This is a genomic window from Methylophaga sp. OBS1 (assembly GCF_026319365.1).
This window is the reverse complement of record NZ_JAPDMS010000005.1, coordinates 169,865-222,177: the sequence shown is the minus strand read 5'-3', so window position 1 is coordinate 222,177 and position 52,313 is coordinate 169,865. Positions and strand designations below refer to the sequence as shown.

Here is a 52,313-nt window from a genome sequence, read left to right as displayed (position 1 = left end):
GGACGTTGAACCGGGTTCCAGGTTGAGGGGTTACCGTTACCGTAGTAGAACAGGTTCAGGTCAGGATCGTAAGAATACCAACCCCAGGTCGTACCACCACCGATTTTCCACTGATCACCCTGCCAGGTTTTCAAAGAAGAATCTTTGCCAACCGGTTTCAACATGGAAGTGGTTTTTTGAGGGTCAACCAGCATTTCCTCGTCAGGACCGGTGCTGTACGCTTTGTACTTCACGTTACCGTCGAGATCGTAGGCTTGAACGTAACCACGGACACCGAACTCACCACCTGAAATACCGACGATGATGGTGTCATCAAAGACGTGTGCTGCCGCTGTGCTGGTGGCACCGACTTTTGGATCGTCACGTTTGTCAGACCAGACAACGCTGCCGTCAGCCGCATTCAGCGCGACCAGGGTGGTATCAGCCTGGTTCAGGAAGATTTTGCCGTCGGCATAAGACAGACCACGGTTAACGGTGTCACAGCACATGACTGGTACAGTTTCGTCGTAGTTTTGCTTAGGCTCGTACTTCCATTTGATGGCGCCGTCGTTGTTCAGATCCAGCGCGAACACGATGTTCGGGAAAGGCGTGTGAACATACATGGTGCCGTCGATGACCAGTGAGTTACCTTCGTGACCACGCAGTACACCGGTGGAGAAAGACCAGGCCATGTTCAGATCTTTGACGTTATCTTTATTGATTTGTGTCAACTCTGAATAACGGGTATTGGAATAGTTACCCGCTGGCATCACCCAGTTGTTTGCGTTCTTCTGCATAGTCAGCAATTCGTCAGCTTGTGCCGCGCCTGCGACAGCCAGTGACATCATCGCCAGTGATAATGTTTTCAGCTTCATTAGAGTAACCTCTATTTTGGTTTGTTATCAGCATGGTGAGACGCCAGAGTGTTCTTCACCACAGCGGCAACTCTATTCCGCTTTTACCCTAGTTTCATTAGGCCAAACTCATCGGTATCTTGGGAATAATTCCCGAGACATCACGGAAAAGCCTGATATAACAGCTCGCATACAAAGTTAAAAAAATGAGAAAAAAGTCTCAGTGACTGCTGATAACACCGTATTTTATCGCCAGTCTGACCATTTCTGCCGATGTCGAAAAGCCCAGTTTGTTTTTAAGAATAGTCTGATAATTGGCAACTGTTTTGGATTCCAGATTCAGTTGTTTGGCCACATTGGACAAGCTCAAGCCCTCTGCCAGTAATCTAAATACTTCAAACTCTCTGGCTGTAAGCCTCTGGGTCGGGTCCTCATTTCCGGAAACACTCTGCAAAGCAATTTTCTGTGCCATGTCGGCACTGAGGTAACTTTTCCCGCTCAGCACCTGCCGAATGGCAAGGACAATCTCACGACTATCACCGGACTTGGATAAATAGCCCATCGCACCGGCACTCATGGCTTGCATCGCAAGCGTCACGTTTTCATGCATGGAAAACATAATCACTCGGGCATCCCCATAACGACCACAAATTCGTCGCACCGCTTCCAAGCCACCAATCCCGGGCATCGTCATATCGATCACGAGCACATCGGGTTCCATTTCACTGTATTGCTGGTAAGCCTGCTCTCCGCTGGCCACTTCATGTATGACCTGCATATCCTCATACTCACCGAGCATACTGGCAAGACCAGAGCGAACAACCTCGTGATCATCAGCCAAAAGAATTCTGATTTTCGACATCTATTCTTTCCACCCTACAGGTAAAGCGGCCAGAACCTGCATTCCTTGCATCGGCTGGCTGGTTATTGTGAATTCTCCTGACAATGCCTCTACCCGTTGTTTCATTCCTAGCAAGCCGAAACCACCCTGCTCAGCATCAAGGTCACAACCACAACCATTGTCACTGATAGCAATAACAACCTTGTCTGAGTCTCTGTATAGGGAAATATCTACACTCACCTGTGTACCGGCATGACGGCTGACATTAGTCAAGCACTCCTGAATGATTCGGTAAGCAATAAGTTGTGATTGTGAATCCAGAAGTCTTGGGTGGCAGCGTAGTGTGAAATTCAACTGATGCTGTGGATGTCGCCACGACCAATCAGTGATGAGTTTGTCAAGACAATAACGCAGCCCCTGCTGCGCCAGCTCCGGTGGATTCAATTGCTCAAGATTGGAGCGCACGATCTCTGTCAGACGCTCACTGTGTTTTCTCAGTGCGTCAATCGAAGGCTTGATTGCAGTTTGTTCATTGAGTGATAACTTATCAAGCTCCATTCTTACCGCAGTGAGATGCTGACCAAGTTCGTCATGTAATTCAGCGGCCAGTCTTTGGCGCTCTGTCTCCTGCGCAGTAATTACCTGACGCTTTTGCTGATCAAAATGCTTGTTCAATGCCCCCACTGCTGTAATCAGTCTGACGGGCAGTCGTCGTGGATTGAACAATGACTGCAAAGCAAAATAGTTTGCCTGCTGAGAGCCCGGAGAGTCCGGCGACAAGAGGGGCTCGATTGAATTCAGTAAATGAGAGAATAATTTCAGCAACAATAAACTGGACAACACAAACAGTAAAAACCACGGAAGTAAAATTTCCAACGCCTGAGAAGTGACTTCAGAAAGTTCATGAGTCAGATTATTCGTAATGACAAGATTGCCGACATGCTGTTCAGCGATGATGACAGGGTACATGACAGAAATTAAACCAAGATGCTTTTCTATCAACCAGGATACCAGTGCTGACAACCATGACCGCTTTAAGGAGTCGGGATGGTTCGAGTCGAGAACCCGCCCATCCTCTGCAATGAAGTCAATATCCAGTTTTTTTAGTGCACTCAGTCTCTCCAGTGCAAACACATTTTGATAATCAAAGCCAGAATCAGTGATACCCGACTCCATGTGTCGAATTTGCTCAAGCAAAATCTGTTCTACTAACTGGGCTTCTCTGCGTGTCTCGGAGTGAGTTTCACCATAGATCCGTCCAAGTACCAGTATCTCTGCCAGTAGTACTGCAGCCAATAACACTAGGATCGTTTTAACGCTGAACAATTGAGACATGTTGAACTGACACTTAAACTATTTTGATCTCATTGGTTTATATGAGCCGACCACAAACATCATCTCTACCGTTTACCTGAAAACATAAAACAGGACAGCTCAGGTTACAGTGGCTCTGGTTATGAATGGATTTGATGACATCCATATCTCGACACACCATGTTAAATGGCTTTTTCATTATACTTTGACTCGGACTTATCTGTCAGATTTGGCTGCACCTATCTCGGAATACATATTCTCAAACATAAAAAGACCCGACATCTTTCGATGCCGGGCCTTTTGTCAGACTTGTTCGATTAATGACTTAATCGAATTGGGTCTTGGTCTTACAGGCTGAATACGCTCAGCACACCACCCAGGTTAGTCCAGCTAGACAGTGAACGGTATGCACCGACTGCGCCCAGACCATCTGAGTCGTTTTCCAGGCTTGGGATCGCCATACCGATACCAGCCCAACCACCTACACCAGACAGGATGGAGATGTACTGCTTACCACCATGCTTGTAAGTGTTGACGTTACCGATGATGCCGGATGGCGTTTTGAATCTCCACAGTTCACGACCGGTTTGGGCATCAACCGCTTTCAGGTAACCTTCCAGCGTACCGTAGAACACAACGTCAGAGGCAGTGGCCAGGGCACCTGACCAGACTGAGAAGCGTTCCGGGTTGGACCAGACGATTTTACCTTCACGCGCATCCCAGGCAATGAAGTTACCCAGATGGGTACCACCTGGTGCCGGGTACATGCTCAAAGTCGCACCAACGTAGGGTTGACCTGCAACATACTCAACTTCAAATGGCTCGTAGTCCATGCACACGTGGTTGGTCGGTACATAGTACAGGCCGGTACGTGGTGAGTAAGCCGCTGGCTGTTGGTCTTTAGTACCCAGCGCCGCAGGGCAGATACCGGTGGTGTTGACGTCTTCACCGTTACGGGCAGTCGAGTACTTGGCAACGCGATCATGACGACCGGTTTTCAGGTTCACGCCATTTGACCAGTTAACCGCTGGGTCATACTTTTCAGCAACCAGCAGTTCACCGGTTTCACGATCCATGGTGTAAGCGAAACCGTTACGGTCGAAGTGAACAGCAGTCTTGTGCATTTTGCCTTTGACTTTTTGTTCCGCCAGGATCACTTCGTTCACACCGTCGTAGTCCCACTCATCATATGGCGTCATTTGGTAAACCCATTTCGCCATACCGGTGTCCAGATCACGACCGAACAGTGACATAGACCACTTGTTGTCGCCAGGACGTTGAACCGGGTTCCAGGTTGAGGGGTTACCTGAGCCGTAGTAGAACATGTTCAGGTCAGGATCGTAAGAATACCAACCCCAGGTCGTACCACCACCGATTTTCCACTGATCACCCTGCCAGGATTTCAAAGAAGAATCTTTGCCGACCGGTTTCAGCATGGAAGTGGTTTTCTCCGGATCGATGAGCATTTCATCGTCAGGACCGGTGCTGTACGCTTTGTACTTCACGTTACCGTCGAGATCGTAGGCTTGAACGTAACCACGGACACCGAACTCACCACCTGAAATACCGACGATGATGGTGTCATCAAAGACGTGTGCAGCAGCAGTGCTGGTGGCACCGACTTTAGGATCGTCACGTTTGTCAGACCAGACAACGCTACCGTCAGCCGCATTCAGCGCGACCAGGGTGGTATCAGCCTGATTCAGGAAGATTTTGCCGTCGGCATAAGACAGACCACGGTTAACGGTGTCGCAGCACATGACTGGCACAGTTTCGTCGTAGTTTTGCTTAGGCTCGTATTTCCACTTGATGGCACCGTCGTTGTTCAGATCCAGCGCATAGACGATATTCGGGAATGGCGTATGAACATACATGGTGCCGTCGATGACCAGCGCGTTACCTTCGTGACCACGCAGTACACCGGTGGAGAAAGACCAGGCCATGTTCAGATCTTTGACGTTATCTTTATTGATTTGTGTCAATTCTGAATAACGGGTATTGGCATAATCACCTGCGGGCATCACCCAGTTGTTGGGGTTGTCCTGCATGGTCAGCAATTCGTCAGCTTGTGCCGCGCCTGCGACAGCCAGTGACATCATTGCTAATGATAATGTTTTCAGCTTCATTAGATTTACCTCTTCTAAGCATTAGAGTTGGTTGGTGACTATCATTAAAATAATCACTGTCACTACTCTATGCCGAACATTCCTGCTTTTCACTAGGAGTACATCACCCCGGATATGGGATTTTTTCCTTCTAAATATAGGAAATTTTCTGAGGTAAATTTTAATTACTGTAGTCTGATAATTTGATGCTTGACAGCGAGTCTCACTAACTCGACCGGTGTGTTGATATTGAGCTTGTGTTTGAGCTGAGTCTGATAGTTGGCTACGGTTTTTTGGCCGATTTTAAGGGTCTCGGCAATCGTGTCAATATCAGCCCCCTCTGCAAGAAGACGAAATATCTCAAACTCTCTTGGCGTCAGCGCACACGTAGGGTCATCGTCTGCTGAAATATTTTGTAGTGCTATAGCTTGAGCGACTTCCGAACTGAGATAGCTTTTACCGGCAGCAACTTGGCGGACAGCCTGAATCACCTCTTCTGCAGTGCTCGATTTGAGAACATACCCCTTCGCCCCCGCACCCACAGCCTGAACCGCAAATACCACTTCTGTCCGCGAAGTAAACATAATCAGTTTCGCTTCAGGATAACGTGCTTTTATCTGACCTAATGTGGCCAGACCACTGGAGCCGGACATATTCATGTCCATCAACATCACGTCGGGCTGATGCTGATGATAGAGTTTGTAGGCGTCATCACCGCTATCTGCTTCTGCAACAACCTGCAAATCTACTTGCTCTTCCAGCAGTCGCTTCACACCGGAACGAACGACAGCGTGATCATCAACAAGAATCACTTTAATCATCGGTATTGTCCTTACAGGCCTTTTTCATGCTGGAAACGATGCAATTCAATGAAAAACTCGATTTCAATGTATTAAGCCAAATACGTAGACCTTCATTAACCGAAGTAAGAGACCCTTTTTCCAAATTTTAGTTCTGGGATTTTGTTGTTTAAGTCATCAATAAAATGAAATAAAAAAGCCCGACATCTTTCGATGCCGGGCCTTTTGTCAGACTTGTTCGATTAATGACTTAATCGAATTGGGTCTTGGTCTTACAGGCTGAATACGCTCAGCACACCACCCAGGTTAGTCCAGCTAGACAGTGACTTGTATGCACCGACTGCGCCCAGACCATCTGAGTCGTTTTCCAGGCTTGGGATCGCCATACCGATACCAGCCCAACCACCCACACCAGACAGGATGGAGATGTACTGCTTACCATCATGCTTGTAAGTGTTGACGTTACCGATGATGCCGGATGGGGTCTTGAAGCGGAACAGCTCGCGACCGGTTTGGGCATCAACCGCTTTCAGGTAACCTTCCAGCGTACCGTAGAACACGACATCAGTAGCGGTGGCTAATGCACCTGACCAGGCAGAGAAGCGTTCCGGGTTGGACCAGACGATTTTACCTTCACGCGCATCCCAGGCAATGAAGTTACCCAGATGGGAATCACCTTCAGGTGGGTACATGCTCAAAGTCGCACCAACGTAGGGCTGACCAGCCACATACTCAACTTCGAATGGCTCGTAGTCCATGCACACGTGGTTGGTCGGTACATAGTACAGGCCGGTACGTGGTGAGTAAGCGGCTGGCTGTTGGTCTTTAGTACCCAGCGCCGCAGGACAGACACCGGTGGTGTTCACGTCTTCACCGTTACGGGCAGTCGAGTACTTGGCAACGCGATCATGACGACCGGTTTTCAGGTTCACACCGTTTGACCAGTTAACCACCGGGTCGAATTTTTCCGCCACCAGCAATTCACCATTAGTGCGGTCCATAGTGTAGGCGAAACCGTTACGATCAAAGTGAACGGCTGTTTTACGCATTTTACCGTTGATCTTTTGTTCCGCCAGGATCACTTCGTTCACACCGTCGTAGTCCCACTCGTCATGTGGCGTCATTTGGTAAGCCCATTTCGCCATACCGGTGTCCAGATCACGACCAAACAGCGTCATGGACCACTTGTTGTCGCCGGGACGTTGTACCGGGTTCCAGGTTGATGGGTTACCCGAGCCGTAGTAGAACAGGTTCAGGTCAGGATCGTAAGAATACCAACCCCAGGTCGTACCACCACCGATTTTCCACTGATCACCCTGCCAGGTTTTCAATGAAGAATCTTTGCCAACCGGTTTCAGCATGGACAGTGTTTTTTCCGGATCAAACAGAATTTCATCGTCAGGACCCGTGCTGTAGGCGGTGTAGAGTTCTTCACCATCCAGGCTGTAAGCTTTGATGTAACCACGCACACCGAACTCACCGCCCGAGACACCGACTAAGACTTTATCCTTGAAAACATGGGCGGCAGCCGTGCTGGTTGCACCACGTTTCGCATCGTCACGTTTATGAGACCAGACCACACTGCCGTCAGCCGCATTCAGCGCAACCAGGGTGGTATCAGCCTGATTCAGGAAGATTTTGCCATCACCGTAAGACAAACCACGGTTAACGGTGTCACAGCACATGACTGGCACAGTTTCGTCGTAGTTTTGCTTAGGCTCGTACTTCCACTTAATGGCGCCGTCGTTGTTCAGATCCAGTGCAAACACGATGTTCGGGAATGGCGTGTGAACATACATGGTGCCGTCGATGATCAGCGGGTTACCTTCGTGACCACGCAGTACACCGGTGGAGAAAGACCAGGCCATGTTCAGATCTTTGACGTTATCTTTATTGATTTGTGTCAGTTCTGAATAACGCTGGTTTGCATAGTTACCCGCGGGCATCACCCAGTTATTTTCATTTTGCTGCATAGTCAGCAATTCGTCAGCATGCGCCGCACCTGCGACGGTCAGCGACATTATCGCCAGAGATAATGTTTTCAGCTTCATAGTTGAATCCCTATCATTGTTTTATTCAATAGATGCACGACTGTTTCGAGCATATATCCATGCTATGCCGAGAAGCCCTGATAATCATCATGATTAAATCCTAAAATAAATAGGAGCAATTCATAGAAAAGCAATGAAAACACTCGTTACTGCATTGAATTTAAATACATTAATGTTCGCTTATAACACCATATTTTAGCGCCAGCCTGACCAGATCTACCGGGGAGCTGATCCCTAATTTTTGTTTGAGGCTGGTCTGGTAATTAGCGACTGTTTTATGTCCGATGTTCAAGCTAAGGGCAATTTCCTCAACCATTTTCCCTTCGGCCAGTAACCTGAAGACCTCAAACTCACGTGAGGTCAATTTCTGTGCCGGATTATCGCCCCCGGTCAGACTTTGCAGCGCGACTTTCTGTGCCATATCTGAACTCAGAAAACTTCTACCCTGCGCCACCTCCCTAACTGCTTTGACAAGGTCTTCAGCGTGGCCTGACTTTGCGACATAGCCAAGCGCGCCGGATGTCATTGACTGAATCGCGAAAGTGGCATTTTCGTGCATCGAAAACATAATTACCCTAGCCTGAGGCCAGCGATTGAGAATACGCCGCATCGCTTCAAGCCCCCCCATACCCGGCATGGACATATCCATCACCAGAACATCGGGATTGATCTCCGGAAAAGTCTGGTAAGCCTGCTCACCACTCTCCGCTTCACCGACAATGCGAATTCCTTCATTTTGCTCGAGCAATCTGCCGAGGCCCGATCTCACCACGGCATGGTCGTCGGTCAGCATGACTCTGATTAGTTGGTTCATGCCTTTTCTCCTTGTTTAGTTAGCGTCACTTCTACGGTCACCCCCTGATGATATTGACTGTGGATATGCAACTCACCACCAATGCTGTCAACACGCTCACGCATACCGGCCAGCCCGAAGCGTTGTGGATGACGATCCAGGTCAAAGCCCTGACCATTATCTTTCACTTCGAGATGCCAGTGTTTCTGGTCTTCCAGCAGGGAAATATTCACCTCGTCGGCATGAGCATGACGACTGATATTGGTCAGGCATTCTTGTAAAACGCGGTAAAGCGTCAGTTGCTCGTTTTCATCCAGGGAGGAAAAATCGCCATCAATGCGGGTGAACACATCCACTCTGTCATGTCTCTCCTGCCAGGTATTAACAAGATCCTGAACTGCCGCCAAGAAACCGATTTCATCCAGCCCGCCGGGGCGCAACCGGTGGAGCATAGTTCTGACAATGTCCATCATTTGTCTGACCACCCCGTCAATGGCGACGGCACTTCGCTTGGCCGTGTCCAAATCACGACAGCTTTTTATTACCGAGGCATCAACATGAATTGCGGTCAGGTGTTGGCCGATCTCATCATGCAGTTCATGAGCAACACTTTTACGTTCAGCTTCCTGCATGTGAATGATTTGTTGGGTAAGGCGGTGATTATTTCGCGTACTGATTTCCAACGCAGACGCCATTCCATTGAACTTGTGACTGATACTCGCCATTTCCGGCAGGTTGAATATCGGCAGACGCCGGTCGAGATTGCCGGCCTCGATATCCGTCAGGGCATCAATAATACTGTCGATGGGTTTGAGGGAGAGTCCGACAGCGACATAAACGACGACATTGACCGATATGAAGAACAATGCAATCAGTTCCAGCATGGTTTTTGTCTCTTCCCAGGCCTCACTGATTTCATTACCGGGCTCCGGGCTGATTACAAGCTTGCCGATAGAGCGATTGTTCACAGAGACTGGCAATGACTTGACCGTCATGTTATCCAGACCTGTCTGCATCTGGTTCACAAACCAGCTGGGTGGATCATCCTCATCGTGCGCGTTCTCGACCTGGTTGGTTTCAACCAGAAAACCATGGTTGTCATAAAACTCAATTCGCAGGTGCCGAACACCGGATAAACGACCCAGATTGAAAGGTGACATTTCGTCATCTGCGCTCATCAAACCGGTTCGCTTGAAATGATTGAGTTCGGCCTCAAGCATGTGTAGAGCCAGATCCATTGTTGAATCTACCTCAGCACGGACACTCTCTCGGGCATTGTGCACGGTGATTACTGCACCGAACAGCAATATGATCAGCAGTATCAATGTGACAATAAGGTTGAGTCTGAACCTGAGATTCATGATCGGGGCGCGCTAATAAAAAGATCATTTTATGGCTGCCCAGTCAGGATGAAGATAGGAGAATTTCCTTTTTAAGCTATGCCCCAAATCAACGGACATAAAAAAACCCGGCAGAGCCGGGTTTTTTGAGTTTGGTTTCTCTATGCAATTAGCGGTTGCAAATGTACATAGTGACTTCGAAACCGAAACGCATGTCTGAATATTCTGGTTTAGTCCACATAGTAATCACCTCTTTATGGTTTCTCGAAACACCGGACACCGGGATTCGTTAAGTAGTAGATTACACAGACGCTTGAGAAAGCCAGAGAGGAATTTACTCTCTGTGACTCAGGATTTTCCTGAATCAAGATCAGGCATCGACCAGACCACTGCGTATCGCCAGCCGTGCCAGTTCAGCTGAGTTGGACACGTTCAGTTTTTGCTTGATGTTGGTGTGGTGTGTCCCCACTGTTTTGGGGCTAAGACTGAGGATATCAGCAATATCATTGACGGTTTTACCCTCGGCGAGTAATCGAAACACCTCGAATTCTCGCTGGCTTAGTACATCCAGCGGATTTTCAGAACCGGTCAGTTTCTGCATGGCCAATTGCTGCGCGATTTCAGGGGCGATACAGGTCTTCCCCTGCGCCACCATATCCACCGCTTTTAACATTTCTTCCGGCGCACTGCGTTTGGGAATAAACCCTAAAGCACCTGCTTGCATAGCGCGGGTTGTGAATACGCTGTCCTCATGCACACTCAGTACCAGAATTCTGGCATTCGGTTCTCTGGCAATGATGCGTTCAATGGCACCAACACCGCCGATACCGGGCATCGAAATGTCCATGACCACAACATCCGGGTGGTGCTTACTAAAATCCTGAACAGCCTGCTCGCCACTGCCGGATTCCGCGACCACAGTGAATTTGTCACCATCTTCCAGTAAACGACGAAAACCAGCCCGCACCAGTTCGTGGTCATCCACCAACAAGACTTTTGTTTTGTTTAGGCTCATATCAGTCTGTCCGCTCCCAGAGGAATCTTAATTTTAATCACCACACCGTCACCAGGCTGGCTTAACAAAGTGAACTCACCGCCCATACTCTGCACCCGTTCCCGCATTCCTAACAGGCCGAAGTCAACATCTGAATGAAAGTCCTTGACCTCCATACCTTTGCCATTGTCACTGATATTAATCGTCAACGCATCATTGTTACCGTCCTGTTCGGCATGGATCCGGACGTTGATTTGGCTGGCCTGTGCATGACGTACCGCATTGGTGATGGCTTCCTGCACCACTCTGAAAACGGTCATATTCATAGCTTCATTGAGATTGTCGAGTTTGCCACTGGTTTGCAAGACAAAATTGATATCCGGCTCTCGCTCACGCCAACTGGCAACACTCTGTTCCAGTGTCGGAACCAGTCCCAAATCGTCCAGTGGACTGGGTCGCAGCCGGGTGATCATATTATGAACGACATCATAGATATGACTGGCGGTATCGATAATGGCCTGAGCACTGCCATGAATTCGAGGCTCGCTATCCTGTGTACGATTACGGATCAACACCGCATCGGTCTTGATAGCGGTAAGACACTGTCCCAGTTCGTCGTGGAGTTCACGTGCCAGATGACGACGTTCCGCTTCCTGTACCTCATCCATGTGTTTAGTCAGTAAACGGGTTTCACGCAACTGGTTACGCGCCATTTCCGCCTGTTTTAATTCGGTGATGTCACGCAAAGTACAAACCAGACCAATGATTTGCTGATTGTTGTCATACAGCGGCACGCTGGACATCAACAATGACAACTGCTCTCCATCGGGCCGCGTCAACGTGGTTTCCATATTTTCGATGGTCTCACAGTTTTCCAGCACACTGGCGATGGCCTGACGCTGATGCTCGAAACCGAGATTAGCCAGCGCTTCGCCCTTCAATACGGGTGTCTGCTTGGCGAACAGGCGTTCAGCCGTGGAGTTACAGAAAGTAATATTACCCGCATGATCGAGAGCCAGAATGGCATCACCAGACTGCCTGACCAGCATGGCCAGGCGCTGATTTTCGGCTGAGCTTAACTCTAATGCCTGCCCCATCCGGTTGAATGTCTGGCTGATCTGGTTCATTTCCGGCAAGGTAAAACTGGGAAGCCGGGAATGCAGATCCCCTCTTTCAAACGCTGCCAGCGCCTGTAGCAATCTCTGCAGGGGGCGCAAAAACCAATCGACACCCCAGTACAAAAAAATACTCACAAAAACAAACACGACCATGCCCAGGCCAATGATGCTGCGGATATCCTGCCAGCGGTCGCTGATTTCCTGCATGGGGGCGGCATAAATCACCATGTGGCCATTGCCAAAGCGTTTACTTAAAGGCGTGATTTCAGGAAACAAAATTTTGACGAACCAATCGGGTGGCTCAACTTCCAGGGTTGGTTCGGGCTCCCCCTCATAAAGCAGGCCCTGGGTATCAAACAGCAGAATATGAAGGCTGCGAATCTCACTCATCGCCTTGATCATTTCATGCATCTGCTCATTGATACCCAGTTCCCTGTTGAGGGGGCGGTCGGCCAGGGTCAGGGTAATCAGTCTGGCAGCAGCATCCATGGTGTCCTGAACTTCTTTCTCAACCGACTGACGGGCATTGGAAATCAACACGCCGGTTCCGGCCATCAGTGAGGCCAGCAAGAGAATGGTGAAGAAAAGGTTAACCTTGAGCTTGAGGCTCATGACAGCGTGGTCTCGGCAATCCCTTTAGCGCCGAGATTATCGACCCAGCGAACCATGATTTTATCGCCAAGGGCCCCGCCCGCCAGTTGAAATGAAAAATAAGGATTTCGTGCTGTCGCCGTACCGCACTTGATAGTTAATACCTCCGTGCCATTTCGCCAGCAGCGAATATCCTGAATAAATTCCGCCGGAATCAGTTCCCCCTGCTCGTTTTCACCACGACCAGTATGCATTGGATGGGCAAGCAGAACCCTGACAGTGGTGAGCTCTTCTTTAAGCTTGGCGCGTATTCTGTCTCTTGCTTTAATCGCCATCAGGCGCAACCTCCAATATCCACTGCAATATCACGGGACGTTCTGTAAAGCTTACCATCCGCACGCACTACGGCAATCACTTCAGAATCTTCAGCCACCTTGATCATGCTTTTGAAGGGAAGAGCCACATCGGGCGTCAGCTCGGCACTCATTGCCAGCGGGTTAGGGTTTTTATCCACCAGAATGGCAATTCGCTCAATATGAGCCAGCTCACTGCGTATTTCAACCGGGACTGAGGCACCGTTGACGGCATAACTGGGTGGCGCGCCCAGTTTAAAAGCAATTTGCTTATCATCAGCAACTTCGGCTTCACCAAGCAGTGCCAGTAAGGCATCCTCGAGCGTTTGTGCAGTGAAAGCCTCGCTGGGCCAGTGCGCCAGAAGACGACGCGGCAGTAATAATCCGCTACTGGCAACCAGAGCCAGTGTAGAGGCAGAGATGGCGCCTTTGAGTAATGAGCGCCGTTTCAGATCGGCTTGGTCTGTCATGCTGTTACTGTTCCATTTGTGCCAGGGTTTCTTCAACTTCTCGCAGTCTTGAAGCGATTTTGGCGCGTTGATATTCGTCATTGCCGGCAGCTTGCGCGGCCAGTTGCAGTTGATCTGCTGCCGCTCTCAGCAGGCCGGACTCGTAATAATACTCCGCCAGCCAGCTATGAGACTGGCTTTTCTGCCCCATTTGTCCTTTGGCCTGGGCCAGGAGTTTATAAACATGACGGGAAGTTTCACCGAGTTCAATCTGGGTTTGTAACAATTTATCGGCCTCGAATGCCCGGCCTGTTCTCAACAGCGCTTTCACCTGTTCCATGGTCAACGCTTGATCATCCGGATAGAGACGCTGGTTATCTTCATATATTTCCAGTGCCGCCTCAACCCGGCCCACAGACATTTCGATGTCAGCCAACGCCAATTGATAAGCCAGCCTGTCCTTGTCTTTATCCAGTAACGGCTGTAACGCTTCTCTCGCCAGTGTGTGCTGACCACTTTTTAACAGCGCCAGTGTGTATCCATAACGGACTGCTTCTTTATTGGTGTCATCTTCTCGTGACATCGCAGATTTGTAGTGCTCAAGCAGGTCAGCCGGATCGTCCATCATCATCACCCGCAACTTCTCCTTGATAAGGTAGAACTGCTTACGGTCTGACAACTGTGGCTTCATCTCATACTTTACCGCACGACCACGGGCATCGGCGATACGCGAAGTTGTCACCGGGTGAGTGCGAAGAAATTCTGGAATATTATCACCCCCGTAGTAACGGCTGGCCTGCTGCAACTTCTCAAAAAAACTGGGCATCGCATTAGGGTCAAATCCAGATTCCACCAGCGTCTGCATCCCGAGATTATCGGCCTCGGCCTCATGTGCACGGCTGTAATCAAGCTGACTCTGGATATCGCCGGCCTGCACTGCCATCATCGCAGCAGAACCCGCCCTGGGGTCAGCCGCCCCAAGCAGCGCCGCGGCGATCATGGCTGCGGTGCGGGGTATGGTCATACGTTTGTGGCGCTCAAAACTTCGCAGGATATGACGCTGCGTAATGTGTGCAATCTCGTGCGCTATGACTGAGGCAAGCTCTGACTCACTTTCCGCAGTCAACAGCAGGCCACTGTTAACACCGATAAAGCCGCCGGGGGCGGCGAAGGCATTGACCGCCGGATCAGGAAGCATAAAAAAGGTATAGTCGAGCCCCGGTTCATCACTGTTAGCAGCAAGACGATATCCCAGAGACTGGATATAACTGTTAACTTCGGGATCTTCGATTAATTCTGTAGATTGCTGCAGGCGCCAGAAAAAGGCCTGGCCGATGTCATATTCCTCACGGGGTGAAATTAAGGCACCCGCACTATCCCCCATTTCCGGCAAGGCGATGTCGAGGGCATGAGTCTGTGTCAGCGGCAACGACAGGCAGGCCAGTAAAGTTAAGGTGAATAATCGTTTCATACAGTGCATAGACTCATCCCCCGTGACAGGGGTTCCGGCAAGACAATGAATGTAATTCCGTTTATCATTAATCCATTATTTTGAACTATTCCTGGATCGCAAGTATGTCAGAATTTGATGTAGAAATTGACTCATCCGGTCTCAATTGTCCACTTCCGGTATTAAAAGCCCGCAAAGCGCTGGCCGATATGAGCGCAGGGCAAAAACTTCACCTGATTGCAACCGACCGTGGGGCGAACAAGGATATTCCTGCCTTCTGCAAAATGACCGGTAATCCGCTGATTGACAGCTCGGAAACCGAGGGTCATTTGCATTTCATTATTGAAAAGGGAGAGGCCAATGGCTAAGAAACTCGCCATTATCGCCAGCAAAGGCACACTGGACGGCGCTTATCCGCCATTCCTGCTCGCCTCGACGGCGGCAGCGCTGGGCTTCGAAGCCAAAATCTTCTTCACCTTCTACGGACTGCAACTGCTCAATAAAGAGTTGAACCTGAAAGTATCTCCTCTCGGCAATCCGGCGATGCCCATGCCGGTAACGGTACCCAGCATCGTGCAGGTTCTGCCGGGGCTGGAAGGATTTGCTACCTGGATGATGAAACGCAAATTGAAAAAGAAAGGTGTCGCCAGCGTTGAGGAACTCAGAGAAATCTGTATTGAGTCCGGTGTCGAGTTAATCGCCTGTCAGATGACCGTGGATCTGTTCGATTTCAAACATCAGGACTTCGTTGAAGGTATCAGCAGTGGCGGCGCCGCAACCTTTCTCGAATTTGCCTCCGAGGCGGATATCACACTGTACATATAAAAGCGTTATCAGCTGCGCTGAATCGGCTTTGCCACCTTCATTGCATCAGCGACTGACTGCTCTCATGCCATACCAGGAATACAGTCTCACGATAACGAGCGGCAGCAAGGTGAGTAGTGCGATCCCCAGAAAGACATTCGCCTTGGCTTGTTTTGGCTGCGTTCGCTGAACCCGGATATTTTCTGATTGCTGTTGGTGAATTTCCAGGATGGCCTGTGAAAACTCAGCCTCATTATCGGCCTCAAAAACCTTGTATGGAATCGGCATGCCAGAGAAAAACTGATGCAGTTTTCTTTCTGGCAATTCACGCCATGACATGGGTTCGTCAGTTGTTTCCTCCAGAGAAAATTCATCCATCGACTTCAGATAAATCCAATACAGCGACAGTCGGTGTTTCTGAAAAACCTCACTGATTTGTTGTTGCGCCCGTTCTGGAAACGTTTCGCCGCCATCCGACACCAGCAGCACAACACGACTTCCCCTGTATGTCTGCTCTTCAAAATAGTCTGCCGCCTGGCGCAATGACTGAGCTAAGTTTGTCTCTGACATCCCCTTTCCCAGACCACTTGCCTCTATTGTCGCCAGCACGGCCTGTTTATTCTGTGTCAGTGGCAATAAAGGCATCACTTTATTACTGAACATCACAAAGCCCCATCGCTCTTCGGGCCTGGATTGCATAAACGCTGTCAAATGTCTTACTGCCGCAGCACGCTTGCTTTTAGTCAGATCGCGGTTCACCTTCTGTGCACTGTTTTCCACAGCAAATGGCTCATCCATACTCCTGCTTCTGTCGAGCAGAATGACAAATTCTGCTCCCGTGGCAATCTGTTCTGTCTCATATTCAGGTAAATAAGGCCCCGATAAAGCCACAATCAGGCTCACAATCACAACAGACCCGAGTATTTTGAGGCTTCGGTCAATCACACTGGATAAAGGGTCATGGGGTATGAATCTATCCCAGGTCACCACTTTTTCAGTGTTGATGACGAGCCAGGGCAATGCAGCCAGGGGCACCAGTAACAAAATATGCGGAGACTGAAAGCTCAGTGACATCAGATTGACTTCAGGCTTGTCTAGCCTTAAGGCGTCTCGGCTGTCTCAGTATTGGGATGCCTGAATGTGGACTTGAGCACCAGAACAGCGCCTTTGCCAAAACCATAACTGGTCATAATCAGGCTGCTGTAGAGATAGATATTGAACAGACTGGCCCAGAAACCTGAAGTGACATAAGTCACTGACTCCGGGTCGGTCGTTGGGAAAACGGCCTGAATCATGAATAAACTTGAGTTAGTAAAAGCCCCCACGACCATTGCCCATCTGACATGCCAGGGCAGACTGACTTTTGTCGCATAGAATCCAAGAATGAGTGCGCTCATTATCAGAAAATCCAGATGTGCCTGAAGTACGCGCTTAAACTCTCCTTCAAAAACGGTTCTGAATAAAGGCACATCGTTGTAGATACCCACCATGCACCAGGCGAGTATCAACGCCATCAGGATCCACAGGCATGCGCCTCGCAATAACACCAGGTGTCCATTAAACTCTTGACTCTGCATCGCTCTCTCCATTGTTTTTTGATGGATTATGCCGAGTCAAAATGGATGAGACTTTTCCCAGTCGGTGTTATGTTGATCCAGTCAAGCAATGCTGAAACAGGTGTGAATAATGGCGCAGAACGATCCTATTACGGCGAGTTTGAAACGCCTGAATGGCTGTCGCTTCAACACTGAAACGCAACCTGAAAGATACCGGCAGGAGTGGTTGCGTGAGATCATCGGTAAAGAATATGCGAATGTCGAGGTCAAGCCCCCGAGGCAGGTCAGGTTATTCAACGACATGCAGATCTATCCCTTACTCAGTGGTCTGCGTTTTTCTCCTATTCGCTCCAACCCGATTCAATTGGAACGCTTGCCGTCTGAACCCACGACTATTTCCCAGGATGCCTATTTTGCTGTGCTGCTACTGGCAGGCAGCTATAAGCTGGAACAAGGTGGCCGTGAGGCTTTTCTGCGGCCGGGGGATATGACGATTTACGATGCGACCGAGCCCCACAAAATCAGCATTCCGGAGCCCTTTTCCAAACTCATCATCTCGATTCCAAGAGCCCAGTTCGAAAAAGAGTTTCAAAACATCGACCAACTCACCGCGACACACCTTTCCAGTCACCACCATCGTGACAACATCAACACGTTACAGCAGCTCTGTCAGCACCTTCACTGGATGGACAAAAATACATTTGAAGCTTTCTCCCAGCCGATTCTGGAGATAGTAAAAGAGAGTCTGATAGAAAGTGGCGGTCTGCACAGCAATATTTCCACGCTAAAGGCACTGTCACTGTTTCGTATCAAACAATATATTCAGACTCACCTTGATAATGAAAATCTCAATGCCGAGGAGATCTCGCAGGGGGTGAAGCTATCAATCCGTTACATCAATGAACTGTTTCATCACCAAAACACGTCGGTGATGAGATTCTTAACCGAAAAGCGACTGGAACGCAGCCAACACTACCTTAGCAACGCCTTTTTCTCCCACCTGAGTGTCACTGATATTGCCTTCAGGTGTGGTTTTAAAAACTTCTCACATTTCAGTCGCGTCTTTAAAGCACGCTATCTGTACTCACCCAGAGCCTATCGGCAACAGATGATGAAATGAAGATCTCAGGTGAAAATAAATACAGTTGAGTTTGAAAGTTTGTAACGTTCAAAGCGGATGGCCGCGTCGATGTGGCGTCCCCGGCAGGAGTCGAACCTGCGACCTTCCCCTTAGGAGGGGGACGCTCTATCCAGCTGAGCTACGGGGACAATGGTCGGGCATTATAACAGGGCTGTTTCCCAGCGACGAATTCTAAACCCAGGGAGCGGAGCCTGGCTGGTCTATGTAAATAGAAAGCCTTGTGATCTGGGCTTTATCCTTTCGGTGATGTAATTTCTGGGTTCAGACTATTGATATATCCATATCGAATTACATCATCAAAGAGGTTCAGTTCGACTTGGATGTTAAAGTGCTCATAAATTCATAACGCGGTGAGTTCAGGCCATGACAGATAAGCGAAAACATTCATCCCCAGTCGTAGATGGAACCGGTAAAGCACCGGCCAGAGCGATGTTACGGGCGGTTGGTTTCAATGATGCTGATTTTCAAAAGCCTCAGATTGGCATCGCCTCCACCTGGAGCATGGTCACGCCCTGCAATATGCATATCAACAAACTGGCTGATTTTGCCTGTGAGGGTGCTGACGAAGCAGGCGCTAAAGGGGTTATTTTTAACACCATCACCATCTCTGATGGCATTGCTAATGGCACCATTGGCATGAAATATTCTTTGGTGTCACGTGAAGTCATTGCCGACTCAATCGAGACCGTTGCCGGCTGTGAGGGATTTGATGGACTGGTCGCCATTGGTGGCTGCGATAAAAACATGCCCGGCTGCCTGATCGGCCTTGCCCGCCTAAACCGCCCTTCGGTCTTTGTCTACGGTGGCACCATCCAGCCCGGCGCAAACCACACTGATATTGTTTCGGTGTTCGAGGCCGTGGGAAAACACGCACGCGGCGATATGTCAGCGGCGGAATTAAAACAGATCGAAGAAACGGCGATTCCCGGCGCCGGTTCCTGCGGTGGCATGTACACAGCCAATACCATGGCTTCAGCGATTGAGGCCCTGGGGATGAGTTTGCCCAACAGTTCTGCGCAGGAAGCGGTCTCTCCTTCAAAAGCCGAGGACTGCCGCCGGGCCGGCGCTGCCGTTATGGCATTGCTGGAACAGGACATCAAACCCACCGACATCATGACCCGGCAGGCCTTTGAGAATGCGATTACCGCATTAATCGCACTGGGTGGCTCGACCAATGCTGTTCTGCATCTGTTAGCGATGGCCCATGCCGTGGATGTGGAACTTAGCCTGGATGATTTTGACCGTATTGGCCGCCGTGTGCCGGTATTGGCTGACTTGCGTCCCAGCGGCAAATACATGATGTCGGAACTCATCGCTATCGGTGGCATTCAGCCATTGATGAAAAGCCTGTTAGACCGCGGACTGCTGCATGGCGATTGTCTGACAGTGACCGGCAAAACCCTGGCAGAGAACCTGGCCGGTGTCGCCCCCTACCCTGCCAATCAAAATATTATCCGCCCGTTTGACCAGCCCATTAAAAAAGACAGCCATTTAGTCATTCTCAAGGGCAATCTAGCGCCTGAAGGGGCTGTGGCTAAAATTAGCGGTAAAGAAGGCTTACGGTTTACCGGTAAAGCCCGGGTGTTCCACTCAGAGGAAGAGGCACAGCGGGATATTCTCAATGGCACCGTGGTGAAAGGTGATGTCATCGTCATCCGTTATGAAGGTCCCAAAGGCGGGCCGGGCATGCGGGAAATGCTCAGCCCCACTTCTGCCGTTATTGGCAAAGGCCTGGGTAACGATGTAGCCCTGATTACTGACGGGCGGTTCTCTGGCGGCAGCCACGGTTTTGTCGTTGGCCACATTACCCCCGAAGCTTTTGATGGCGGCCCGATTGCACTGGTTGAAAATGGTGATGAAATAACAATAGACGCCGAAAACGCCATCATGCAACTTCACCTGAGCGATGAAGAAATTCAACAACGACGCGAAGCCTGGCAGCCTGTTCCACCACGTTACACACGCGGCGTGCTGGCGAAATATGCCAAAACGGTCTCTTCTGCCTCTGAAGGCGCCGTCACCGACAAAAACCTGTGAGCAGGCTGGCAGGCGGCGCATGATCTGTTGTGATTTAAGCTGGTCTTGGAAGATATTTTTGACTGAGGTCCCATCACCGACAGCTGTGTGGCGATTAATCAACGACCACTCCGCAAAACCTGCGCACTACCAATAAGCGGCCTTGTTGAACTGCTCAACACAGCGAGGTCGCTCAGTGCCCAATGAAACTGGCTTGCCTGTCAGTGATTGGCCCAGCCAGCCTTCTGGCATCGAGAGCTTGAACGGCGCTCTCACCGCGTCCTCTGAAATACCGCTAAACCCCACTCTCCGGTAGTAATCCGGGTCGCCGTAGGTAACAACATAATCCACACCATACTGCTTGATTTGATTGAGTCCGAAGTGAATGAGTTGCTGCCCAATGCCCTCACCTTGATGTTCGGTAATGACGGCGACAGGGGCAAGCATGAAAACATTCGATGATGTCCTGTAAGACAAGCGGGTGTAGAACGCAGCGGCAAGGACTTTGTCGTCACTGAGTGCCCCGTAACAAAGGATATTGTCGTCATCAATTGCAGTAGCTAGTGCACTGGCTAGCTCACCAATCAAGCGCCCCTCATCAGTCCCCTCTGAATGGCTGAAGACAGCGGTGAACAGGTTTGAGATTGCCTGCGAAAAATCTAATGTCAGGGACTTGAATTTCATTGATTGCTGCTATTTCAATACATTGTTTTCACGTTCATACTAATACCTTGTATTTAAAACAAAATGCTAGGTTGATTCAAAATTGTCACGGCGAATTTCATCTTCTGATCTCAAATTGGGTATGTATATCCAGAAATTAGGTGGTTCATGGATAAAACATCCTTTCTGGCGTAGCAGTTTTCTTCTGACAGACCCGGAAGATATAAAACGTATTCGACAGGCTGGGATCAAAGAGGTATGGATTGATGAACAAAAAGGAGCAACCTTAGAAGAAAACACCACTCAACCCCAAAATACGCAAAGCAAGCCGGAGATAGCACAAGCTGCAGAGAATCCGCCTGCGAAAGAGACAACTAAGGAAAAGTCCCGCCCACCCGCTTCGATGGAAGCGGAGATAGAGCGGGCACGCAAATTCTGTAGTGAAGCCAAAACCCAAGTGTTGGCAATGTACAGCGATGCGCGGCTTGGAAAAGCAATCAATACAACACAGGTTCTGCCCCTGGTTGATGAAATCAATGCAATGGTACAGCGTAATTCAGCCGCAATTCTGAGTGTAGCCCGCCTCAAAACACACGATGATTATACCTACATGCACTCAGTGGCAGTCAGTGCCTTGATGATAGCACTGGCTCATCAGCTCAACCTTGAAGAAAGTCAGATACGACTCGCCGGCATAGGTGGCTTAATGCACGATATCGGTAAAGCATTAATGCCTCTGGACGTATTAAATAAACCTGGCAAGCTGACGGACGCTGAATACGACATCATGAAACAACATCCCCAGGCTGGTGCAGAGTTATTGAGGCTCTCCGGCGCTGAGTCTGAAGTGGTGGATATCGCATTACACCACCACGAAAAAATAAATGGTATGGGCTATCCAAACCGACTCCAGAATGATGATATTTCACTGTTAGCGCGAATGGGTGCCATTTGCGATGTGTATGATGCTGTCACCTCAGAACGAGCCTACAAAAAACCATGGGATCCTGCCGAAACGATTCGAAGAATGGCAAGCTGGGAAGGGCATTTCGACAAACCTATTTTCGAAGCATTTGTAAAATCTGTTGGCATCTACCCGGTAGGGTCACTGGTGAGGCTCTCATCACAGAAGTTAGCCGTAGTGATTGAGCCTGGCTCAGAATCCCTGGTAAAGCCCAAAGTCAGGGTATTTTTTTCTTTGCGCGCCAGGGCGCCCATCCCAATGCATACAATCGATTTAGCCCAGGCAAGCTGTAGAGAATCCATCGAGGGACCAGAAGATCCCTCCCAATGGAATTTCAAACAGCTGGATGATTTGTGGCAATAAATTAGATTCATTGACTCAAAAACCATAATGCAGCCGCCTTTTACATCCAGACCTTGATGCCGCTTTTTCTTCCATTTAACGATATCAATGGTGTTGGTGAGTTGCTTTAGCTGTTTGTCTTTACTGTCGCTATTTATTGACTGAATCCATTCAGTCAATCCTGAATAAGTCATCAGTCTGTTTTCATGCTGACTACCGAAACCGGTCAAATTGAGTCGACTTAAAAGCTAAACATTAAAATCCATATTTACAAACCCTATTTAGCTGTGCTCATATTAGAACTGCGTCACAAAAAAAGGGTGTCCCGTGAGATCTAACCTCCCCTTATTCGATCCCATTGCCATTGAAGCCCTTCTGGAGATCGTCAGTGACGGCATCTGGTTCTGGCATGCTGATACCGGTTATGTGTACCGCAGTCCGGGCTGGTACAAAATGCTGGGTTACAATCCACATTCCCTGGAAAATAACGTCTTCACCTGGGAACGTGTGATTCATCCTGATGACTACCCGCGTGTCATGCACCATTTTGAGCAATACATCAGCGGTGGTTCTGACAGCTATGAAATAGAATATCGTTGTATGACCAGCTCCGGCAGACCATTGTGGATAAAGGACACGGGGCTAATAGTAAATAAGGATAGTGACGGTAACGTGCTGAGAATGATCGGCGCCCACCAGGACATCGACGCACTTAAACACCTGGATGAATTAAACACCTACGAGAAGCAAAGTCTGCAGAACATCATTGATGCTCGAACTCATGATCTGACAAGACTCAATAAGGAATTGTCAGAAAAAGCCGCCGAAGCTGAGCGTAATGCCAGTATTGATTATCTGACTTCACTCTCCAATCGTTTCAGTTTTGAGCAGCGCCTGGAAAGTGAAATTGCCCGTGCCCAACGTTTCAGTGAGCCACTCTCACTCATCGTGATGGATCTGGATAAGTTCAAACAAATTAACGATCAGTATGGCCACCCGACCGGTGACAGCGTGCTCATCCGCATGGGAGAAATTTTACGTAGCAACCTGCGACAGATTGATTTGGCTTCGCGCTGGGGTGGCGATGAGTTTGCCCTGTTGTTGCCGAATACGCCCATTGCCCATGCTCTGTCGGTGTCTGAAAAATTACGAAACGTTATTCAGATGGAGTTAGTGCCGGAAGCACTTGAGGTCAGTGCCAGTTTTGGTGTCGTGGAACTGCACAGAGACGAGTCCCTGATAGACTTTATGAGAAGAGCGGATAACGCCTTGTATGAATCAAAAAATAGCGGTCGAAACAGAGTTTCCCAAGGCCACTAAGCTTGCTTATATGAATTGTCACATCAAGCCCTGTTTTTTCACATAAATTTCCGCCGCAGTAGCTGAAGCTATGGTCAGGTTATCTTGGTGTTAAACAATGAAAATGAGCGACAAAATACGGGCACTGCAGGAAGAAGTAGACGATCTGAAGTTTGCCACCAGCAGATTGAGCAACATGGTACTCAGCCTTCAAACCATGCTGACCTCACAGCAACTGGAGTCTGAGCAAACAGCCTTTTCCTCTACCAACCAGCAGCCCCCTTCCCTTTAAAACCACAAAAAACTTGATCTAATTCACATTTCTTTTACATTTACAGTTAGGGTCACCATCTGCGAGGAGAAGAGAAGTGAAAATAATGAGATCATCAGCTTTACTGGTTATCAGCCTGCTCAGCATGAGTGTTTTTGCCAACACAGATACCATTATTCATGTCAGCCAGCCCGGCGACAGTCAGATGAACTGTGATGAAATCAATGCCGAGATCACAGCGATGGAAAACGTCATGGCAGAGGCTAAATCGAGCCAATCCGCCAGTAATCTGGCTGGTATCGGTGCCAGTGTTGCTGGCCATTTCGCGGGACTGCTCGGTGGCGGTGCCGGTGCCGCCGTGGCGACCACCGGGGCTAATGCGGTGGTCAACAATAATAAGCAATCGGCCGAAGAGCGCCTCAAAGCCGCAGAGCAACGTAGAACAATGTTGATGGGCATGCACACCGGCAAAGGCTGTAATGACCCGATGCTCGGGGAACAATAAGCAGAAGTCCGGGTCTCAGGCAGGAATCCGGCGGGTGTAGTTCAATGGTAGAACCTCAGCCTTCCAAGCTGATGATGTGGGTTCGATTCCCATCACCCGCTCCACTCTAGTGTTCGTTATTGGCGCCATGAGCGCCGATACCGGTTTGTGAGCGAATGAACTGATGCTCAAACAATGCCTGCTCTTTTCTTCCCCGCTCACTGTTATCGGTGACTGAAAACAGCCAGATAAGAACAAATGCCGTCAGCACTGAAAACAGCGCCGGGTATTTGTACGGGAAAACCGCCTGAGCATGTCCCAGGATATCAACCCAGACAATCGGGCCCAGAATGACCAGTACAATCGCGGTCGCCAATCCGGCAAAGCCGCCCACCAGCGCACCGCGCGTGGTTAACCTGTGCCAGTACATCGATAGAATCAGAATCGGGAAATTGGCACTGGCCGCAATAGCAAAAGCCAGACCGACCATGAAAGCGACATTCTGTCTCTCAAACAGAATACCCAGTACGATCGCCACCATTCCCAGCACGATAGTTGCTATCCGCGACACGCTGATTTCCCTGTCGCTGGAAGCCTGTCCTTTTTTGATAACACTGGCATAAAGATCATGCGAAATCGCCGAAGCGCCTGCCAGGGTCAAGCCGGAGACCACCGCCAGGATAGTCGCGAAAGCGACAGCAGAAATAAAACCGAGAAAAATATCACCACCGACGGCCTGTGACAGATGGATCGCCGCCATATTGTTACCGCCGATAAGCCCGCCATCGGCATTGAGAAAGTCGGGATTGGTGGAAATCAATACAATCGCGCCGAAACCGATAATGAAAGTCAGCATGTAAAAGTAGCCGATAAAACCGGTGGCAAAAAACACCGAGCGCCGCGCCTGCTTGGCATCAGCCACAGTGAAGAAACGCATCAGAATGTGAGGCAGGCCCGCCGTGCCGAAAATAAGCGCGACGCCCAGGGAAATAGCTGAGACCGGATCAGAGACCAGTCCCCCCGGTCCCATGATCGCCTCTCCCTTCTCATGCACGGCAATCGCCTGGCGAAACAGCTGCTCCAAATCGAAATCAACATGATTGAGCACCATCAGGGCAATAAAGGTTGCACCTGACAGCAATAGCACTGCTTTGATGATCTGCACCCAGGTTGTCGCAATCATGCCGCCAAAGGTGACGTACAGCATCATCAGCACACCGACGATGACTACCGCCAGTTCATAAGGCAGGCCGAACAGAATCTGAATCAATTTCCCGGCACCAACCATCTGAGCAATCAGATACAGAATTACAACCGCCAGGGCACCGAAAGCAGACAGCGTCCTTATCGGTAATTGTTCCAACCGGTAAGAGGCCACATCAGCAAAAGTATAACGGCCAAGATTTCGCAGCCGCTCTGCTATCAGGAACAGAATCAGCGGCCAGCCTATCAAAAAACCAATCGAATAAATCAGGCCATCATAGCCTGAGAGGAACACCAGTCCGGAAATCCCCAGAAACGAGGCAGCAGACATATAATCGCCCGCAATCGCCAGCCCGTTCTGCAGACCGGTAATGCCGCCCCCGGCCGCATAATAGTCCGAGGTTGAACGTGTCCGTTTTGCCGCCCAGTAGGTGATCATCAGCGTCGCGACGACAAACAACAGAAACATCAGTATCGCCGGCAGGTTTAAAGGCTGCTTCTGGACTTCACCACTGATCGCCTCAGCGTTAGCGGCGGATGCAAGCCCTGCAGAGAGCGTGAATATCAGTGCCTGCCATCCGATCATTGTTCTGTCTCACTGATAATCTGCTGATTGATCCGGTCGAAATCGGTGTTGGCCTTGTGCACGTAGATGCCTGTCAACACAAAAGCCACAATAATGACCAGCAGTCCCAGGGGGATACCGATGGTGATAACACTACCGGCCATAATCGGTTCGGCCAACCACTGCGGAGTAAACGCAATCAGCAGGATAAAGGCAAAATACATCAGCAGTATGACCATCGCCAGGCCCCAGGCCCAGCGGGCACGTCTGGCGACCAGTTGATGAAATTTGGTGTTCTGCTTCACCTTTTCGTACAGCTCTGCACTCATGATTTTCTCTCTTCCTGTACCGTCAGCGGCATCATTATTATGTTTTGTTGTCCGGCCGATTATGCTGGCTTTGAGCGATACTGACAAACTCGGCAGTGTGATGCGCTGTTATAGCCACAGTCATGGTGGTGGTGAGGGAGCAGCACCCCACTTACCAAGTTTAAGTTGAGCTCAATCAGCAAAAGATTCAAAATATTGTGCTTTACTGTCTAGACGTGACTGGCTGAAGCCTCCGTGCTTACTGCCCGTTTTGAGCAGACATTCTCCGCTTTCTGCAACTACACGCCACCAAAACTGGATAACAAAATGACCGGGCAGACAACAGCCAAATCAAATAAAAAGTCGATTCCCGCCGTGATGGACAGCAAGCTGTTACTGAATGCATTGAGTCATGTGCTCAAAGGCGGCTTACGCTTCAGGAAAGGTCATATCCCGCCTCACTCACACAAGGTAGCTGCTGACTTTTCCGGCGTCGGGGTGGCGGCATCGCCTGATCCCGCCGTCGATGATTATCTGCTGGAAAAGCTGCAGGAACTGGGCGTTAGAAATGTCCGTATTGACTTCAGTTATGGCGATGAGAATGCAGATACCGCCCGGTTGCTGGAAAAGCTGCTAACCACCGATCTAAAAGTGCTGCTGCATCTGGTCCAACCTTTTGAAGTGGCGCGTAACATGAGACAGAAAGCCGAACAGCAGAAATGGCGGGAGTTTGTCGACAATATCTGTGACCTATACGGCCACCGGGTCCACACCATTGAGGTCGGCTCAACCATCAATCGTCGCCGCTGGGCCGGTTATGACACCAAGGGTTTTTTCACCACCTGGCAGATTGCTTATGAAGAAATCAAAGGCCGTAATATCAAGATTGCCGGCCCCAATATTTCTGACTTCGAACCTTTCTATACTTTTGCTGTACTGGAGCGGCTGCGTAGAAACGGCGTATTGCCGGATTTCCATACCAATAATCTGTTCAGTGAACGGGTAACCGAGCCGGAGCGCTTCGATCACCGAATTTTAGGCTTTCAGTGGGCCACCCTGCTCAAGGTGAACCTGGTCAAAAAAGCCCGGTTGCTGCATCGCATCGGGGCGCGTAAAGGGGTTGATAAAATGGTGTCCCCATCCGCTTTCTGGACCCTGCCACGCATCGAGCGCCTGCTGGAAAACAGCGAAGAGAAAATGGCCGATTACCTGAGTCGTTACATGGTCTTACTGGCGGCCTCCGGCGCCATGCGCCGCACATTCTGGGGGCCCATGGTGTGCTGGCGTGAAGGACTGATTGATGATGGCAGTGGCCGTTATCCTGAACTGGAGCGCATTACCCACTATAAAAGCATTCTTGGCGACTTGCCGAATTTCCGCCTGAGGCCCGCTTTTTATGCAATGAAACAATTCAATGCCCTGCTCCCTGGCTCAGTTTACGAAGGTCCCCTGAAAACAGCAAAAAACCTGGAAGTCCATGTTTTCCGGGCTGAATCAAAACGCATTCATGTCGCCTGGACCATTAATGGCAAAGCCTGTGAACTGGAAGCCCTGTATCAGACTTCAGATATTGCCAAAGCCGGGATTGAGAACCGCGACGGCGTCGCTTTCAATGAAACGCCCCAGTTTATCACTGAATCGCCGATTTATCTGAGTTGGCCACTCACCGAAAATATTACGATCAAACCGCTGCAAGCACCTTACCCGCTTGAGTCAATCTACGCGCACCGTGCTACCGGACACTATTATCCCTATCACCGCAACGGTTGGCATGGGATGCTCATCGCTGACAATGAAGCTGAAGCCAATTCACTGGCTGAGCAACTGCATCCGGATCACTTAGCTGAAGCAACCAATGAGACCACACTGCGTAAAGCACGCAATATCATCTGGACAGTTGCTGGTCCGGCAGGACAGACTGTGGTCGCGAAAAAGCCGCTGAAAATGCATCCGCATAAACGCCTTCTGGATTGTTTCAAACCCAGTAAAGCCCACCGCAGCTGGATTGCCGCCGCAGAACTGTCCCGTCGGGGAATCCCAACTGCCCAGCCATTAGCCTACTTTGAAAAAGATAATGACAAGTCGATGCTGCAGAATCTGTTTGTCTGTGAACAGGTTGATCATGATTTTTCTGCTCGCGAAATGCTGATCGCCTATCGTGATGGCGCAGAACAATTCGAAGGCATCGAAGCTCATGAGGCTTATCATCAACTGGCTGCATTTCTGCTGCGTATGCATGAGCATGGCGTATTTTTCCGGGATCTGGCCGGTGGCAATATTCTAATCAAGAAAGCGGCCGACCAGCGTCTGAGCTTTACCCTGATCGATATTAACCGTGCCCGTTTTTACAATCACAGCACACCGCTGAATCAACGTCTTTCTGACCTGACACGGATTTGCCATAAGCTGCACTGGGCCGGGCGCGACTACCTGGTCGGTCACTATCTGCAAGGCATGCGAAAACCAAAAACCTTCATCTGGCGTTATCGACTACCTTTTTATCTGTATGACTTTAAGGTCAATTTCAAGCGTCGCTATGGCCGCAAAGCCATTAAGCGTTTGTGGAAAAGAATGACGAAGCAGGCATGAGAGCCTAAGCTGTGACGGTGCCGTTGCGGTCCTCGACATCACCCCATCAGCGATGCAGGCCCGGTCAATTCAGTGAGAAAAGGACCAGATCAATGAGCGGTAGCTATCACTTCACTGCTCAATAAAAACCGCGGTTTTATCTGCCTCAAGCTGCCGTAGTAGCGGCACTTTTCATACTCTCACCTGTCCGAGCGATGTTGATTAAGGAAAGCGTGTCATGAAATCAATTGCAATTATCGGAGCAGGTATCAGCGCCTTGTCACTGGCCCGCCGGCTCCCAAGCCACATTGACTACCACCTGTTTGAGAAATCAGTCGCTCCCGGCGGCCGGGTTGCCAGCCGAATGATCGCTGACCAGCCGATTGACCATGGCGCCCAGTTTTTTACCGCACGCTCTCCGCAATTTAAACAGTTTATGCAGCAAATGATGGCTGAAGGCTATGCTGCCGACTGGCAAGCCCGTTTTGTTGAGATGGATGGCCCTGTTGTCCAGGCTCATCGACAGTGGGATGAAGAATATCCGCATTATGTCGGTATACCCGATATGGCGGCCATCGGGCGCGCGATGGCACAGTCACACCCCATCCATTACAACACTGAAATTATCGAACTGTTGCGCCAGGATAACAGCTGGCAACTCCAGGATACCCGGGGACAATCATACGGCCCCTTTGACTGGGTGGCCCTGACTTTGCCTGCGCCACAGACGCTGTCACTGTTACCGCCCGAATTTTCCGACTATAAAGCGGTTGCAGACGCAAAGATGAAACCCTGTTATGCCCTGATGCTGAGCCTGAAAGCAGATCCGGCATTAGCGTTTGAAGCCGCACTGGTTAAAAATGCCGATATCAGCTGGATCTCTGTCAACAGCAGCAAACCGGGTCGTCAGGGACACAGCCTGATGATTCATGCAACAAACAAATGGGCCCAGGCACATCTAAATGACGATATTGAATGGGTCAAACAGCATCTGATTGACAGTGTCATTAACGTAACCGGCCTCGATCCCCAGTTAATCGAGGCTGTGGACCTGAAACGCTGGGTTTATGCCAACCTGCCTAAACAGACACTCCCCGCTTATTACATCGACCCCGAACTACAGTTAGCCGCCTGTGGTGACTGGTGTATCAAAGGCCGGGTCGAGGCTGCCTTCACCAGCGGTCTCAAGCTGGGGGAAAAGCTAAAGCAACTATGAGCGAACCCGGTATCAGGCAAATCAGTGAAGACAGTTTTATCCTGCCTGGTTTTGCGTCAGCTGAAGACCAGGCGCTACTAGCGGCTATCCAGCAAATCACGGCAGCAGCCCCTTTCCGCCAAATGTCCACGCCAAGGGGCTTTAAAATGGCAGCACAACTGAGCAACTGTGGTGACTGTGGCTGGGTCACTGACCGGCGTGGTTACCGCTATCAGCAGACCGATCCGGAAACAGGACAGGCCTGGCCTGATATGCCGCTATTTTTTAAAACCCTGGCCAGCAGGGCCGCTGCGAGTTGTGGCTTTGAAGACTTTGATCCCGATGTCTGTCTGATCAACTGTTACCAACCCAGAGCCGGGATGGGACTGCATCAGGACAAGGACGAAAAGGATTTTTCCGCCCCTATCGTGTCAGTATCATTGGGCGTACCAGCTATCTTCCTGTTTGGTGGACTGCAAAGACGAGACAAACCCGAGCATTATCTGTTACAACACGGTGATGTCGTTGTCTGGGGCGGTATTGATCGTCTGCGCTTTCATGGCATCCAGCCGGTCAAACTCTCACATCATCCTCTCACTGGGCAATACCGTTATAACCTGACATTTCGCCGGGCTTTTTGATGCTGGACGAAATGATTATCAATGGCGATAATGGAGCGGATAATCCTTCTTAGAAATGGATCATAACAACGATAAGAACACCGGCTGCTAGGAGTCACGGACAAGCCGGCAGAGAGATGTGGCTAACATTGCGGGATGCACAGTCAGAAACGCCACGATAATGAGGTAACGTTATCTTGACTGGCAACGACACAGAACAGCTCAGTAATCAGCCGTATATGAGTGCCAGGAGGCAGAGTATTCTGAAAAAGAAAAAGAAGGTCCTGATCATTGATGATCAAACAACCGGCCGGACGATTCTGCAGAAAATCATTCAGCAAGTCGACGATAAGCTCGATGTCACTGCTTTAGGCAGCCCTCTGGAAGCACTGGACTGGGTCGAACAACACGAGCCTGACCTGATCATTACCGACTACCGCATGCCGCAGATTGACGGTATTGAACTCATTCGCGCTATCAGAAAAAAACCGCATTGTGAGAGCGTGCCCATCATGATGATCACCGTGGTGAGCGAAAAAGAAGTCCGCTATGAGGCACTTGAAGCCGGCGCAACCGCTTTTCTCACCCGTCCGATTGACCAGATTGAATGTCGCACCAGTTGCCGGAACCTGCTTAAAATGCATGAACAGCATCTGATCATCCAGGATCGTGCAGACTGGCTGGCGAGACAAGTCGAAGTCGCCACCGAACAAATCATCCAGCGTGAAAAAGAGACCATTCTGCGTCTTGCCCGAGCCGGCGAGTATCGTGATGAAGGCACTGGCAACCATGTACTGCGGATGGCCAAATATTCACGGCAAATTGCAGAGGCCATGGGCAAATTCAGCAAAGAAGAATGCGATGATCTGGAATATGCCGCTCCCATGCATGATATCGGCAAGATCGGTATACCAGACGGTATCCTGCTTAAACCCGGCAAACTGAATGAATACGAGTGGGACATCATGATGACCCACACCACAATCGGCCACGCTATTCTCTCCGATAGTCAATCGCGTTATATGCAAATCGGTGCCATTATTGCCCTTAACCACCATGAGCGGTTTGACGGTAAAGGCTACCCCAATGGTCTCAAGGGTGAAGAAATCCCGCTGATTGCGCGTGTAGTTGCCGTGGCTGATGTGTTTGATGCCCTGGTCTCGTCCAGACCCTACAAACATGCCTGGGATACCGATGAAGCCATCGCCTACATTCAGAAACAGGCCGGCAGCCACCTGGATCCAGCATGTGTCGACGCATTTATACAACGCATCGACAATATCAAACAGATTCAGGCCGATTATGCAGACGAACCCGGTGATGAGATAGTCTCAAATGGATGAAGCGCTCAAGGCCGAGTCAAACCAAAAGAAGAAGGGCTTCCTGCCCCAGACAGGAGATAGTGAACCTGAACAGGCGATAAAAATCCGCCTCGCTATCGGTCTCGCTATTTTTCTTTATTTCGGTGTTCCCTGGGCCAGTGGGGAACAGTGGCATCAAACATTGTTCTCAACCCCCAGCCTGATCACACTGGGTTACTACACCGGCGCCATCGTTATTGCCATCGCCATTTTTCTCAATCCACGACCCTCTTCTGTCAGGCGGATTGCCGGCATTTTGCTGGACTTAACCTCACTGTCGATTCTGATGTTTTTCGCCGGTGATGAAAGTGTCTTTCTATTTGTTATTTATCTCTGGGTGATACTGGGTAACGGTTTCCGTTACGGTAGCCGCTATCTGTATATCTCGCTGGCTGTCGGCATTATCGGTTTTACCATCGTCTTACTCAATGGTCAGTACTGGGCAGATATTCATCACAAACCGATTGGTTACAGCCTGCTGTTGTTATTGTTACTGATTCCACTCTACTCCGCGTTTCTGATTAACAAGCTGCATGCCGCGATCCGCACCGCAAAACTGGCGAATGAAGCTAAAAGCCGCTTCCTTGCCAATATGTCACATGAACTCCGAACACCGCTGAATGGCGTCATTGGTGTGGCTGATTTACTGGGTGAAACGGATCTGAACCGACAACAGCATGAATTCGTCAATATCATGCGTAATTCAGCCAATACCCTGCTCGGTCTGATCGAAAACGTACTGGATATTTCCAAAATTGAAGCCGGTAAAATCCATATTGCCCACGAAGCTTTTGACTTGCATGGTCTGGTCAACAACATCATCCAGCTACAGTCTGCGATGGGAGAGTCAAAAGGTTTACGTGTCAGCCACTGTATAGATTCACGCATTGATTATCGTCTTGTCGGTGATCCGCAACACCTTCGCCAGGTGCTGATAAATCTGCTCGGCAATGCCGTCAAGTTCACCGATAAAGGCGCCGTCAAGCTTCTCATCAGACAGGTGCAGCCTGATACAATAAACAGCCAAACTCGTATCAGGTTTGAAGTTAAGGACACCGGTATCGGCATTTCCGAGGAATATCTGGAAAAGATTTTTGAAGATTTCACTCAAGCTAACAATGGCGGAACCGTTAAATACCAGGGGACAGGACTTGGTACCACGATCTCCAAACAACTTGTTGAATTGATGGGAGGAGAGATAGGAGTAGAGAGTCAACTGGGGATCGGCACCACATTCTGGTTCGAACTGACTTTTGAAACACACTCTGAGGACGCTTTGGAATTAACCGATCAGAAAGTGCTTATATTTGCCGGTGATCAGACCGTTGCCGCAATGGCGCAACACCTTGACAGTTGGCACGTCCCCCACGAACGCGTTCACTCATCAGCGCAGGCAATGACGTCACTGATGAATGCCATCAGTGCCGAGGAACCATTTACGACCCTGATCATCGAATCGCAGGCGATGTCGGCAATCACACCGGTTCAATATGCGCAAATGCTGGCGCAGGAATCTCAACTGGCACACCTTTCGCTGATTCTGATAGCAGACCAGGAAACCGTGCTGGCTGATAACGAACTGAGTGATTTTTACCTTTCTGCAATCCATGATGTCAGTGACAAACGCGTTTTGTTCAACGCGCTGCATGCAGTTGAAGCCTTCCACCAGGCAGGCGGTAATATCATCAGCCTGAATGACTTCTATCATGCTCAGGCCAGCAATGAGCGCGAGCTGACGATTTTGATTGCCGAAGATAACCAGGTGAATCAGAGAGTCCTGGAAGGTATGCTCAGCAAACTGGGGCACAAAATCCTGCTTGCCGGCAATGGTGAGCAGGCCATGGACTTAATCAGCGAACACTTTCAGCAAATCGATTTATTGATTCTGGATATGAATATGCCTGAATATTCTGGCGTAGAAATTCTGCAGGCGCTGCGGTTTATGGATGCCTCCAGAAACATACCGTCGATCATGCTCACAGCAGATGCCACGCCGGAAGCACAGCGGCGTTCGGAAGAAGCCGGAGCGGATTTTTTCCTGACAAAGCCTATCAATTCAAAACAACTGTTGACTCATATCGCCCGTTTTTCCAGACAACTGCCCGAACAGGAAGTCTCACAACAGGCAACGTCAGACACGGATACATCTCTCATTGATTATCAGCATCTCAGTGATCTGAGAACGCTGGGCGGTGGCGAACAGTTTATGCATAATCTACTCGATAGTTTTATTGAAGACGGTCGCAAGCACCTGTCGATTATCAATGAGGCCGTCAGGGATGATTACTATCAATACCGCGAAAGTCTGCACGCCCTCAAAGGCACATCAACGGAGCTTGGCGCAGTGACCCTGGCAAATTTATGCAGACAGGCAGAAACCCTCAAACCAGCTCAAATCAATTCTGCCGAAATGATCGAACTGGTTGAGACGCTGAACCACGTTTTTGACGACACACTTAATACCATCAGGGAGGCACTGGCCGTGGCTCCCTATCAGACTAAACATTAACCGCGACGGCCTGTTCTGATCGTTGTGACTGGCGCTGGACCAAGCGTTCCATCATTCTGAGATCCCGGGATTGCAGCTTCAACGCAGACTCAACCCAGACCTTGGTAATATCTAACAGCTCGTCATAGCTGACCGGATTGCACAAGTCCCGTACTCGGCGTAATGCCTGATGACTGTTGTGCGCCTTGGAAGCCTTCTGAATATAGCGATAGACCGCTAATTCTCCATCGCCCTTTTCAGCCAGCACATCAACCACACCCAGTTCATGCAGTTCTTCAGCCGAATACAGGTGTCCGGAGAGAATCATCTTTTCTGCCTGTGCGGTCCCTATTTTTCTTGATAGCAGCGAATAAGCCCCCATCCCCGGGAATAAATTAAACAAGACTTCTGGCAGGCCCAGCTTAGTGCCTTTTTCGGCAATCAGTACATTACTTGAGAGCGCCGCCTCGAAACCACCACCCAGTGCATCACCTTTCACTAGCGCGATGGTCGTCAGCTCCGTATTCAAATGAACCATGTTGGCGTAGAGCACATCGATACAACTGACGGCATAATTCAACAGGCCATCAGCGTCTTTGTTTTTGATTAATCCTGAGAACAAATCCAGGTCGCCTCCCAGATTAAAGACACCATCGATATCCGATGACAAAACCAGATAGTCATATTGCTGGCCCTGTGTCTGCAACATCTCCTGCCTGACATGGGCAAAATAGGAAGAAATATTTTTGAGCAGGGTCGGCGTAAAACACGGCCTGGGCGACCCTTTCATGGCGAACCATCCGGTTTTGTACTTGCTGTCATAAAACGTTTTTAACTGGGCGTATTCACCACGCTCAGGCGCCTGAACATCTGAAGGCGTGTCTTTCAATCGGGCTGTGGCATTCATTTCGTTCTCCTTGAACTGCTGGTGATGACCTTGAAGCCAGCTGAACACTGCATTCTCGGTGCTACAACAGGTTCTTAGCAGAAACTATGCCCAATCTGCTCCACACCACTAATTCGGTGTGGAGTAAAGCAAAAATAACTATTTAAAACATAGAGTTATAATTTTATAATAGTGTTCAGGTTTTAAAAAAAGAAGCCCTGTAGAGGTATGATCGAAGCAAATGTCAGAAAATTGACTTCACTTCTCATTGCATCAGAGCCCGGAGGTGGCTGAGTGCGGCACGGCTGTTACCCTTAATGTTGTAGCCGCCCTCAAGTAGCGACACAATCCGGCCATCACAATATTTATCCGCCATCGTCATCACCCAACGGGTGAGTTGATAAAAACCATCGTCAGTCACTTTAAAACAACCCAGCAGGTCATCCTCTCTGCTGTCGAAACCGGCAGAAATTAAAATCAATTCCGGTTTGAAGCTTTCCAGTGCCGGGCGAAGAGACTGTTCAAAGCTTGACAGTATGGTGTCATCATCACAGCCACAATCAAGATGCACATTGATGTTAAATCCTTCTCCCGGCCCCTCACCTATTCGCTCAGGACTGCCAGTGCCCGGATAGGCAAACTGATTATGCGTGGAAAAAAACAGAACTGAGGGGTCCCGGTAAAAAGCCCATTCTGTTCCGTTGCCATGGTGATAGTCCCAGTCAATAATCAGTATTCTTTGAAGCGCATACTGCTGCTGGGCATAACGCGCTGCCACAGCAATATGATTGAAGTAGCAAAAACCTTCCTCTTTACCACTATTGGTAGCATGGTGGCCCGGTGGCCTGGAAGCACAAAAAGCATTCCTGACTCTGGATTGCATCACCGCGTCCACTGCCGACAGAATACCTGCCGTTGCCAGCAGAGCATTATCAAACGTGGCCGGATTCTGGCCAATACCGCTGAGATGTTCCTTGCTGTGTATCGTCGATAACCAGGGTTTTGATGAAGCCAATGCTTGCGGATTGAGTCTAATCAGGGAAGACGCCCAGGGTGCGTCTTCAAGCGCCTGTTGAATGGCACGGTAGCGAGCAGGCGATTCGGGATGCGCCGGAGAAATGTGGTGTTTAAGATAGCCCTCATCAAGCACAAGCCCCGTTGCCTGATGTACGTCCGCCGAAAGCCGCTGAGTGAACACACTCAGCGAGGCTAAACTTAAAAGAAAGTCCCGACGTTGCATCTTCAATTACGATTTTCAAACTCAGTCAATTTAAGCACCGCTGATGAGCGTCTCCTGCCCCAGAATATTTTCTATCGGCATCGGTCTGCCTAAAAAATATCCCTGGCCATAGTCCACACCAATTGATTTGAGCTTGTTCCAGATTTCTTCATCCTCAACAAACTCAGCAATCGTCTCCAGTCCCATCACATGGCCGATGTCGTTGATTGATTTCACCATCTCGAAGTCCAGTGGGTCGTTAATCATATCTCTGACAAACATGCCATCAATTTTAATGCTCTGCACCGGCAGATTTTTCAGGTAGCCGAAAGAAGACAAACCACTGCCAAAATCATCAAGAGAAAACTCACAGCCGATTTCCGATAATGCTTTAATAAAGGAGTTGGCATTGCGCAGATTGCTGATAGCGGCGGTCTCCGTTATCTCGAATTTAATCATTGCCGGATCAAATTTTGCTCTGCCGAGTCTGGCACCGATATGGGCAAGCATTTCAGCGTGCCCCAGAGAAGCACCGGAAAGGTTAATCGCAAATTGCTCGACAAACGACAACTCGCTCCTGTGCTTTTCCAACCACTCAAACACATGATCAATCACCCAGCGATCAACCCGTTCCGACAGGTTATAGCGTTCTGCTGACGGTAAAAATGCGCCCGGCGGAAATAAAGTCCCCTGCTTGTCACGGAGTCGGACCAGCACCTCATAGGAATGCAGCTGACCGGATCGCGTGCTGAGGATGGGTTGAACATACAACACCAACCGGTTATCCATCAGCGCTTCCCTGAGTTCGTTAACCCATTTGAACTCGCCTTCCTGTTCCGCCAGCCGTTTATCCTGATCCTGGTAAAGATAGACTCTGTTACGTCCGGAATTCTTAGCTGCATAACAGGCGCTGTCTGCCTGTTTTAAGGCTTCTGTCCGGTTGCTGGTTCGGTGGGTGATACTGGTCACACCGATGCTGACCCCAATAGTAAATACCTGAGACTCCCAGATGAATTGGAATTGCTCTACCAGTTCTCTGACCTCATTAGCGACACGTTCTGCCTGTTGCTGCTGGCAGTTATCAATCAAAATGGCAAATTCATCGCCACCGAGTCGTGCCAGCGTATCGGTCTTCCTGGTGGTACTGCTCAACAACCTCCCAAGTTGGCGCAATAGCTCATCACCGGCAATGTGACCACAGGTGTCGTTAATGACTTTGAATTGATCCAGATCCAAAAAACACAGCGCATGCTCGCTATGTCTGTGCTTGGCATCTTCGACCATGGCCGTCAGTCGATTTTCAAACTCCGCACGATTGATTAGTCCGGTCAGATCATCATGCGTCGCCTGATAGGAGAGCTTTTGCGATAATTGCCGGGAGTCAGTGATATCTTCGAAGATCACCACAAAGTGAGTAATTGCTTCGGCGTCATCATAGACTGCCGCAAGATATATTTTTATCCAGTAGGTTTCGCCATTTTTGCGGCGGTTCTGGATTTCACCATTCCATTCACCCTGCTGGGAAACCGTTGACCAGATTTCTTCAAATCGCTGAGACGCCTCATCCGCAACAATATGTTTATCCAGGCGGTCACCCAATACCTCAGTGGAAAGATAACCGGAGACCTGTTCACATTTTTTATTGATGTATTCAATAAAACCGTTAGCGTCTGTGATTAAGATAGGGTTGGGACTGGATTCCACTGCGCGTGACAACTTCAGCATATGGGCCTGGCTTGACTTGAGCTTGTGGTTTGTTTCAAGCAACTCTTGTGTTCTGTCTCTGATGAGAGCCTCTCGCTGACTCACCTCGAGATTCAGTTTATCGAGCAGTTGCTGGTTTCTCTGCTGTAATCGCAGGCCCATAATAATGTTTGTGTTAGCCCGTTTAGCCAACGACACCATCATCAGGAAGTAGAAAACAAAAGCCATCGTCAGAAAATAGAGCAGGTTATGGTTGGCCGTGGTTTGTATTTGATAAACCAGCACTGAGGTCAAGAAAACAAACTGGGGGACCGTGTAAGCAAGAAACGCCGGATACCAGACAGATAATATCGGGACTGCCGCTGCTACCACAGTACTGATCAGGACATAGAACAGCACATTGATTTGGATATCATCAATCAATATGTAAAAAATACTCGAGCTCGCCCAGACCAGTCCTATCAAAAAAGTCAGAAGGACGTAGGCTCTTATCCAGACTATCGGATCCGGCTCATGCTTGTATGAATAGACTTTATAAACAAATAACAGTAACAGTCGTGCACAAGCCAGCAGGCTGATGGACAAAGACCAGGCAACTAACAAGTTGCCATGAACGTGCTCCGAGAAAAGTGCGTAGATCAGTAACGCCACGCCAATGACGGTAATATTCGAAAACAGGGCCTGTTGATAAAGTAAAGCGGCCTGGTTCTTCAGTATGTCTTGTTCATCCCTGTCCATACTAGCTGTTCCAATGATGCAAATTGCAGAGAATAGCATTAATCATGCAGTGATTACCTCGTCCCGGAAATGCACTTTGTGAAGCATCCTCATCAAACCAGCGTGCTTAAATATCATTCCTCAGACTAAGGTCATCGGGATAAGGCTGGAGATAGGCCTGGCGGTTAATGTAGGGATCCGGATGATTGTTAAAATGGTGTTTGAGCAGCGTCATAGGCACGATGAGGGGAACCTGTGCCGTGCGATATTGCTCGATGATCCTGCCCAGTTCGGCCTTTTCCCGACTGCTGATTTTTTTCTTGAGATAGCCCTGTAAATGCATCATGACATTGGTGTGGGTTTTTCTGGATGCGAGCTTACGCAGGGTATCCATCAGCGCAGCAAAGTAGCGTTCACCCAGTTTTTGCGGATCATGATTGCCGGCATCAGCCAGCATCCGGCCAAGTTCGGCATATCGTTTGGGTGAGTGAGCCATCAGGCAATATTTATAACGAACATGAAAATCGAGAATTCGCTTGGCCGTCAGGCCTTCTTTTTTCAGTGCCTGCCAGTTGGCATAAGCAAATACCCGGGTGATGAAGTTCTCACGCAGTATCGGGTCACACAGCCGGCCTGACTCCTCCACTGGCAATAAAGGATGGCTATCGATAAATGCCTGAGCGTAGAGACCACGGCCGGGATGCTGCGAGGGATAGCCGTTATCCTGATAGACCTTGACACGGAAGACGCCACAACTGGGCGAGTTTTTCATGAATATGTAGCCCGATAGATCATCATGCTCTTCTGCCTTGGTCTGTCCGAAAGCGCTGAGCGCGTCGGTATAGTCGAGACTATCATCATGCACCGCGACAGCACGCGGACGCTCAACATTGCCTACCAGTCTGATCGGTTTGCGGGGCACGCCCATACCGATGCCCATCTCGGGACATTCAGGGACAAACTCGAAATAACGGGACAAACTGTCGGTGGCCAGACGCAAATGCTTGTGAGAGCCATCATAACGAACAGCCTCGCCCAGCAGACAGCTACTGATGCCGACTTTGATTTTCATGGGTGTTATCGGTTCCGGGTGGTGGTGTTCATTCATAATAACATCGGGCAAACTTTGACTGATAACTGTGTTCTCATACCTCAGGCACTCAAGGGACGCTTAAATTATGAATTATCTTATTACCGGTGGTACTGGTCTGATCGGCAGCAAAATCTGTCAGAGGTTGCAGGCAGCCGGACATACGGTCATTGTTCTCAGTCGCAGCCGCAACAAAGTCCACCAACGCTGTGGACTATCGGCCATTGCCGTCACCAGTCTCGACGAAATCGGTCAAAACGAACAGGTGGATGTCGTGATCAATCTCACCGGTGCGCCTATCGCCGACGCCCGCTGGACAAAAAACCGCAAACAGGAGCTGAAGGACAGCCGTATTAAGCAGACGGAGGCACTGATCCAGTGGATCAGTCAGCGCCAGCAGAAACCTGGCAGCCTGATCAGCGGATCAGCCATTGGCTGGTATGGTGATCAGGGTGACAGAATCGTGACGGAAGACAGCAGTTATCAAGACGAATTTGCTCATGAACTCTGTGACCAATGGGAACAGGCTGCCTTGAAAGCAGAAGAGCTTGGCGTCAGGGTTTGCCTGGTGAGGACCGGTCTGGTTCTGGCACCGGGAGCCGGCTTTTTACAACGCATGCTGCTGCCCTTCAAGCTGGGTCTGGGAGGGCCTATCAGTGATGGTCAGCAATACATGTCCTGGGTCCATCTGGAAGATATCTGTAATCTGTTTATTTTCCTGAGCAAACAGCAGGCCTTGCATGGTGTCTTCAACGGCACCGCCCCCACGCCGGTCACCAATGCCGAGTTTAGCCGGACCCTCGCACAAAATCTTCACAGACCAGCGATTATGATGGTGCCTGCTTGTGTGTTGAAGCTGGCATTCGGTGAAATGTCACAACTGTTACTGGGTGGTCAGCGGGTGCTGCCGGAAAAAGCCCGGGCAGCCGGTTTTGAGTTTCAATATACTGATCTGAACGCAGCACTGGGAGACGTGCTGCAATAACGAGACGGAGTAGCATGACAAAACGCGCAGTATTACTGGCCAATCTGGGCTCACCAGACGCACCTGAAACCGGTCCGGTACGTCGATACTTGAATCAATTCCTGATGGATCCCTACGTGATCCAGTTGCCATGGGTGTTGAGAAGACTGATTGTCAGCCTTTTCGTCTTGCCCAGCCGCCCCAAGGATTCTGCCGCGGCCTACCGCAGTGTCTGGACTGATGAGGGGTCGCCTTTGATCGTTTTATCAGAGCGGCTTAAATCGGCTGTAGAGAAACAGGTAGAGATGCCGCTTGCCATGGCAATGCGCTATGGTAACCCCAGCATCGAACAGCAGTTACTCAAGCTTTGTGAAGACAAAACTATTGAGGAAGTCTTCTACATCCCGCTTTACCCTCACTTTGCCGACAGCACGATTACCACCTCGATTGAAGAGGCTCGACGCGTGATCCGGGATCATAATCTGAATGTCACGCTGAAGGTGATTGACCCGTTTTATGACCATCCTGACTATATCAACGCGCTGGTCGAGAGTGCCCAGCCTTATCTGGATCAGGACTATGACCATCTGGTTTTCAGCTACCACGGTCTGCCGGAAACGCACATTACCAAGCTGGATAAGAGCGGCAGTCATTGCCTCCAGCAGGATAACTGCTGTCAGATTCCCCACCCGGCCCACAAAACCTGTTACCGACATCAGGTCATGCGAACCACTGAATGTTTTGCCAGCCGGGCCAACCTGCCTGCAGACCGCTACTCGGTGGCTTTTCAGTCGCGACTGGGCCGCGCCAAATGGCTGGGACCAAACACCGAAGACAGACTCACGGAGCTGGCGCAGTCCGGTGCCAAAAATGTGCTGGTCATTTGTCCGGCTTTTGTTACCGACTGTCTGGAAACACTGGAAGAAATTGCAATTCGCGGTGAAGAGGTATTTCAGGAAGCAGGCGGGGAATCGTTGACACTGATTCCGTGCATGAATGATCACCCCGCCTGGGTCAATCTCTTGGCTGACTGGTGTCAGCAGTGATTAAACACGACCGATTAGTGGCTGACGGACGATCTGGCTGGTGTATTCACCACCGGGGCCGTAAGCGCCAGTTTCCGGATCACGACCACGCAGAATACTCAGCGCCCGAACCAGGTGCTGACGGTTTACATTGACGATACCGCCGTTAATTTGATTATTGTCGCGGCAGATTCTCGCTGCCTCACGCAGTTGTTCCAGCAACTGCATGACTGGTCGGGCCTCGTTCTCCGGGTGGTTGGCAATAAATGCCTCCAGTCCGGATTTGCCGCCGGGAAATCCTGCCGCCTTGAGCAGATGCTCACGCTGGCGACCGAGCTGTTCCAGCTGAACCACATGCGGTTGTTTGTGTTGGGTCAGCAGAGAAATCTGCGCCAAATCTGCTGCTTTCAGGGCTTCTCGCTCCTGCTTAAGCAGTTGCGCCAGTTGAACACTGTGATTGAGTTCGGATTGCAACATTGAGCTCAGTTGCTGCAGCGCGTTCATCGACATGAGGGTATTCCTTGCTTATAAGTCTCCCTCAAAATCAATCATTTTTCGTGCCAGCTCCTGACTGTCGATTTGATAGGAACCGTCTTCAATTGATTGTTTTATCGCATCTACCTTGGCGGTATCGACGACCGGTACATCAGCCAGGCTCTGCTCCAGCTGCGCTAAGGTGTCACTGAGGCTGACCTTATCCGCCGGACTTTGTTTAGCTGCTGGTGTCGCCGCAGCGCTGTTGTTGCGCTCATTAACATTGCGAGTCGAATTATAATCCGGCTGCAATGGCGGTTTAATGTTATTTATTTCAGCCATTTATGCTGTCTCCAAATACTTTCTGCTCTTGTTGTCGACGGATTCAGGAAAAACTTGAGTATTTTTGTCTTTGTCTGAATTTTGACGCTACATGGTCACTCTGACAACACCGGGAGAGTGGACAACGCCCTCGACCACACGTTCTGATGAGCTGTTTCTGACACGCACTTTGTCACCGAGGCTGGCGTCTTCCAGCGCGGTCCCATTCATCCGCACTTCCATCGTGCCAGCGGCGGCAACCAATATAATCTGCTCACCCCGTTTGACCACTTTTTCCAGTTTCAGGCCACGGGATGGAATCACGGAACCAACGGCCAGCGGATAACGCAGTTGCTGGCCGGTGATCTGTGCCGTCGACTCCAGAAAGCCCTGACGCAGCTCAGCAATATCCATCACCTGCATGCGCACATCTGATTCAGTCAGTGTCGTGTGTGCCGATAAGGGTTTCGCTGCCACGACGACCGGCTTCATCACTTTGACTTTCACCGGCACATAAACCGTCCATTCAGTGGCAGCCGGACATTTTACACCGATGGTTCTACTCCCTACTGTGTTAGCGGCAGAGTTGGAGAAAGTCTGTAAATTCTTTTCACACTGTTGCAGCCGCAAACGATTGTCCAGGGATTCCACAAGGACTTGAGGACTGTTATAACTGAGTTGCGCATCATTCAGGGCATGGACATAGGCCGCCTGCTCGATATCTGCAATCGGCTGTAAATTGTCTGCATGAAGAACCTGCGTCAAAAAAACGACACAGAAACTGATTATAATCTTAGGCAGTGACATTGCGGGCATCCTCTGGAGCCTGAGTAAAATGGTAATGTGTCTTCTGCAAAGTCCATGCCCGGAAAATAATCAAGTCCCTGTCACTGGCGCCGATAGTCTTATTAGTCTGGCCATATTCACTGTTATCGCAGGGTTAAGTAACAGGGCCTTTTTAAAGGAGTACGCATGAGCAGCATGATCGATGGTGTGGATCAGCGCACCAATCTCGCCGGCACCAATCGACTGGAACTACTGTTATTCAGACTGGGCGGCGTGCAGTTATACGGTATCAACGTTTTCAAGGTTCGAGAAGCTATTCCCTGTCCCGCTCTCACTAACATGCCCAATGCTCACCGTGTGATCAAAGGCGTGGCATCGATTCGGGGAAAAACCGTCAGCATAGTCGACCTGGCAGAAAGCATTGGCCGCCGCAGTGTCGGAGACACCCAGGACAAGTTTGTTATTCTCACTGAATACAACCGCACGGTGCAGGGTTTTCTGGTCAGTGCTGTCGACCGGATCGTCAATATCAGTTGGTCAGATGTATTGCCGCCACCAGCCGCTTCCGGTGCGAATACCTACATGACTGCAATCACCAAAGTTGATGATCAACTCATCCAGATTATCGATGTTGAACAGGTGCTGGCTGAGGTCATGGGCATGAATACCGATGTGTCCTCGGATATTGCTGACGAAGCAGCGCCACCGGGTGAACAACGTAAGCACATTCTGGTTGCTGATGACTCCAGCGTCGCCCGCAATCAGATCAAACGCACTCTGGATCAAATCGGCGTCGACTCAACGATCGCTAAAAACGGCCGCGAGGCGCTGGAAATACTGCAGGGCTGGGCGCAACAGGGTATCAACATCAGCGAGCATGTCTCGCTGCTCATTTCCGATATCGAGATGCCGGAAATGGACGGTTACACGCTGACCTCGGAAATTCGCAAAGATCCTGCGCTGAAGGATTTACAAATCCTGCTGCATACTTCCATGAGTGGCACCTTTAATGAAGCACTGGTGCAGAAAGTCGGTGCCGATCATTTCCTGCCCAAATTCTCCGCCGATGAACTGGCGACAGCCGTTAAGTCACTTATCGAATAAATAAAAAAGGCGCCCTGTGGCGCCTTTTTCATCCTGTGCTCACCAGGGTGATTAGCGAGCCGGTCCAAAACCGGTCATATCCGGCGGCATCGGTATCACCTCAGAGCGCTCGGTGACGATATCGTCTTTAGCACGCATCAGGTTGGTACCAACAAAACCACTGACCCGGTAAACCCAGGGCGACAGGCGTTTATTCAGTTTCTCTACCTCAGCACGGACTGCATCGGGCTTTTTGGTGACGTCCAGTTCCTGAATATCCTTCGGTGCCGGCTGGATCACACTGGGATCAAAGGCAGCACTCAGCGCAGTGAAGTAGTAACCATCCACAAATGAGGTTTGGGTTGTCACCACCAGCCCATCAAACGTGGTAAATTCTGCTGTCACCACCTCCGCATCACCGCGATCAAATTCCGCCGCCGGTTTCACATCCTCCAGACGCATCTGGTGCAGGGAACCGGCAATGTCATACCCCAGTTGCGGATATTTAAAGACCGTCTTATCACCGGATTGCGGTGTACCGAATTTATCTTTTTGTCCCAGATTGACCAGCACCGCTGAATTACCGTTAGGCTGTGTGATTTCAACACGGGCGATACGCTCACGGGCCAGATTGATGACTTGGCTCTGAATCCAGTTAAGCATGACCGGATTGATCTGCAGGTACCCCTCGGCAAGCCAGCTCTCTTCTTCACCAGCACGGCGAACGTAGAACTGCTTGGGACCGGCAGCCATAGTCACTTCGCGCTGTTCGCCCAGGATCAGACCGGCGACCGGTTCCTCACCATCCAGCAAACTGATTTTGAGTGACTCTCCCCCGGGGACTTCCGGGTTAGGGCCTTCCACGCCGAGTACTGCGTATTTATCAGGGTCACTGGTTTTACGCTCCAGAATCTCGGCTTCGGACAGATCGATAAGCATCCGCTTCACTTCGTCAAAGTTGGCCGGATAGTTGTAGTACTCAGGCAGATACCAGTCCTCATCCTCGCGCTTGAGGGTGAAGTCCCCTTCACCACTGGCGAAACGAATATGATCCACTGCACTCAACTGTTCAAACAGATCCGGGAACAGCAACCCATATTCATCCTGATTGTCGTCAGCCCGGTAGATGGTGACCAGCATCAGCAGCACCATCAGCACGGTGATGATGAACAGGACAGTCAGACTATTGCGATTTTTTATCATCATTTTCAACCTAATTTGTGCTCTCGACTTAACAGCTTCAACGCTTACTGCTGGCTCCGCGCCTTGTTACGTTTACGGATACGCATCCATCCGGTAAACACGGCAAGCAAGGCCACCAGAACAGGCACCAGACCGATGTTGAAAAACTTCAGCTGCGTATCCAGACGGTCGATATCCTTGCGCAGGTTCGACTGCACTTCCCGCAGTTGCTGTTCGGTCTTGTTGGCCGTCAAGCGGAACTCGGCGATTTCTTTCTGCTGTTCCGGTGTCAGGATCTGCTCACCGCTGCCGCTGCGTTGAACCTGCATACGGGCAATACGCTGCTGGGTCTCTTTCAGCTTATTCTGCAGCTCGCGCTCCTTGGTACGGAAACGCTTCTCAGCATCACGCTGCAGCGCAATCACCTTGTGAAATGGCCGGGTGAATCCTGCTCGAGAACGCACACTGATAAGCCCTTCGCTACCGGTCAGGTCCTCAATGCTATTGATGAGAAAATCAATATTATTGGATGTGGTGAAAGTCAGCTGTTCGCCATAGAAATCCTGCGTCTCAACCCAGAATCTATCATCAAGGACATCGACGTCAGCCACCGCGATCACATCAATATCGCCTTTGGCAGTATCCAGATGGCCCGGCATTTTCTTGATTTCACCGGTTTTGCTCTTGGCACCGTCAGGGAATGCCGTGGCGACAGCCCCCTGAACCCGGACTGCATAGGGATAGCTCAAGGTTCCCGGCTCATATTTAGTGAGCAGGGCGACCGGGTCATTACGGAACTGAACCACACGCTTATCGACCAGCATCGCTTCATTGCTCGACGACACCAGCGGTGTCACTTCAGTGGATTTATCCTCCAGGATTTTGAAATACCCCGGCGTCGCCACATTAACGCGATTGAGGGCAGAGGTAATCCGCTCATCGACATTAAAATTGCTTTCATCCAGCGACTGCCACAACACATAGTCAATCGGCTGGTGATCGGTTCTGGCACCGAAATCGACTTTGGTCGCGGTTTTACGGTCAGCGACCACATCGGCACTGGCACGTTCAATGCCCCAGGCTTTAAACAGTTCATCCATATTGGAGCTGCGCGAAGCCAGCATCGCTGCCATCGGGTTATCCGGATCTTTTTCCGGTTCATCCAGCTCGGCGTAAGGATCGACGTAGCTCACCAGCTTACCGCCGGCCAGTACATATTGATCAATCGCGTAGAGCGTGGTGTCCTGAAAGTCCTTGGGATGCACGACCACCAGTACATCGATACTGGAAGGAATACGGCGAATATCCTTGGGCAGCATGGTGACGTCGAACATTTCACGCAGCTCATTCATCATTGCCCAGGGTTTGGCGCCATCAGGCGAGGCCACCTCACCTTTCATCGGATCATACTGCTCACCATCGACCTGCAGTGAACTGATGACACCCACCGTTTTACGATCCTGGTTGGAGAGCTTATAAATCAGCTTGGTCAGGTCGTATTCCAGCGTGTCTTCCTTCTCAGGCTGGAAGAATGGAATGGTTTCAACACCGTCCAGCAGGTTGGTGCCGGCCAGACCGAAATACAGCGGATCCGGCTCACCTTCGATCGGTACCGACTGCAGACCATACTGCTTGGCGCGCTGCTCCTCATCAGAGAATGGCTGCGGACTACTCGTGTAGAGACGAATCATACCGTTGGAGGCACGCTGATACTCCAGCAACAGTTCCTGTACCCGCTGAGCATAGGCTTTAAGACTGGGCAATGCCTGCGCGGTCTTCTCGGTATAGTAGAAACGCAAGGTCACCGGCTCCGCCATCGACTCCAGTACATTGATGGAACCTTCGGACAGGGTGTAAAGATTGTCTTCAGTCAAATCCACCCGGGCGGATTTGAAGTTACCGTTCACCACGATATTGAACGCGATAAACAGGATAATGGCCAGAAGCAGACCCGTGGTTGATAACAGTTGTTTATTCATCTTTGCATTCTCTCCTAGTCGGCCTTGCGCGCATTAACAATCAGCGCATTGGCAAACAGCCAGATGGCAATCAAAGAGATGAAATAGAGCATGTCACGCAAGTCTATGACTCCTTTACTGATGGCATCAAAATGCGTCAGGAAGCTGAATGAACTGATCACGTCCACCAGCGTCTGCGGTGCCCAGCCGGCAAAGAAGTCGATGACAATACCGAAACCGGCCAGCACGAATATCAGGCTGATGACCAGACTAATGACAAAGGCAATCACCTGGTTCTTGGTAATCGCAGAGATACAGGAACCAATAGCGAGAAAGCCACCGGCCATCAACAGACTGCCGAGGAAGCTGGCAACAATCACCCCGTTATCCGGATCACCCAGGTAATTCACCGTAATCCAGAGCGGGAAATTCAGCAGTAAAGCCAGACCGGTAAAGGCCCAGGCCGCAAAGAACTTACCCAGCACGGCTTCGAATACCGATACCGGCAATGTCATCAACAGTTCGATAGAACCGCTTTTGCGTTCTTCGGCCCAGAGACGCATAGAAATTGCCGGTATCAAGAGGATATAAAGCCAGGGGTGCAGTGAAAAGAAGGGATAGAGATCGGCTTCGCCGCGTTCGAAAAAGTTACCGACATAAAAGGTCGAAAAACCGGTCAGTAACAGGAAGATAATAATGAAAACGTAAGCCACCGGCGTCGCGAAGTAGCCGTTGAACTCACGCTTCATAATGAACCAGATATTTTGCATATTCATTATTTGATTGACTCCGCGTTGGGCAGGGTAATACTGCGGAAAACTTCATCCAGACGGCCATGCTCGGCATGCAGGGCGTCAATATCCCAGCCATTGCCACGGATTTTTTCCGACAACTCAGCCGTGATCTGGCGGCCATGCTGTGGATAGACCCGGAAACCCGCTTCGCCGCTCAGTTTTTCCACATTGGCGACAAACTCCAGAGAACTGAGGAAGTTTTCAAAAGCCTGCTGCTCGATATTCGCTACATTGACGCAAACAGCGTTGTAGTAGCGTGATTTGGACTCCAGTTCCTGTGGCGTGCCGTCGAACTTGATCTTGCCGTTGGCAATGACCACATTGCGGTTACACAGCGCGTGTACTTCTTCAAGAATATGGGTTGAGATGATGATAGCCTTGTCTTCGGCCATTTCGTTAATCAGCGTACGGACTTCGTGTTTCTGGTTGGGATCGAGACCATCGGTCGGTTCATCGAGGATCAGAACCGGCGGGTTGTGCAGAATGGATTGCGCCAGACCAACACGGCGTTTGTAGCCTTTGGAAAGCGTTTCAATGGGCTGAAACATCACATTGGTAATACGGGCGCGTTCTGCAGCCAGCCCGACTGCACGTTTTTTGTCAGAACCCTTGAGACCCCGGATTTCGGCAATAAAATGCAGAAAACTGTCCGGCGTCATATCCGCGTAAGCGGGCGCTCCCTCAGGCAGATAGCCCAGATGCGCTTTGACTGATATCGGGTCTTTCAACACATCGTAACCACAGACCCGGACCGTGCCTCTGGTCGGTGCCAGAAAGCCGGTAATCATTTTCATGGTGGTGGATTTGCCGGCGCCATTTGGTCCGAGAAACCCGAGTACTTCGCCTTTGCTGACGGAAAATGACACGCCATCAACGGCTTTAATCGCGCCAAAGTGTTTGGCCAGATCATCGATCTCGATTCTCAACGTCATAGTTAAAGCGTCCCCCGCTTCCTAATCATTTTTGCAAACTCGTCATATTCTGGTGTCTGTCAAATGAAGTCAAGTTTGAATTCTGTCTGACAACTCCCCATTGTTTTACAAGTATCTAACGCATAAGCTAATCCGGACTACATCAAAAAGAGTGCGCTATGGCCCTGAAAAGCTTGACCCAAAAATTTCGTGATTTCGGCTGGACTGTCAGCGACAGCTTCGCTGATAACACGACTCGCATACAAATCATCAAAGCTGGCAGTGTGGTTATTGGCACCTTCGCTATACTGATGTTGCTGCTGATGTTCTGGTGGAACATGGCGCCAGCGACGTTTGAACCGGTTGAGCACGCCCGTCAGACAGCCAAACTGGAACAACAGGCCATGGTGACCGGTTACACCTCAACCGAAACCGCCATCGAACTCGCCCAGACCCTATTGGATAAACCGGGAGGCTACCTCTCAAACGACGTGATGCCGCCATCCGTGTGGATGGACAATATTCCCAACTGGGAGTTCGGTGTGTTGGTGCAGATTCGGGACTTCACCCGTGCCATGCGCAATGACATCAGCCGCAGCCAGTCGCAATCACTGGAAGATCCGGATTTGGCCGAGGCTGAACCGCAGTTCAATTTCAACTCTGAGTCCTGGCTGTTTCCGCCCAGTGAACGTGAATACCGCACCGGTATCAAAGCGCTGCAATCTTATCGTGCCCGCTTGGGCAGCACTGGCAATGATGAAGCCCAGTTCTTCGCCCGGGCAGACAACCTGGCTGCCTGGCTGGCCATTGTTGAAAAACGATTGGGCAGTCTGTCACAGCGCTTAAGCGCCAGCGTCGGGCAAGTCAGGGTCAATACCGATCTTGCTGGTGAGCCGGATGCCATGCAATCGACGCCGACAGCCGATGAGATTGTCAGCAAAACCCCTTGGTATGAAATTGATGATGTTTTCTACGAAGCCCGCGGCACCACTTATGCACTGGTCCACCTGTTAAAAGCTGTGGAGCACGACTTTGCTGATATTTTGAGAAAGAAAAACGCCCTGGTCAGCCTGCGTCAGATTATTCGTGAGCTGGAAGCGACACAGGCCACCGTTTGGAGCCCGATCATTCTTAACGGCAGTGGCTTCGGGCTGTTTGCCAATCATTCACTGGTGATGGCTTCTTATATTTCCCGTGCCAATGCCGCCATTATCGACCTGAGAGCCTTGATGAGTCAGGGTTGAGGATTTATTAGAATTTACTTAAATTGGGTCATTTGCCCCACCTGATAGGCAAATCACCCATTTCAATCAGGGATTTTCTCCCTAATATTGAATCATGAAGTGCTGGCATACGCATCCAGCCTCAAAGTTCAGATTAGATGGAGAAAAACGATGTCTACAAATAAAGGTTTGAAAGCCGCTGCGATAGCCGCTCTCTTCATGCTGCCTTTCGCAGCGACTGCTGAAGAGCCAGCTTACACAGTCACCAATGGCCATGAGCTGGACGCTGAAACTTATCAAGGTTTCAAGCTTTACCGTAACTGGTGTGCCCGCTGTCACGGCACCTATGGTCAGGGCATGGTAGGTCCCAACCTGGCAGAGAGTCTGACCGTCATCAGTAAGCAGGAATTTTTTGATGTTGTGGAAAACGGCAAAACCGGCCAGATCGGCAGCATGCCCGCATGGGGCTCGAACCCCCAGGTCATGGAAGGCCGTGAACAGCTCTATCGTTATCTCAAAGCCCGGGCTGATGGCGCCATCGGCGAAGTCAAACCCAAAAAAGCCAAGTAATGAAAACGGGCTGCCCTGACAGGCAGCCCGTTTCCTGTTTAATCATTCGCTGATTGCATCAGGATGGAACAATTGCTGTCCTTTTATACGAAAGTCACGAATAATTTTCTGCCCCTCAGGGCCAGCGACGAAATCAATATATTTTTTTGCCAACTCATAATTCACGTGATCATGTTTCTCCGGGTTCACAGCCATAATGTGATAGGGGTTAAACATCACCTCATCGCCCTCGAATAACACTTTGAGATTCATCTTGTCGGCGTAGGCAATTTGGGTACCGCGATCAGCCAACGCATAGGCGCCTTTCTCGTCAGCCATTTTCAGCACCGCGCCCATTCCCTGACCCGCAGCAATATACCATTTGCCTGAGGGCGCAAGTCCCGCGTTATCCCACAAAGCTTTCTCTTTTTTATGGGTGCCTGAGTCATCACCGCGTGATACAAAATCAGCCTGAGCCTGGGCAATGCGAATAAAGGCGCCGGCCGCGTTTTCTGCCGCGGCAATATTCGCTGGATCAGATGCCGGG

Annotated in this window: 49 protein-coding genes and 2 tRNA genes (1 of these 51 cut by a window edge); 19 read left to right on the top strand and 32 right to left on the bottom strand. The window is 50.1% G+C overall.

Annotated elements, in window-relative coordinates; translation table 11 throughout:
• The 14 genes from OMQ46_RS14660 to OMQ46_RS14595 form a co-directional block, all read right to left on the bottom strand.
• Nucleotides 1–854, bottom strand: an 854-nt coding sequence (locus OMQ46_RS14660) for a PQQ-binding-like beta-propeller repeat protein (protein WP_266238102.1), incomplete at its 3' end; no start/stop codon positions are given.
• Between the two features lie 199 nt (nucleotides 855–1,053).
• Nucleotides 1,054–1,695, bottom strand: a complete 642-nt coding sequence (locus tag OMQ46_RS14655; RefSeq protein ID WP_266238100.1) for a response regulator transcription factor — start codon at nucleotides 1,693–1,695, stop codon at nucleotides 1,054–1,056.
• Complete coding sequence (locus OMQ46_RS14650; RefSeq protein WP_266238098.1) at nucleotides 1,696–3,009, bottom strand: sensor histidine kinase; 1,314 nt, start codon at nucleotides 3,007–3,009, stop codon at nucleotides 1,696–1,698. It lies immediately after the preceding gene.
• Between the two features lie 326 nt (nucleotides 3,010–3,335).
• Nucleotides 3,336–5,114 (bottom strand): methanol/ethanol family PQQ-dependent dehydrogenase, encoded by a 1,779-nt coding sequence (locus OMQ46_RS14645; protein ID WP_266238095.1) that lies wholly within the window; start codon nucleotides 5,112–5,114, stop codon nucleotides 3,336–3,338.
• Nucleotides 5,115–5,278: 164 nt separating this feature from the next.
• Nucleotides 5,279–5,914, bottom strand: a complete 636-nt coding sequence (locus OMQ46_RS14640) for a response regulator (RefSeq protein WP_266238092.1) — start codon at nucleotides 5,912–5,914, stop codon at nucleotides 5,279–5,281.
• 251 nt (nucleotides 5,915–6,165) lie between these two features.
• Entirely contained in the window at nucleotides 6,166–7,944 is a 1,779-nt protein-coding gene (locus OMQ46_RS14635) for a methanol/ethanol family PQQ-dependent dehydrogenase (RefSeq protein WP_266238089.1), read from the bottom strand.
• 169 nt (nucleotides 7,945–8,113) lie between these two features.
• Nucleotides 8,114–8,758, bottom strand: a complete 645-nt coding sequence (locus OMQ46_RS14630) for a response regulator transcription factor (RefSeq protein ID WP_266238087.1) — start codon at nucleotides 8,756–8,758, stop codon at nucleotides 8,114–8,116.
• Nucleotides 8,755–10,098, bottom strand: a complete 1,344-nt coding sequence (locus OMQ46_RS14625) for an ATP-binding protein (protein ID WP_266238084.1) — start codon at nucleotides 10,096–10,098, stop codon at nucleotides 8,755–8,757. The genes OMQ46_RS14630 and OMQ46_RS14625 overlap by 4 nt, the downstream gene beginning before the upstream one ends.
• A gap of 148 nt (nucleotides 10,099–10,246) precedes the next feature.
• Nucleotides 10,247–10,318, bottom strand: coding sequence for a pyrroloquinoline quinone precursor peptide PqqA (gene pqqA / locus OMQ46_RS14620; RefSeq protein ID WP_081443609.1), 72 nt, complete (start codon nucleotides 10,316–10,318; stop codon nucleotides 10,247–10,249).
• A 129-nt stretch (nucleotides 10,319–10,447) separates the two neighbouring features.
• A complete protein-coding gene (locus OMQ46_RS14615; protein ID WP_266238082.1) occupies nucleotides 10,448–11,092 on the bottom strand; it encodes a response regulator in 645 nt (214 codons plus the stop codon).
• Entirely contained in the window at nucleotides 11,089–12,801 is a 1,713-nt protein-coding gene (locus OMQ46_RS14610) for an ATP-binding protein (RefSeq protein ID WP_266238080.1), read from the bottom strand. The genes OMQ46_RS14615 and OMQ46_RS14610 overlap by 4 nt, the downstream gene beginning before the upstream one ends.
• Nucleotides 12,798–13,115: a thiosulfate oxidation carrier complex protein SoxZ gene (gene soxZ / locus OMQ46_RS14605; protein ID WP_266238077.1), complete on the bottom strand. Its 318-nt coding sequence runs from the start codon at nucleotides 13,113–13,115 to the stop codon at nucleotides 12,798–12,800. The genes OMQ46_RS14610 and soxZ overlap by 4 nt, the downstream gene beginning before the upstream one ends.
• Nucleotides 13,115–13,603, bottom strand: coding sequence for a thiosulfate oxidation carrier protein SoxY (locus tag OMQ46_RS14600; RefSeq protein WP_266238075.1), 489 nt, complete (start codon nucleotides 13,601–13,603; stop codon nucleotides 13,115–13,117). The genes soxZ and OMQ46_RS14600 overlap by 1 nt, the downstream gene beginning before the upstream one ends.
• A 4-nt stretch (nucleotides 13,604–13,607) precedes the next feature.
• Nucleotides 13,608–15,053 (bottom strand): M48 family metalloprotease, encoded by a 1,446-nt coding sequence (locus tag OMQ46_RS14595; RefSeq protein WP_266238073.1) that lies wholly within the window; start codon nucleotides 15,051–15,053, stop codon nucleotides 13,608–13,610.
• A 104-nt stretch (nucleotides 15,054–15,157) separates the two neighbouring features.
• Here OMQ46_RS14595 and OMQ46_RS14590 point away from each other — a divergent pair, with 104 nt between their 5' ends.
• Nucleotides 15,158–15,400 carry a sulfurtransferase TusA family protein gene (locus OMQ46_RS14590; protein ID WP_266238071.1) on the top strand — a complete coding sequence of 81 codons (243 nt, stop codon included), beginning with the start codon at nucleotides 15,158–15,160 and terminating at the stop codon, nucleotides 15,398–15,400.
• Nucleotides 15,393–15,857 (top strand): sulfur carrier protein DsrE2, encoded by a 465-nt coding sequence (dsrE2, locus tag OMQ46_RS14585; RefSeq protein ID WP_266238069.1) that lies wholly within the window; start codon nucleotides 15,393–15,395, stop codon nucleotides 15,855–15,857. The genes OMQ46_RS14590 and dsrE2 overlap by 8 nt, the downstream gene beginning before the upstream one ends.
• 45 nt (nucleotides 15,858–15,902) lie before the next feature.
• Here the strand turns inward: dsrE2 and OMQ46_RS14580 are convergent, their stop codons facing one another.
• Both OMQ46_RS14580 and OMQ46_RS14575 read right to left on the bottom strand, forming a co-directional pair.
• A complete protein-coding gene (locus tag OMQ46_RS14580) occupies nucleotides 15,903–16,910 on the bottom strand; it encodes a vWA domain-containing protein (protein WP_266238068.1) in 1,008 nt (335 codons plus the stop codon).
• A 26-nt stretch (nucleotides 16,911–16,936) separates the two neighbouring features.
• The gene (locus OMQ46_RS14575; protein ID WP_266238065.1) at nucleotides 16,937–17,413 is read right to left on the bottom strand and encodes a hypothetical protein; all 477 of its coding nucleotides are present in this window, start codon (nucleotides 17,411–17,413) and stop codon (nucleotides 16,937–16,939) included.
• Nucleotides 17,414–17,522: 109 nt separating this feature from the next.
• Between OMQ46_RS14575 and OMQ46_RS14570 the strand changes: the two genes are divergently transcribed.
• Nucleotides 17,523–18,512, top strand: a complete 990-nt coding sequence (locus OMQ46_RS14570; RefSeq protein ID WP_266238062.1) for a helix-turn-helix domain-containing protein — start codon at nucleotides 17,523–17,525, stop codon at nucleotides 18,510–18,512.
• A gap of 72 nt (nucleotides 18,513–18,584) precedes the next feature.
• Here the strand turns inward: OMQ46_RS14570 and OMQ46_RS14565 are convergent.
• Nucleotides 18,585–18,661: transfer RNA gene (locus tag OMQ46_RS14565), tRNA-Arg, on the bottom strand.
• A gap of 235 nt (nucleotides 18,662–18,896) precedes the next feature.
• On the opposite strand from OMQ46_RS14565, the gene ilvD reads away from it, so the two are divergent.
• Entirely contained in the window at nucleotides 18,897–20,570 is a 1,674-nt protein-coding gene (gene ilvD / locus OMQ46_RS14560) for a dihydroxy-acid dehydratase (protein ID WP_266238059.1), read from the top strand.
• Between the two features lie 126 nt (nucleotides 20,571–20,696).
• Here the strand turns inward: ilvD and OMQ46_RS14555 are convergent, their stop codons facing one another.
• On the bottom strand, nucleotides 20,697–21,233 hold the full coding sequence (locus OMQ46_RS14555) for a GNAT family N-acetyltransferase (protein ID WP_266238056.1): 537 nt from the start codon (nucleotides 21,231–21,233) through the stop codon (nucleotides 20,697–20,699).
• Between the two features lie 82 nt (nucleotides 21,234–21,315).
• Here OMQ46_RS14555 and OMQ46_RS14550 point away from each other — a divergent pair, with 82 nt between their 5' ends.
• From OMQ46_RS14550 to OMQ46_RS14530, 5 genes are all read left to right on the top strand, one after another.
• A complete protein-coding gene (locus OMQ46_RS14550; RefSeq protein ID WP_266238054.1) occupies nucleotides 21,316–22,539 on the top strand; it encodes an HD-GYP domain-containing protein in 1,224 nt (407 codons plus the stop codon).
• A 306-nt stretch (nucleotides 22,540–22,845) separates the two neighbouring features.
• The gene (locus OMQ46_RS14545) at nucleotides 22,846–23,838 is read left to right on the top strand and encodes a sensor domain-containing diguanylate cyclase (protein ID WP_266238051.1); all 993 of its coding nucleotides are present in this window, start codon (nucleotides 22,846–22,848) and stop codon (nucleotides 23,836–23,838) included.
• 103 nt (nucleotides 23,839–23,941) lie between these two features.
• Nucleotides 23,942–24,109, top strand: coding sequence for a hypothetical protein (locus tag OMQ46_RS14540; protein ID WP_266238049.1), 168 nt, complete (start codon nucleotides 23,942–23,944; stop codon nucleotides 24,107–24,109).
• 76 nt (nucleotides 24,110–24,185) lie between these two features.
• Nucleotides 24,186–24,593: a hypothetical protein gene (locus OMQ46_RS14535; RefSeq protein WP_266238046.1), complete on the top strand. Its 408-nt coding sequence runs from the start codon at nucleotides 24,186–24,188 to the stop codon at nucleotides 24,591–24,593.
• Nucleotides 24,594–24,623: 30 nt separating this feature from the next.
• Nucleotides 24,624–24,697: transfer RNA gene (locus OMQ46_RS14530), tRNA-Gly, on the top strand.
• A gap of 2 nt (nucleotides 24,698–24,699) precedes the next feature.
• On the opposite strand, the gene OMQ46_RS14525 is transcribed toward OMQ46_RS14530, so the two are convergent.
• Nucleotides 24,700–26,361 carry a cation acetate symporter gene (locus tag OMQ46_RS14525; protein WP_266238044.1) on the bottom strand — a complete coding sequence of 554 codons (1,662 nt, stop codon included), beginning with the start codon at nucleotides 26,359–26,361 and terminating at the stop codon, nucleotides 24,700–24,702.
• The gene (locus OMQ46_RS14520) at nucleotides 26,358–26,669 is read right to left on the bottom strand and encodes a DUF485 domain-containing protein (protein ID WP_266238041.1); all 312 of its coding nucleotides are present in this window, start codon (nucleotides 26,667–26,669) and stop codon (nucleotides 26,358–26,360) included. Before OMQ46_RS14520 ends, OMQ46_RS14525 begins: the two co-directional genes overlap by 4 nt.
• Nucleotides 26,670–26,903: 234 nt before the next feature.
• Here OMQ46_RS14520 and OMQ46_RS14515 point away from each other — a divergent pair, with 234 nt between their 5' ends.
• The 5 genes from OMQ46_RS14515 (at nucleotide 26,904) to OMQ46_RS14495 (ending at nucleotide 34,901) form a co-directional block, all read left to right on the top strand.
• On the top strand, nucleotides 26,904–29,237 hold the full coding sequence (locus tag OMQ46_RS14515; RefSeq protein ID WP_266238038.1) for a lipopolysaccharide kinase InaA family protein: 2,334 nt from the start codon (nucleotides 26,904–26,906) through the stop codon (nucleotides 29,235–29,237).
• A gap of 217 nt (nucleotides 29,238–29,454) precedes the next feature.
• Nucleotides 29,455–30,432: an NAD(P)/FAD-dependent oxidoreductase gene (locus tag OMQ46_RS14510; RefSeq protein WP_266238036.1), complete on the top strand. Its 978-nt coding sequence runs from the start codon at nucleotides 29,455–29,457 to the stop codon at nucleotides 30,430–30,432.
• Nucleotides 30,429–31,052: a DNA oxidative demethylase AlkB gene (gene alkB / locus OMQ46_RS14505; RefSeq protein ID WP_266238033.1), complete on the top strand. Its 624-nt coding sequence runs from the start codon at nucleotides 30,429–30,431 to the stop codon at nucleotides 31,050–31,052. The genes OMQ46_RS14510 and alkB overlap by 4 nt, the downstream gene beginning before the upstream one ends.
• A gap of 176 nt (nucleotides 31,053–31,228) precedes the next feature.
• The gene (locus tag OMQ46_RS14500; RefSeq protein ID WP_323135165.1) at nucleotides 31,229–32,374 is read left to right on the top strand and encodes an HD-GYP domain-containing protein; all 1,146 of its coding nucleotides are present in this window, start codon (nucleotides 31,229–31,231) and stop codon (nucleotides 32,372–32,374) included.
• On the top strand, nucleotides 32,367–34,901 hold the full coding sequence (locus OMQ46_RS14495) for an ATP-binding protein (RefSeq protein WP_266238031.1): 2,535 nt from the start codon (nucleotides 32,367–32,369) through the stop codon (nucleotides 34,899–34,901). The genes OMQ46_RS14500 and OMQ46_RS14495 overlap by 8 nt, the downstream gene beginning before the upstream one ends.
• On the opposite strand, the gene OMQ46_RS14490 is transcribed toward OMQ46_RS14495, so the two are convergent.
• The 4 genes from OMQ46_RS14490 to OMQ46_RS14475 form a co-directional block, all read right to left on the bottom strand.
• Complete coding sequence (locus OMQ46_RS14490; protein WP_266238029.1) at nucleotides 34,891–35,787, bottom strand: crotonase/enoyl-CoA hydratase family protein; 897 nt, start codon at nucleotides 35,785–35,787, stop codon at nucleotides 34,891–34,893. The genes OMQ46_RS14495 and OMQ46_RS14490 overlap by 11 nt on opposite strands.
• A gap of 244 nt (nucleotides 35,788–36,031) precedes the next feature.
• Entirely contained in the window at nucleotides 36,032–37,006 is a 975-nt protein-coding gene (locus tag OMQ46_RS14485) for a histone deacetylase (RefSeq protein WP_266238109.1), read from the bottom strand.
• 30 nt (nucleotides 37,007–37,036) lie between these two features.
• A complete protein-coding gene (locus OMQ46_RS14480) occupies nucleotides 37,037–39,427 on the bottom strand; it encodes a putative bifunctional diguanylate cyclase/phosphodiesterase (protein ID WP_266238027.1) in 2,391 nt (796 codons plus the stop codon).
• Nucleotides 39,428–39,533: 106 nt separating this feature from the next.
• Nucleotides 39,534–40,478 carry a YbgA family protein gene (locus OMQ46_RS14475; RefSeq protein WP_266238106.1) on the bottom strand — a complete coding sequence of 315 codons (945 nt, stop codon included), beginning with the start codon at nucleotides 40,476–40,478 and terminating at the stop codon, nucleotides 39,534–39,536.
• Between the two features lie 106 nt (nucleotides 40,479–40,584).
• Between OMQ46_RS14475 and OMQ46_RS14470 the strand changes: the two genes are divergently transcribed.
• Together OMQ46_RS14470 and hemH are read left to right on the top strand one after the other, a co-directional pair.
• The gene (locus OMQ46_RS14470; RefSeq protein WP_266238025.1) at nucleotides 40,585–41,481 is read left to right on the top strand and encodes a TIGR01777 family oxidoreductase; all 897 of its coding nucleotides are present in this window, start codon (nucleotides 40,585–40,587) and stop codon (nucleotides 41,479–41,481) included.
• 14 nt (nucleotides 41,482–41,495) lie between these two features.
• Complete coding sequence (gene hemH / locus OMQ46_RS14465; RefSeq protein WP_266238023.1) at nucleotides 41,496–42,506, top strand: ferrochelatase; 1,011 nt, start codon at nucleotides 41,496–41,498, stop codon at nucleotides 42,504–42,506.
• Here hemH and OMQ46_RS14460 read toward each other — a convergent pair whose 3' ends face one another.
• The 3 genes from OMQ46_RS14460 to flgA form a co-directional block, all read right to left on the bottom strand.
• Complete coding sequence (locus OMQ46_RS14460; protein ID WP_266238021.1) at nucleotides 42,507–42,995, bottom strand: flagella synthesis protein FlgN; 489 nt, start codon at nucleotides 42,993–42,995, stop codon at nucleotides 42,507–42,509.
• A 15-nt stretch (nucleotides 42,996–43,010) separates the two neighbouring features.
• Nucleotides 43,011–43,301: a flagellar biosynthesis anti-sigma factor FlgM gene (flgM, locus tag OMQ46_RS14455; RefSeq protein WP_266238019.1), complete on the bottom strand. Its 291-nt coding sequence runs from the start codon at nucleotides 43,299–43,301 to the stop codon at nucleotides 43,011–43,013.
• An 87-nt stretch (nucleotides 43,302–43,388) separates the two neighbouring features.
• A complete protein-coding gene (gene flgA / locus OMQ46_RS14450; RefSeq protein ID WP_266238016.1) occupies nucleotides 43,389–44,087 on the bottom strand; it encodes a flagellar basal body P-ring formation chaperone FlgA in 699 nt (232 codons plus the stop codon).
• A 165-nt stretch (nucleotides 44,088–44,252) separates the two neighbouring features.
• Here flgA and OMQ46_RS14445 point away from each other — a divergent pair, with 165 nt between their 5' ends.
• Entirely contained in the window at nucleotides 44,253–45,170 is a 918-nt protein-coding gene (locus OMQ46_RS14445; RefSeq protein WP_266238014.1) for a chemotaxis protein CheV, read from the top strand.
• Nucleotides 45,171–45,221: 51 nt separating this feature from the next.
• Here the strand turns inward: OMQ46_RS14445 and OMQ46_RS14440 are convergent, their stop codons facing one another.
• From OMQ46_RS14440 to OMQ46_RS14425, 4 genes are read right to left on the bottom strand one after another with little or no spacing between them, the layout of a single operon-like run.
• A complete protein-coding gene (locus OMQ46_RS14440) occupies nucleotides 45,222–46,355 on the bottom strand; it encodes a DUF4340 domain-containing protein (RefSeq protein ID WP_266238012.1) in 1,134 nt (377 codons plus the stop codon).
• A gap of 41 nt (nucleotides 46,356–46,396) precedes the next feature.
• Nucleotides 46,397–48,310, bottom strand: coding sequence for a Gldg family protein (locus tag OMQ46_RS14435; protein WP_266238010.1), 1,914 nt, complete (start codon nucleotides 48,308–48,310; stop codon nucleotides 46,397–46,399).
• A gap of 14 nt (nucleotides 48,311–48,324) precedes the next feature.
• Complete coding sequence (locus tag OMQ46_RS14430) at nucleotides 48,325–49,065, bottom strand: ABC transporter permease (protein ID WP_266238008.1); 741 nt, start codon at nucleotides 49,063–49,065, stop codon at nucleotides 48,325–48,327.
• A complete protein-coding gene (locus OMQ46_RS14425; protein ID WP_266238007.1) occupies nucleotides 49,065–50,015 on the bottom strand; it encodes an ABC transporter ATP-binding protein in 951 nt (316 codons plus the stop codon). The genes OMQ46_RS14430 and OMQ46_RS14425 overlap by 1 nt, the downstream gene beginning before the upstream one ends.
• Nucleotides 50,016–50,173: 158 nt before the next feature.
• Between OMQ46_RS14425 and OMQ46_RS14420 the strand changes: the two genes are divergently transcribed.
• Nucleotides 50,174–51,238, top strand: a complete 1,065-nt coding sequence (locus OMQ46_RS14420) for a DUF2333 family protein (RefSeq protein WP_266238005.1) — start codon at nucleotides 50,174–50,176, stop codon at nucleotides 51,236–51,238.
• Nucleotides 51,239–51,388: 150 nt separating this feature from the next.
• Nucleotides 51,389–51,787 carry a c-type cytochrome gene (locus OMQ46_RS14415; protein ID WP_266238003.1) on the top strand — a complete coding sequence of 133 codons (399 nt, stop codon included), beginning with the start codon at nucleotides 51,389–51,391 and terminating at the stop codon, nucleotides 51,785–51,787.
• Nucleotides 51,788–51,829: 42 nt separating this feature from the next.
• On the opposite strand, the gene OMQ46_RS14410 is transcribed toward OMQ46_RS14415, so the two are convergent.
• Nucleotides 51,830–52,313: the 3' portion of a substrate-binding domain-containing protein gene (locus tag OMQ46_RS14410; protein ID WP_266238001.1), read on the bottom strand. The gene runs 326 nt beyond the window's last position; 484 of the gene's 810 nt are visible here — the last part of the coding sequence; the start codon falls outside the window, past its right edge; the stop codon is at nucleotides 51,830–51,832.

Bases quoted from the DNA above. Each gene is read 5' to 3' on its own strand.
- OMQ46_RS14655 (WP_266238100.1), bottom strand. From the start codon at position 1,695: ATGTCGAAAATCAGAATTCTTTTGGCTGATGATCACGAGGTTGTTCGC.
- OMQ46_RS14650 (WP_266238098.1), bottom strand. From the start codon at position 3,009: ATGTCTCAATTGTTCAGCGTTAAAACGATCCTAGTGTTATTGGCTGCA.
- OMQ46_RS14645 (WP_266238095.1), bottom strand. From the start codon at position 5,114: ATGAAGCTGAAAACATTATCATTAGCAATGATGTCACTGGCTGTCGCA.
- OMQ46_RS14640 (WP_266238092.1), bottom strand. From the start codon at position 5,914: ATGATTAAAGTGATTCTTGTTGATGATCACGCTGTCGTTCGTTCCGGT.
- OMQ46_RS14635 (WP_266238089.1), bottom strand. From the start codon at position 7,944: ATGAAGCTGAAAACATTATCTCTGGCGATAATGTCGCTGACCGTCGCA.
- OMQ46_RS14630 (WP_266238087.1), bottom strand. From the start codon at position 8,758: ATGAACCAACTAATCAGAGTCATGCTGACCGACGACCATGCCGTGGTG.
- OMQ46_RS14625 (WP_266238084.1), bottom strand. From the start codon at position 10,098: ATGAATCTCAGGTTCAGACTCAACCTTATTGTCACATTGATACTGCTG.
- OMQ46_RS14615 (WP_266238082.1), bottom strand. From the start codon at position 11,092: ATGAGCCTAAACAAAACAAAAGTCTTGTTGGTGGATGACCACGAACTG.
- OMQ46_RS14610 (WP_266238080.1), bottom strand. From the start codon at position 12,801: ATGAGCCTCAAGCTCAAGGTTAACCTTTTCTTCACCATTCTCTTGCTG.
- soxZ (WP_266238077.1), bottom strand. From the start codon at position 13,115: ATGGCGATTAAAGCAAGAGACAGAATACGCGCCAAGCTTAAAGAAGAG.
- OMQ46_RS14600 (WP_266238075.1), bottom strand. From the start codon at position 13,603: ATGACAGACCAAGCCGATCTGAAACGGCGCTCATTACTCAAAGGCGCC.
- OMQ46_RS14595 (WP_266238073.1), bottom strand. From the start codon at position 15,053: ATGAAACGATTATTCACCTTAACTTTACTGGCCTGCCTGTCGTTGCCG.
- OMQ46_RS14590 (WP_266238071.1), top strand. From the start codon at position 15,158: ATGTCAGAATTTGATGTAGAAATTGACTCATCCGGTCTCAATTGTCCA.
- dsrE2 (WP_266238069.1), top strand. From the start codon at position 15,393: ATGGCTAAGAAACTCGCCATTATCGCCAGCAAAGGCACACTGGACGGC.
- OMQ46_RS14580 (WP_266238068.1), bottom strand. From the start codon at position 16,910: ATGTCACTGAGCTTTCAGTCTCCGCATATTTTGTTACTGGTGCCCCTG.
- OMQ46_RS14575 (WP_266238065.1), bottom strand. From the start codon at position 17,413: ATGCAGAGTCAAGAGTTTAATGGACACCTGGTGTTATTGCGAGGCGCA.
- OMQ46_RS14570 (WP_266238062.1), top strand. From the start codon at position 17,523: ATGGCGCAGAACGATCCTATTACGGCGAGTTTGAAACGCCTGAATGGC.
- ilvD (WP_266238059.1), top strand. From the start codon at position 18,897: ATGACAGATAAGCGAAAACATTCATCCCCAGTCGTAGATGGAACCGGT.
- OMQ46_RS14555 (WP_266238056.1), bottom strand. From the start codon at position 21,233: ATGAAATTCAAGTCCCTGACATTAGATTTTTCGCAGGCAATCTCAAAC.
- OMQ46_RS14540 (WP_266238049.1), top strand. From the start codon at position 23,942: ATGAGCGACAAAATACGGGCACTGCAGGAAGAAGTAGACGATCTGAAG.
- OMQ46_RS14525 (WP_266238044.1), bottom strand. From the start codon at position 26,361: ATGATCGGATGGCAGGCACTGATATTCACGCTCTCTGCAGGGCTTGCA.
- OMQ46_RS14520 (WP_266238041.1), bottom strand. From the start codon at position 26,669: ATGAGTGCAGAGCTGTACGAAAAGGTGAAGCAGAACACCAAATTTCAT.
- OMQ46_RS14510 (WP_266238036.1), top strand. From the start codon at position 29,455: ATGAAATCAATTGCAATTATCGGAGCAGGTATCAGCGCCTTGTCACTG.
- alkB (WP_266238033.1), top strand. From the start codon at position 30,429: ATGAGCGAACCCGGTATCAGGCAAATCAGTGAAGACAGTTTTATCCTG.
- OMQ46_RS14495 (WP_266238031.1), top strand. From the start codon at position 32,367: ATGGATGAAGCGCTCAAGGCCGAGTCAAACCAAAAGAAGAAGGGCTTC.
- OMQ46_RS14490 (WP_266238029.1), bottom strand. From the start codon at position 35,787: ATGAATGCCACAGCCCGATTGAAAGACACGCCTTCAGATGTTCAGGCG.
- OMQ46_RS14485 (WP_266238109.1), bottom strand. From the start codon at position 37,006: ATGCAACGTCGGGACTTTCTTTTAAGTTTAGCCTCGCTGAGTGTGTTC.
- OMQ46_RS14480 (WP_266238027.1), bottom strand. From the start codon at position 39,427: ATGGACAGGGATGAACAAGACATACTGAAGAACCAGGCCGCTTTACTT.
- OMQ46_RS14475 (WP_266238106.1), bottom strand. From the start codon at position 40,478: ATGAAAATCAAAGTCGGCATCAGTAGCTGTCTGCTGGGCGAGGCTGTT.
- OMQ46_RS14470 (WP_266238025.1), top strand. From the start codon at position 40,585: ATGAATTATCTTATTACCGGTGGTACTGGTCTGATCGGCAGCAAAATC.
- hemH (WP_266238023.1), top strand. From the start codon at position 41,496: ATGACAAAACGCGCAGTATTACTGGCCAATCTGGGCTCACCAGACGCA.
- OMQ46_RS14460 (WP_266238021.1), bottom strand. From the start codon at position 42,995: ATGTCGATGAACGCGCTGCAGCAACTGAGCTCAATGTTGCAATCCGAA.
- flgM (WP_266238019.1), bottom strand. From the start codon at position 43,301: ATGGCTGAAATAAATAACATTAAACCGCCATTGCAGCCGGATTATAAT.
- flgA (WP_266238016.1), bottom strand. From the start codon at position 44,087: ATGTCACTGCCTAAGATTATAATCAGTTTCTGTGTCGTTTTTTTGACG.
- OMQ46_RS14445 (WP_266238014.1), top strand. From the start codon at position 44,253: ATGAGCAGCATGATCGATGGTGTGGATCAGCGCACCAATCTCGCCGGC.
- OMQ46_RS14440 (WP_266238012.1), bottom strand. From the start codon at position 46,355: ATGATGATAAAAAATCGCAATAGTCTGACTGTCCTGTTCATCATCACC.
- OMQ46_RS14435 (WP_266238010.1), bottom strand. From the start codon at position 48,310: ATGAATAAACAACTGTTATCAACCACGGGTCTGCTTCTGGCCATTATC.
- OMQ46_RS14430 (WP_266238008.1), bottom strand. From the start codon at position 49,065: ATGAATATGCAAAATATCTGGTTCATTATGAAGCGTGAGTTCAACGGC.
- OMQ46_RS14425 (WP_266238007.1), bottom strand. From the start codon at position 50,015: ATGACGTTGAGAATCGAGATCGATGATCTGGCCAAACACTTTGGCGCG.
- OMQ46_RS14420 (WP_266238005.1), top strand. From the start codon at position 50,174: ATGGCCCTGAAAAGCTTGACCCAAAAATTTCGTGATTTCGGCTGGACT.
- OMQ46_RS14415 (WP_266238003.1), top strand. From the start codon at position 51,389: ATGTCTACAAATAAAGGTTTGAAAGCCGCTGCGATAGCCGCTCTCTTC.